Consider the following 57,671-nt stretch of genomic DNA (forward strand, 5'->3'; position numbering starts at 1 on the left):
AGAGAAAGCCAAGATCAGCGATCCCAATGAGGACTTGGAGCACTTTCAGGACGCTGCAAAACGCACCATTGCTGGTTGTGAGCGAACACTTGAACGAATCAAGGAAGGAATTGAACTGCTTGAGAACGACAAGCAGGTTGCTGAATCTTTCCAGTTCATGAACCACTCCATGTGGCTTCAGCGAACAAGATCATTATTTTCTGAAGGTGTTCGACGTGGAAAAGACATCGACTATAACGACGTTGACATCGCTATAAACAGATCATGGTATCCATTTCAATTGGCGTTCATTCTGCTGAACCTGCCCGGTGTTGCCAAACTCGATCATCAAGACCGCAGTGAAACAGAAGACGCCATGGCTGACTTGCTGTGGTTCCCAACTGGTGGTGGTAAGACCGAAGCCTATCTTGGCTTGACAGCGTTTACATTAGCCATCCGTCGTCTTCAAGGGGTAGTTGGAGGTCGCTCTGGTGAAAACGGCATTGCCGTATTGATGCGGTACACACTTCGTTTGTTGACCCTCCAGCAATTCCAACGTGCCACCGCTCTTATTTGTGCTTGTGAGTTGATCAGGCGTGAACACGAAGCTGCTGGTGATACGAGATGGGGGAAAACGCCATTCAGGATTGGTCTGTGGGTTGGTGCTGCTTCAACACCAAACCGAACAGCACATGCCGAAGAAGCCCTTAAACTTTCTGGTGGAGCAGGCAATCACAAAAGACAGGGAGCCATTGGCGGCAGTGGGAGTCCACACCAACTAACGAACTGTCCTTGGTGCGGATCAAGAATTGATTTTTCCACTCGCTTTTACCAAATCGAGACACAACAAAAAGGTCGTGGAAGAACCTTCGTATATTGTGGTGACAAGACAGGGTTATGCGTTTTTAGTCGAAAACAATCAGCGAAGTTCGACGATGAGGGGATTCCGATTCTTGTTGTCGATGAAGAAATTTATCGCAACCTGCCGTCGCTCCTGATTGCCACCGTGGACAAGTTTGCCCAGATGCCATGGAAGGGCGAAACCCAAATGTTGTTTGGTCAAGTTGATGGCATCTGTGAGCGCCACGGATATCGAAGTCCCGAGGTTGATGACGCAACACGTCACCCTAAAACCAAAGATGGAAAGTTTGGACCTGCCAAAACAATTCCAGCAAATCCACTTCGTCCACCAGACTTGATCATTCAGGACGAGTTGCACTTGATAAGTGGTCCCTTAGGAACACTAGTTGGTCTTTATGAAACTGCCATCGACAAACTTTGCACATGGCAAGTTGATGGCAAAACAGTGAGGCCAAAGTTAATCGCTTCAACGGCGACGATTCGCCAAGCAAAGGAACAAGTTCACGCTTTGTTTATGCGTGATACGAATGTCTTCCCACCAAACGGATTGGATGTCAAAGATAACTTTTTCTCGTTGCAGCGACCTTCGACAGAAAAAACACCGGGGCGAAAATACATCGGCATTTGTGCTCCCGGTCGGCGTCTTAAGCTGGCACTCATTCGTGCTTACGTCGCATTCCTTTCGAGCGGCCAAGTTCTCTACGAGAATTATGGTGAGGCTGCTGATCCATGGATGACGCTGGTTGGTTATTTCAACAGTCTTCGTGAACTTGGTGGTATGCGTCGTCTTACTGACGACGATGTTCGAACCCGTCTTGGTAAGATGGAAGACCGTGGATTAGCAAAGAGGATCATTTACTCTCCAGATTCCGTCAAGGAACTAACATCACGATTAGGATCATCAGCGATCCCGGAAACACTGGATCGTCTGGAAAACATTTTTGATCCGGTTGAGGAACAAAAGCGGAAGGCTGCTGGCAAGTCAGGCAAGGGATTCAAGGATCTCAAGCCTCGTCCACTGGATGTTCTTCTTGCCACCAACATGATCTCAGTGGGTGTTGACGTTCCTCGCTTGGGTTTGATGGTTTGCAGTAGTCAACCAAAAACGACTTCTGAATATATTCAGGCAACGAGCCGTATTGGTCGTCGTCATCCCGGATTGGTTGTAACTGTTTACAACTGGGCACGTCCTCGTGATCTTAGCCATTACGAGACCTTCGAGCATTACCACGGGACTTTTTACCAACACGTTGAGGCTCTCTCAGTGACACCTTTTTCAGAGGGCTCAACCTATCGTGGTTTGGCTGCGCTGTTGACATCATTGCTTCGTCTTCAAGCGTTTGAATTCAACAAGAACGAAACAGCGATGAGGATGGGTACTGAGTTTGACAGTCCACTTGTTCAAGATGCCGTCAACTGGATCGTTGAGAGGGCACGTGTCGTTGCAGATGACGAAACCGCTGATCGTGTCAAAGCAGATTTGGAAGAGAAAGTGAAGTTTTGGAAGAACCGGGCACAGCTTCTCACTGGTGGTAGTCGTCTTGGCTACCAGTCCAAGAAAGACAGCGAGACGATTGGATTGTTGCAGAAGCCGGGAATCGAATCATGGGACGAATTCACATGCTTAAATTCATTACGGGATGTCGAACCGACATCTTATCTAATCTTGGACGACCACAATCTTGATGAACAAGCTGAGTTCGCCGAGCAAGAAGACAGAGAAGGAGGTGGCGAGTGAGCACTCAACGAGAACGCCCACGAGTCGGTGAACTACGTCCAAGCCAAATTTTAACAACTTTTGGTATCGGTTCGATTGTCGATCTTCCTCACCTTTCAGTGATGGTGATGGGGCTCGAGGACTGGCCTTCCACCGATTATCGGGAGATCAATGAAGAAAGATTGTTGGCATCAGTTAGAAATGCCCTTGGTAAGCAAGTGACTACACTGCGATCTCCTCCAGTCATTCCAGAAACGGATCGGTCCAATCCATTTGAAGAACAATCATATGTTGGTGTACCAGTGGCACCATTTCCACGCTGGATGGTGTGTCCACGCTGCCGGCGATTGGCCCCCTTAGCCAGTAACCAGTTCGTTTTGAAAACCGACCCCTACCGTCCAGATCGGGTGAGATACGTTCATGAAAATTGCCGAGTGCCCGGAAAGTTGCCCACAGCAATTCCCGCTCGCTTCATAGTCGCCTGTAAAAACGGTCATCTCGACGACTTCCCATGGGTCGAGTTTGTTCACAGTGGCCCAACAAAATGTCATTACAAGTTACAACTACTTGAAATGGGTGTATCTGGTGAAGCCGCCGACGTATATGTGAGATGTGAAACATGTGACACATCTCGCCCAATGTCAGATGCTTTTCGTAATCAAGATAGTGATCTTCCATTTTGTCGAGGTCGTCGCCCACATCTTCGTGACTTTGACGAAAACGGTTGCTTAGGTGAGCATAATCAACCAATCCAAGTTCGAGCAATGCTTCAGGGGGCTTCAAATTCATGGTTCCCATTGATGCTGTCGGCACTATCAGTGCCACAAAGCTCCGACTTGCTAAAACAATTGGTGACTGATTTTTGGAGCGACCTCTATGACATTGAAAGTGAAGGCGAGATAGCAAAACTTCGGCGAAGGAACTTACTTCGTGAGTTTTCTGATTACTCTGAGGTCGAATTGTGGGCTGCTATCGAGGATAAGAAGAACGAAGGCGAAGAGCCAGAAGAAGAGGAGCATATTGATCTCAAGGCACCAGAATGGCATGTTTTTATTGATCCCCAAAATGCTCAACGAACAAAAGATTTCAGGCTGAAAGAAGTTGAGCCCCCAAAGCGATATAGCAAATACTTTGACAAAATCGTACTCGCTGAGAGATTACGAGAAGTTCGAGCATTGATTGGCTTCACAAGGATTGAATCACCGGGGGATTACGAGAACCCAGCCGAGTTTCCAGAAGACCAGCGTATGGAGATCTCACGAGCAAATCCAAAGTGGGTTCCAGCCAATGAGATTCGTGGAGAGGGAATATTCTTTCAATTCAATGAAGATGCAATTAACGATTGGTTAGTAAGCGTACCAGAATTAGATCGAGAGTTCTTTGAGGCCCACAAGAATTGGCGTAATGCTCGTGGGCTACCAAATCCTGAAGAATTTTATCCCGGCGTCCGATATGTCCTGATTCATTCTTTTGCTCACGCCCTAATTCGTCAGCTTTCACTTGAGTGTGGGTATACAGCGGCATCTTTACGGGAGCGTATTTATTCTCGCAATCCTATTGGTAATACTTCAGCGATGGCTGGAGTGTTAATCTACACCGCTGCTCCAGATAGTGAAGGGACATTGGGCGGGTTAGTTTCTCTCGGAAAGCCGGAGGTTCTTGAGCGTCACATAAACCAAGCGTTGGATTCGATGCGGCTTTGTTCTAGCGATCCACTTTGTTCTGAACACCACGCAGGCAAAGAAGGAACCAGCCTACATGGTGCTTCATGTCATGCTTGTCTCTTTGCTCCAGAAACTTCATGTGAACGGGGAAACAAATACTTGGACCGCAGTGTGTTAATCCCGACAGTAGATCAATCTCTCTACTCGTTTTTCGATCCACCAGATTCAGATGATACGAATCCGGGAGAAGAGGACAATGACAGTGAGGATATTTCGCAAAACGCAAATGAAGGTATCGATTTGTATGACTTGATTACCACTGACGTTAGCGAAGCCATGGCCAAGATAAAGTTGCCCACGAACATACAAAAAGCACTGAAACTCGAGTCGCCAATCGTTGTTTTTCGGTTTCTTGGTGACGGTGACGCCATGCCTAAGAAAAATACTATCGTTATCGTGAAGCATGACGGTCTCGAATCCGGCGCTGAAAAAGTCAAGCTGGCTTGTGGAAAGATCCTTTGGTCCAAGCAGAAAACCGTCGATAGCGGCGAGTCCACAGTCCTGATTTCGATCAAGGGCAAAGAGACAGTAAAATTAAAACTATCGGCAGATGAATGGGAATCATTCAAGCCGTTAGCAGTCATCAACGAATGAGACAGCAATGGCCAGATTGATTCCTAAAATTGCACCGCAAGATATTTCAAACATAGGTGAACGTGATGTGGCAATGGCGCTCGTGGACCAACTCCCCGATGATGTCATCATTTACCACAGCTACCCATGGCTAAAATCAGATCGCAATGACTTCACGAAGAAGGTAACACTCAGGGAAGGAGAGGCAGATTTTGTCATCGTGCATCCCAAGGCCGGAATTTTGATTCTCGAAGTCAAAGGCGGCGAGATTCACTATGACCATGAAAATCGTGGCTGGTATCGTCAAGAAGCTTCCCGACGAGTTCAAATTAAAGATCCCTTCGAACAGGCACGGGGTAGTACCCATATCCTCGAGCAAGGAATTCGCAAGGAATCGTTTCCGAATGAAAAGACGATTCCGTGCCCCTATGGTTACGCTGTGATCTTCCCTCATTGTGAGTTCAGCGGCCCGGCACCTCCCGGTGCTGACACCAGCATGATCTTCTCAGGTCCAGATCTTGAGTTCTTGGGGCAAAGGATTACGAAGCTTTTGGGATTGTGGAAGCGTGGGACAAATTCAGTAAATCTCACCAAGCATCAGATGACTGGCATCCAATTGGCTTTGTCTCCAGCGTTCCAACTTCTTCCAGTGTTATTTCGACAGGTCAAGGAGCAGGAAGATCGACTTCTTCGTCTCACTGATGATCAGGTTCGATTATTACAATTTCTTGGTGCTCACAAAAGAGCAGCAATTAAGGGGGTGGCTGGCTCTGGGAAAACTATTTTAGCAATCGCCCAAGCACAAAGGTTTGCTCGTGAGGGGTTAAAGACACTTTTTGTATGTTACAACAAATCTCTTGCGGAATGGCTTGAAGCCAGCTTGCCTGATGAGCTTCGTAATCTGATTCAGATAGATACGTTTCACGGTTTGTGTGCCGAGTGGTGCCGAAAGGCAAGAATTCCCTTTGCTCCTAAATGGAATGACGGCGGTAATTTTTGGCGAACGACCGCACCCGACTTGCTTTTGAACGCTTTGGAAATTGTTCCTGATAAATTTGATGCTGTAGTTGTTGATGAAGGTCAGGACTTCGAAGCTGATTGGTGGATCGCATTGGAGATGCTAAATAGCGGCGGTGAAGAAGGTCCGTTTTATATTTTCTTTGACCCAGCCCAAAACTTATTTGTTGGCCAAACGCTTTCGATTCCTGATGTCGGTGCCCCGTTCGACTTACCAACCAACTGCCGGAACACCAAACAAATTGCACTGACTTGCGGAAAAATCCGGAATGTAGAAATTCCTGTCAGGCCAGACGCACCAGATGGTGTTGTGACTGAGGTAGCAGTAATTCCACAGCCTGATGCTCGTGCCCAAAAAATCCGTCAGATTGTTGAAGCATGGATAGGCAAGGGGAAGTTGAAGGCATCTCAGATTGCTGTGTTATCACCATTTGACAAAAATAAATCTTGTCTAGCCGATGATACAAAGATTGGAAAAATCCCGCTTTGCATTAACCCTAATGAATGGCGTGCTGAAAAGGGGGTGTTGTTTGCAACCATCCGAAGTTTCAAAGGACTTGAGGCTGACGCCATCATCGTGACTGATGTACCGAATCCAGAGACTACAAAATATTTTTCGGTGTCGGATTTTTACGTTGGTTGCTCCAGAGCAAAGCATTTGCTTGTAGTGCTGACCACTGAAAAGGGAATTATAACATGAGAAAGACTTTGTAATGGACGTTGACTTAGCAGGCTGATATCAATTTGAGGAGTTTTTATGAGGTGTAAGATTCATAGAGGATGTCACGAGATTGACGTCAACTGCGTCGAAATTGAATCGCAGTGGAAGCGAATAGCCCTCGATGCAGTTACCAAACGAGTCTGGCTCTTCATAGTCAGTGTCAGCGATCTTCCAACCATTCCCGGCGAATTATTCGCCATATTTCAAACCAGCTTCTACTCATACCCACGAGACGCAGTATTCAAAGTGCTGGGGGGGGGGGAGTGAAATGGAGGTAGCCGATGCTTAAATTTAATCCATTCCAGCCGGGGCAGATCGTCAGCCCATCAATGTTCGCAGGCCGCCTTGAGGAGCTTCTTGCGCTTGAAAAGGCGCTCTTCCAAACCAAGAACGGAAACCCATCTCATTTCCTGATTCATGGTGAACGAGGCATCGGGAAGTCGTCCCTGCTACTGTATCTCGACTATCTCGCAAGAGGTGCTTTTGAATCGTTAAACAAAGAGACATATAGCTTCGTCACCGCAACCATAGAACTTGAGATCGGTAACACTTACGAAGACATCGTTAGGAAAACAGGCGCTGAACTTTCTCGTTCACTCAAACGCCACGAAACGTTCAAGACGTTGCTTAAGAAAGGCTGGGATTTCCTCACTCGATGGGAAGTATTCGGTGTCAAGTATGACAGGTCGGATGACTTGACACGCTCGCAACTCTTCGAGGAACTTTGCGACTCTGTTTTGGAGACATCAAATCGTCTGAAGGATCAATGTGATGGTGTCCTGCTGCTGATTGATGAATGTGACAAACCATCCGCCGATGCCCATTTAGGTGAGTTCGCCAAGATATTCACTGAGCGACTGTCTCGCCTCGGAGCAACGAATGTCATTTTGGGACTCTCTGGCATATCCAATGTGCTGGATAAAATGCGAAAGAGTCATGAATCCTCGTTACGGGTATTTCAGCAATTCGAGCTTGAGCCTCTGCCGATTGAGGAAGCCAGAACGATTCTTGAAAATGGTATCAGGGAGGCAAACAGTCGAAACAAAGATTCAATCGAGATTGATGATGACGTAGTAGATTGGATTGCTGGGCGTGGATCACAAGGATACCCGCATTTCATCCAAGAATACGCATACGCAGCATTTGACGCTGATACGGACAACCACATTACTATCGGCGATCTAAACGAAGGGGTCTATCGAGAAAATGGAGCGTTGGCTCAGCTTGGTAAGAAATATTTCGAGAACATGTACCTCGACCAAATCGGTTCTGACGACTATCGGAAGGTACTTCAGGTCATGTCCGAATACATGGATAACTTCGTAACAAAAGCAACCCTGCGAGAAGAAACGGGACTTAAGAATTACACGCTATCGAATGCGATCTCAGCACTCACAAAGCGGAACATCGTGGTCGCAAAGAAAGGCCAAAAAGGAGAATATCGCCTTCCATCGAAATCATTTGCTATTTGGATCAAGACATACGCATCTAAAGGTGAATAGCCGTGGTGATTTCTGTTGCTTTTACAGACAATATGAAATCAGGAAGCGGGATGTTCTCAAGCCCGGTGAATCGAGGAAGAGTGGAAAAGCTTGTCATGACGAAAAGGATAAGATGATGTGACAGACAGGCTCGGGTCTCGGGATTCAGCGTCGTTGCATCATCGAGTGAAAGTGGAGGCGCAGCAAGCAATGATTGAATGGTGCAAGAACGTTTGGCGAATCGCATGGCAAAGAGGACTTATCGTCCTTGTTTGCTTTTCCTTGATTTTGTCTCGCTTGATATGGCCCGATTTGTCAATCGATTGGATTACGATCACGCTTGTCGCAATAGCAACAGTTGCGATCTTGCTGCCGAGTTATAACACGCTCTGGCCGCAAGTGTCCCAAGTACTTCCGTATGTGAAGAAATTCAAGGTGGCAGGCGTAGAGGTTGAGCTTTCCGAGGAAATCAAGAAGCTTTCGAAGGAAGTTGAAAACGCTAAGGAGTCACTAACCGAGAAGCAGAGGATGTTCTCAACTTCGGATGTCTATGAGCAATCGCAGTCCGAGGTCTTGGAGGTGTTAAAGACTGATCCCCGAGCAGCATTGATGGTATTGTCGGCGAGAATTGAACAGATGGTAATGATCCGACTAGCACAGAATGGTCTCCGAGCCAAAGGGCACGAAATCCCCATGTCCCGTGCAATGGCACTGGGTGTAGAAAAAGGCGTATTCCCGAAAGAGGTCATGGAGCCATTCCGTGAATTTTGGGAACTGCGAAATCGTATCGCTCATGGAAAGGCATTTGAAGTTGAGTCAAACGTCGTGCAATCACTTGTATCTATCGGGCTCGAAGTTTTAAAGCTTGTTTCTCTGGAGGAAGAAAATGGAACAGGCAACTAGAAACTACCCAACTATCGAAATCACCCTGAGCGAAGGGCAAGACAAAGGTAAACGGTTCTTGGAAATCTATATGCTTGGAGAGAAAACACCAAAGTTGTGCTTTGCTCCCACCGGGAAAGCTCATGTTTCACTTCGACGCTCATCCTAATTCAATGAAGGAGTCACAGAATGAAAACGGACCCAATATCGAAAACCAAGGATGATTACGCCGACATCATCAATCATATCAGTCTCCCTGAATCGCCAGTAGGAATCGACGCACAATTTACACACGCAATCATCATTGCGTACCTCCAGCAGATTTCAGGGCGGCTTGCCGACATCGAAACTCAGTTAAAAGAGATACAATCGTCAGACGGAGGCGCATGACGGAAAACGTCTATTCTGGTCATATTCGAGAGAGAAAAGACCAAGCAGGAAGCCACACACACATTAGCGAATTACCAACGGTTATACCGAGTTCCTCGATTCGAGTATGTTCCTGACGAGGAGGACAGTGAAACATGACATCTGAAAAACAGAAGATGCTGGCGGGAGAACTCTACGATGCCCTCGATCCCGAACTTGTACAAGCCAGAGAACGAGCAAGAGACCTCTGTCAAGACCTGAATGCCAACCAAACTCGTTTATCTCTTTGGAGCGATGGCAATGGGTGACGGTACTTGTTTGTAGTGTCCGGCTCCAGCAAGCCCATCAGGTTGCTCTTGCGAGGGAGCCTCGAACAACACTTCCAATCCCGATTTTGCCAAGATCAAGACGATCTGAATCCCAACATATTTGGATCGTCACGTTGAGATGCGTCCTCTCATGGGCACAGAATGGGCATGTCTCTTACATTTTCTTTCGTTCCTACTTCAGCGAATCTGCCAACTTCGTCGGCAACTCTTTAAGTGTCTCGCAGAACAATATCCTCACTTCGGTTTCTGCCTCAATCTTCTCATCGGCTTCTTTGATCGCTGGAAAGTCCCTGAACAGATCGAGGGCCTCGACATCCTTCCGTTTGATCGGGTGGCAAATCCACGAGCGGCCTTTATCGTCCTCCATGGCGAATGAATCGTCTTCGGTCAAGCCGAGATGAGAGTTGGCCCCGAAGAAACACTTGTAATAAACGCCGAGTGAACCGGCATCGTCCGCTGGCATGTCGTCACCTCACTTCTCCCAGCCACCTTTTCAATGAAATTTATCTTACAGGTTTATCGTTGAAACAGAGGCACACACTTTTCGTTAAACTCTTCGCCAGTAAATGGTGTCTTGTATAATTCGTTGACTTGCCACAATCCGCTTTCACGGATCTTCTGCTTTGGCGAATGTGATCCAAGCCAGTCACTCGATGTAGGGCACACTTCACAACGTGAGACAGTTGAAATGATCCTTGCTTCCAGCCACAGCCTTTGCTCTTTTGTAGGGACTTCAAAGACGACGAATCGAAAGTTCGACTGCATGTAGTCAGTCACAAGTTCTTCGACTTTTTTCTGCTTGTCAAAGTCGATTTGGTCTACGTGAGCGTCTTTGGCAGCACGAGTCGTTAGATCCAGTTCCCACTGTTCGAGGAATGGGTCATTATCTCGATTCAAAAGGCAACGGCCAATGTTTTTTCGGAAAATACTACGATCCTTGTTTGAATTCAGAAAATGTTGAGTCAGCCTAGATCGCAATTGATTGTCACCAGTATGAGTTCCGATACGAACAATTCGATTTGTTCCATGAGCCTGTTCACCATTCTCAAACAGGAGATAGATTCCGTTCTTGGGAATTTCATCCATTGAGAAATCGAAATCAAACACCGGTAAATCATTGAGTAGCTGGTGCAATTTATGGCAAATCCCCGAACCACTGTCATTATTGACTTCCGATAAAGATTTCGGTGCCGGTGATGGAGACGTTTTCTTTGGCTTGTCGCTCATTTCAGAATCCATTTTTCTAACCTCGAATCCAAGTTGTTCCAACCAGAATTGGACTGTAGATGCACCTCCCGAAAAGTCACTTGATTTCAGTGGCCCTTGACCGGGATTCTCGTATCCGAAGGCCACTCCCACAATGGCTTTTGAATCGTAAGGTTTACCTTTGTGGATGAGCATGTAACTCTTGGCTTTCCTAAATCCGTAATGCTCAAGAAAGTGATCCCGCCCTAATCGTTCATATTCTTCGATTGCTCGAATGACGGATTTTCGTGTCTGGATCATTGAAGATGTCTTTCCAGTCCTAAATGGAATGTCTTCGGTGATTGCTTTCTTAATCGCCTGCATCGCCTTGCCAATTGGAAGGCCAGCAAATGGAAAGTGAAGTCGTGCCGACGTAGAATGAAACGCATCCTTGATTGCGGACCGATACTCCTTGCCACCAAGCCCTACTACATCAGAGAACTGGTCAAGCTGAAGACTCCGAACCTGCTCTGACAATGTAGCGTTGGTCACAGGATTGCTGGACCTCCGCTTGAAGGTCACGTTGTATGGTCCGGGAATCTCGAAATCAGGATCAATGAACCCGTGCTTAGCACTCAAGATTACCCACGATTCGCTAAAATGTTCAGCGAACAGCTTATTGACGACAAATGGTGGACCAGTATAAGCATCTTTGGCGACAATGGAACCTGCATTCGGATCTTTGTCCCAGACTTTTTTCTGTCCGCAAGGAACGATGACCAGCAATTTTTCAATCATGGCGTTTAATGTCAACTTCAATTGCCCTTTACTACAACATCACCGCAGTAGTTCTTCAGTCTCGTGAATGATGATTCCATTATTGCTTTCATTAGATTCTACTAAATCGAATGAGGTGCTGGTAGAATGATGCTTTCAGATGATTGCAGGAATGGCAAATCAAACCGGGAGATACCGAACCCTTCGAGAACGATCTGGGGTGAGCACAGCAGCAACATGATAACTTTCACCGAGGTCCAACCAACTCTGGAGAACTATTGGCGATCAATCATCCTGTTTGGTCGTAACGTAAAGACAGCAGCGAAAATGAACCTCGGCTACGAATAGCGTGTCTTAGGGAGAATGGAATCGAGACGGAAGGAGCGTTAATGTATTTTCGTGATTTAGTTGAATCAGAAGAAGAGTGGCAGAAATACGAGAAACTTCTCTCGGACCTTGCTGGCTTTGTTCGTGACTGCGTGCAGTTTCTCATCGACGCATCCGCTGTTGCTCAAATCGCATCCGCTCAGGATCGTTGCTATTCCCATGCCACGGTGTTAATGCTCACCCGACATGTCATTGAGTCGGTAGATGGAGTGTCAGTTTTGGTTGAACGTGGTTGTGCCGAGAACTGCGGCCCTCTGCTCCGAAGTGCATTCGAGGCACAACTCGGCTTGCTTTACATCCTAGATACCGACAGCAAACGCCGGGCGCTTTCCTATCAAGTGGCCCATGCTCATCGAAAGATCAAGGCATATCGAAAGTGCGATCCAGATGATCTCTTGGGAAAGCAGCTTCGTGCGGAACTCAAAGACGATCCAATGACTAAAGTATTCAACCAAGTTCCGGGTGACTTGCAGGCGATGATCGCCAACTTGGAAAGCATGTTTAAGAAGCCTGAGTACGCCCCTATAGAAGCGGAATGGCAGGCATCACGCAAGAACAAAGACCCGGAGTGGTTTGCTCTCTTCGGCGGTCCTCGTGATGTCCGATCACTGGCAATCCAACTAAAGCTCGGAGCCGTTTATGAAGGACTCTATCGAAGTTGGTCGGACGTAATTCATGCGGGAAGCGGATTCAACCATGTTGGACCATCTGACCAACCCGGGACAATCATGATTCGGCCCATTCGACATCCAGACGGCCTTGAGTTAGCTTGCACTTTCGCTGCTGAGTTCTGCCTCGATACCGCATGTGCATTGGTCCAAAAGTACGACTCGTCGCAATGGGAGCGATTCCGAGAGATCTACTCGGAAAATATCGGCCCCCACTATGTGGAAATCAGCAAAGGAACGCTTATTGAAGCACCGTGGCGTTAATAAACCAGATAATAACTACAATCAAGTTGAGGCAATGATCGCTGATCCGAGAACTAAGAGAACACATTCAAAGATGTTCTACAAAAAACGGGGAAAATAATATAATTGACAGGTTTTGGGAGCCTGATATGGTTTTCGGCATTAAAGCAGAATCCTTCTGCTACTTTCAATGTTCTTTGTTTAAATGGAATTAAGATTATGAACCATCCTCTCCCTGAACAATCAGATATATCTGAGATTAAGTCGCTCTTGAAAGAGAATTGGGAACAAAATAATCAGATTCTACAGCAGCAAGATTTGATTATCACAACTATCAAAAACCAAACTGGATATCAGGTTGAAAGATCTGATATCAGCTTCTACCAGCAAGTTGGCAACAAAATCAAATTCGCTTGTCATGTAGCCTGTAAATACATAACAGTTCACACTGTTATCGGATTTATTTATATTGGAATTTCAGGTGATGATTCATTTCCTGATCCTAATGAATTGGCTATAAAAGTAAGAACTGTAGTATTTGATAATTTAGATGTATTAAATTTCAATACTCGCTTGAATCTACCTGCTGATCAGGACTCAGATCAGGAAAATCATTATTTTCATTTGAAATATGGAGTACCTACAACTACAGCACCCCCAGAACCTTCTCCAAGTATGGTATGAAGTTTGGTCAATATTATAAGCGAAACAGGGACATTTAAGAATGTCCCTGTTTTTTTGATTGGGGGATAAACGAAGCACCTGCTTCCCCCTTTAGTTTCGCAAGTTGTGTTTCACAGAATTCAGCGATCTTTGAGTCAGTATGGCTGATTTTACTAACACATTTAAGAAAATTCCATGAAGAAGTTACAGAATGAAGACGGACCCAATATCGAAAACCAAGGATGATTACACCGACATCATCAATCATAACAGTGTCCCTGAATTCCCAGTGGGAGTTGAATGAAAAAAATCGTTAAGGACTGGAAAGACAGTACAGATAACTGAAAGTGAATGTCATGCCTCAAAATGCACAAGAAGTATCGGTGGCCGAACTTGGAAAGCTAAGCTTTCTAAAAAGTGTACCTCAAGATGGCCGAATAATCGCTGCAACAAGCTTCTATGAGAACAACACGCCGTACTGCGGGATACCAAATCCACAGACGGGCGAGATTATTGTGATGCCGAATACGATTGCTTGTTGGGGAGCCTACTGGAGTACGAGTCAGATAGATTCTGACCAAGATACCTTGCTTCCGCTGCTCGACACACTAGCTCAGCACTTCACATTTGGAAAGGTCGTCCATCCAATGCGGGGTATCGAATTTGACATCGGCAACCTCACCGCAGTTATCGAGAAGTTTCTTGCGGTACATGACTACCATGTTGCTAGACCAAAGGCGGACACCGCTGTGAGGTTAATGTATCTAACAGAATTAGAGTACTTCTTTGGAATCTGTCGCTCTCTGATCGATCTCTTGCATGACTGCTATCGGTATGTTCATATGCAGTTTGGCGGAAGCCCCCTTCCCCAGACGTTTGGAAAATTCGTAGATCGAGAGGTTTCAGAGTTGGTACAAAAATACTCACTTCCCCCTGACACGGAAACTTATCTGACACAGGTGAAACCTCTATTTGCTCACATCAGGAATGTTCGGGATTCGATTTATCACCATGGAAAAAGTCTGGAATTGATTTACTTGACGGAAGAAGGCCCCGGAGTATGCCTCGACCATCCCCCTTTCGATGTGTTCAAACCTCATTTTGATGAAGATTCGCATTTCTTAACCATGATGACTCCGAACAACATTGGCTCGATATTCTACATTGTGGTTTCGTTGGTGGATCAAATGGTCGATGCCACGACAAAGCTTGCCGAAACTATGAAAAAGGTATTTTCTCCAATCCCACCCCGCTATACGAAGGATGGGTATAACTACTTTTTACGAGGACCAAGTTTTGTGTTGATAAATAATCGACACGAATTGTTAGAAAAGTGCTGGTTATCCCCTGCTCGTCAGCATATCGCCCCCCATTTAGATAGTCGTCGCCCATTTCTAGGACCAAAATCATCTGTTTCAACGGACGCTGGCATGTCCAAGTCGAGTCCAGTAATCGCAAAGAACAGTGATGATTCTGAGGAGGACACTCCCGATTAAACCATAGTATAATCAATGCGTCTCACCCAAGAATTAGGCTGTTCCAAATATTTTGAGGTTGTTTTTAACCGACTCATGTTTGAACCTGCATGAACGCCTCAACGAACATCTCTGAATCCTGTGCCCCAGCCAATGTCAATTTCTGGTTGATGATAAAGAAAGGAACTCCATCAACCCCAAACTGCTGAGACATTTCTCTGGATTTTGCGATGAGATCCAGTCCTTCATTACAGTCCAACATGGATTCCACAGCCTGTCGATCTAGACCTGCTTCGACCCCCACGTTAACCAGCGTCTCACGAGCACCTATATCCTGCCCCTCTGTAAAATAAGCTCGAAACAGTGCCTCTACAACAGCATCCTGACAGCCATACTGATCAGCAAACCATATGAGCCGATGGGCATCAACAGTATTTGGAGTCCGAGAAATCTTGTCGAATGCAAAATGAATTCCCTCAGATTCACCAACAGCGACCATTTTGGCATCCAGCTCCAGTGATCGCTCCCAGCTTCCAAACTTTCTGGTGCGATATTCTTTTCGGCTGATCCCTTCTTTCGGCATTTGGGGGTTGAGCTGGAACGGATGCCATCGCACACTGACTTGTGTATCGGTTGCAGCAATCGCTTTTTCAAGTCGCCGTTTGCCTATGTAACACCACGGACAGATCACATCTGAAATCACATCTACTGACACTTCCATTTTATCTCACTTTAATTATGCTCAAATCTACTTGGATTATCATCACCAGCTCAGATCGTCTTTGAAAAATGTTTCCGCAACTTCGCCAATGCTTCTTCTGGCATCCCCTTCCCCAAATACATCCAACCATGAAATGTCGGTAGATCGACTTCGGCAATCTGCATCAATTCTCCATTTGTAAGCGGTCCTAATTCATCCCGATCAACACCGATCTCTTGCAAGAGTAACCTGAATGGATTTGTTCGCTCCTGTTCTGGTTCGGAGTTGGTCCTTTTGGAACCACTCATCTTTTTTGGCTCTTTCTTCTGTTTAGATACTTTCGCTGGTATTTTGGGTTTTGTAGCCGTCTGTTTTTTCACCTTCTTTTGTTGTGACTTTTGGGTGATCTTTGGTCGCTTGGATTTTATGTTATTCTTTTTTACGGATACCTGCTGTTTTGATCCCTCAGTTGATTCGGCTTCTAGCAACCACTCCTTAACAGCCTCGACTCTGAAGCGGACTGACTGACCGATCCGAATACAGGGGAGTCCCCTTTCCACCGTCATTCTGTGAAGATGCCTCTCAGAGATTGATAGACGTTTTGCCATTTCACTTGAACGCAACAATAGGCGGTCGTCTGTTTCCAAGACTTGGTCTGTATTTTTATGATCTGTTGGGCATTCTATATTTTGCAATTCGCTGACAACTTCATTTACAACAAATTTTAATAAGCAACGGAAAGCACTTTCGAGTTCATTGGGCATGACAGTCTCCTTGTTAAATGGAATAGTTCGTATCTATCCATTTAAGCAAGGCGAGTGCGTCTGGGGAAAATGCGATAGCAGTTTTTACGAGACTTTTTCAATCCAGCTCCAGAGAGATCTGACCCCTCAACCACATCACTACCACACTACTGCACCAAATCTGCCAAATCCCCTACCCATAAAGCACATCCTCCAAGAACAGCTTCCCACAATTAATAACAGCCATTCAACGTTATTAATTCCATTCAGGACAATCCATCAGCCAGTTCTCAGGTTAATAACCATCATGCCCACTCAAGGGCACAATTATTAACCGCTGACGTGGGGTTATTAATGAGACTGAAGGGCGTTCTGGGGGGAATGTTCAAAACCCAATCTTCTTCCAATCAACTTTCAGGTCATCTTGTACGGACAATATTTCTTCTGAGCCGAGACGATCCAAAAAACCGTTCTCTGTGGCTGTCATGAATTCATCAGCGGTCAGATAATAGATGGAATTGGTGGTCGTGACGGTGACTGTCGGGTTTGGTTCGGACATTCTTTCTTACTTAATCTTTTCAAAGTCAATTTGAAATCGAGTCTCGTTTATCTTCCCTTTGTAGAGTTGAACTTTTTCATTGTAAGACCGAACAATATTTCTAATTGTTTCTATGTGTTCAGAGTCTATTTTTGTGCCAAAATAGACTGCTTTTAGTGCCTTCGATGAATATTTAAGTCTACTGCCTGCGGATGGTCCGATAATTCTCCACTCACGTTCATATGACCAGTCAATAAACTTTGTTTTCAATAACTCAACATAGATGTCGATGTCATTTTCTTCATGAATAAAGAGCGGGTTAACTTGTGGAAACTCAGTCACATAGTCCACTTTAGTCACTTTTGAAAAAGGAGTTTCCTTTGTATCGAATTCTAAACAAATCCCTTTATGGTAGTCAGCGTAGTGAGACCACATCAGAATATTGTCATTAGACTCTGAGAAACATGAAACGCCTGCTTTTTCAGAAGATCTCTTGATACTCTTTTTAAGGTGCCATTTCATATCCATTACAATCTGGTCACATAACATTTCATATCCTTCATGGCCATGATACTTAGAATCAAGAGTCAATGTATCATTGGGATTTTGTTGTTGAAGTATTTCATTACACTTGAATAGCTCTTCTTTGCTGGGCCTGCTTAGTCTGAAATTTGGAGCAAAATCATATGGATCATTGAATTTGCAAGGGGCGTTTAAATAAATCAGCTGATCTATCAGACTCATGATGCTGTATTTGGTAACAGAAGTATATTTAAAAACTGATTCAGGTTGATTAACCATTTATCACCTCTTTGCAAGAGCATACAGATTCCATCGTGGCTGCGTGCCTTCCCTATTTCATTGTCCCAAAATGGCTAATTCAGGGGAATGTTTTTTGTTGTCTTCGGTGTTTTTTGTCATACCGTTTTCAGTGGCTATGAGGTATTCATCTGCGGTCAGATAATAGACGGAGCTGGTTGTGGTGACGGTGACTGTCGGGTTCTTCATTTGGCTTTGGGACGCTGCTAGGTCTCTTCTTTTGATTGGGATTTGGTCAAGTGGCGGATGGACTGTTTTAGCAGCTCTCGGATCGCATCATCTTTCAGCAGCTTCTTTATGTCTTTGCGATCAATTGATGCAGGTGCGTCATCCACGAGTAAGCGTTGAGCCAAATCATTTAAATCAGTCGCAATTATTTCAGGAACATCTCCATCTGGATCTAGATAGTCCCTCAGACGCCCCAGAACTATATCGGAGTGGATCTGGTGGAAAATCTGCTGGTACTCTTGTGGGAGTTTGTCTGTCATGATTGTTCCAATTTAAAAAAGAAGGCATCCGTGCCAAAATGTTCTTTTAGCTAATCTACTATCAATTGCGATTGATTGGCAATTAAAAGCCGTCTGCCGTAGATTGCATACAGTTGCCTTTCCCGATTTGACCCAGATCGAGCTTGCGAGATGGAATAGAGTCCCTCCAGTTGTCAATTTACTCGGTCGCCAAAGGATTGCATGGGCACAGCTACATACCGCCAAATCTGAAGATCGCCATCAAATGCTTCTTCTTGAGCGGTGTTGATGATCTCAGCGTTTAAATTCGCTGCTCTTTGACGAGCTTCGTCCTCAGAATAGATGTAGGGACCTTCTGGTTTTCCCAGATAATGAAGGGGAGGCTTCGATTCATCGTAATAGTATGCGACTAACCAATTTTCGTCAGAAGAGTCGTCGAATTGTGTTTCAGTTTCGTTGTTCATTTTAATTTATCTTTCTGTGAAGTGTCTGGATCTGATTCTGAAATCAAATACCAGCGTTTTTTCTGATCTCTAATAATAGAGTGTTGCAATTTCAGTTTTTGAAATATTATTTCTAAGTATTTCAGCGGGTAGCTTTCTGCTGTGTCTATAACTGAGTTAGAAAATGGCATCCGTGCCGAATGTGCCTATCTAAGCCATCAATTCTTTAATCAGTTCAACAATCAAATGTTGTGGTGGTAGTGGCAAATCAGATCTTTTAAATGGACGACCATAATTTCTGAGATCTGCACCTTTTCCATCGCTCAATATTTCAGGTTTGACGTAGGAATGAAAGCAAATGTCTTGACCAGCAATATTGAAATTGTGCTCGTATAAAGTTCGGTCTGAATAAATGCCTGTTCCACCGCATGACCAACAATCATCATAGCCACCATCACAAGACCAACATACTTTAGTTTCACGTCTGACAAATTTGCCTTCGGTCAGATTGTGTTGATTTGCTTCAATCCATTGATCTTTAAGGCTGTAAACTTCATCGATACGGTTTACTTTTTGTAAACGATTAACAAGCTTCAATGCATTGGCTAAAAGCAATTCTTCTGTTTTGTATTTTTTCAACCATGCCTTGTTCAATTGCTTGACGGTCAATTTTGTTTTTTTTGCTCTCAAAGATCGACAATTATAAATTGAATAAATTCGCTTGCCATTGATGTGACAACCCCAAGGATTGCCAGCAGTTCTAAATCCTAAGTTGCTCCAGTAATTTTTGGTTCCATTGCCAAACTGATAGCCAAGTTCATCAGAAGCAATAATATTTGTACCATCAATCACAAATTGAAGAATTATTTGCCGATCCAATTTAGGATACTGACTTGCTAGTTCAGCAACTCTTGCTGCTCTAAATTGTTCTATCCTTATTTGTTCCTGTCTCTTTTCTTTAATTCTGGCTGCTTCTTTTTGCCGTTGCCTTTCTTGAATGGCTGCGAATAATTTAGGCTTTGCTCCTGTTGCGATGACTACACCATCAAATTCAGGCTTGCAGCCAAACCTTGAATTACAGAAGCCTGTCATTGCTTTAGCGTAGTCAATATTCAGTTTAGTAAGCCAATGATGCAGGCTAATTCCATCGATCCTGCGAACATGGCAATAGCCTCTAGGGATTCCATTTCTTACGTCTATATTTCCATACAGATTGATAAATCTGCTGATACCTTTTTTTTCTGTTGTTGAAACCATCTCTCTATCTCTCATTTAGTGTTTAAAAAATGGCGTACGTGCTGTTTTGGTTCCTGCTTTCATTGTTGAACGAGCGTTCCTATGAATAGCAGCAGACGGCTATCTGTCTTGTCTGCACCTGTGTAAATAAATGGCATCCGTGCCGAATAATTCCTGTTACTTCTCTGACCACAAAGTAGTGTGCGAACAAGGTTCTGGCTTTTTTGGTTGTATTACATGCTGAACTTCATTCGATTTGAGTTTTTGAGGTATAGTCTGAATATATTTATTTACGTTTCGAATTTTAGCTGTCAGTAAAAAGTGCTGGATCTTTTTTGCTTCTGAAAAGTCTTCAAATCCAATAAGCAATTCAGGTGTCGGTGAAACACTTACCTTTGTTGATAATGGAATTGAGCTAATCGCAACAGAGGGGCCATTAATTGCCAGCCAAAAATAGCGTGCTGTTTTTGTTTTAGTCATTGTTTTTTCGCTTTCAAAAAAATTAAATAATCATCAATCCACAAAAAAAACCTGCCCCCCAATTAGGAGCAGGTTAAAAATAAATATATAAGAAGTGGCAGAGACTAGCCCCAATTGGGGATCAATGCCGAATCGATATGTATGTATATAAAATTATGTATAAGAGCGTAGCTTTCCCTGTCGGGAAAATTTTTTTCTTTCTTCCTTTCTATTTGAGTAAGAGTGAATGCTTCCCTGCTGTTAGTTCTGCAAAACCACACCTTGTTTTGTCCAACATATTTTTGTTTCGGCAAGTTGTTTCTTAATCTCAACATTCCATGCTTCATGTGATCCTTTGCGAAACAATTTAGCTGCCGTATCCCATCTACGAACAGATCTCAAATCTTCTTGATCATCAATCCGAGCAATTACAGGTCCTGTAATCTCTTCCCAAATCAAATCTATCTCAGCATCCAATTCGTGAAACACGGCGTCAACTGAATCTTCATCCGTTTCTGGCGACTCTAGCAGCACTGACCGCATTTCTTTAAGCCAAGAGGGTATAATGATGTCTTTGCCTGAAATTGAGATAGAGGTAATAAAGCACCAACTGCTAAATTTTGAAAGTTCCATATCTTCAGATATGGAATTATCTTCTACGATGTCAGCATGCCAAGCTATTAAATATTTGATCATCTCACATCGTAAAGTTGTCAGTATTTCTTCTCTTTCTTCAGTATTCATCGATCTAAATCTCGCTTTCTTGATGTTTAGTATGTGCTTCCTTGCTGAAAATGTCCTTTTATTCATTTCTTTAACTCACCTTCTATTCCTCTGTTTCAGTATCTACTGTCTGTTTCCATTCTTCAGCACTTAAGATCTGTTGAATTTGCTCTATCAGATTTGACATCGTGTCTTCATTGCCTTCTTCGATGCATATTTGATCGAGGCAGTTTTCAACTGCTTCAAAAGCCATTCCACAATGTTCAGCGTCCATTCCGCCGATTTCAGCGAATTCAAGAATCTTGTGTGTGATTAGCTTTGCTTTTCTGCTGTCTGTCAATTTCATCTCTGATTGTTCTCACTTTCTATTTCCGAGGTACGTAAAAAAAGCTTGCTCCCAAAAATATAAAGTTTGGAGCAAGCTTAAAGGCAATTATAAAATGTTCTCACACGCTAAGGCATGAGGACGATTTGACGATATCGCTGTTATAAAAGGTCAGCTACGCCAATTGTGTCGAAGGATGACACATAACTTATGATGACCATAACTCTGTCTTTTAAATTGGTGTGACCTGCCCTCTTCTAAAAGACAGTGGCACCAAAAAGTTGTGGTCATTGATATGAAGTCAAGACTAAATGTCTCGATTCTGATATTATCTTACAAATATATTCAGAAAAAGTAAAGCCTTGTTTCAAATAATATTTGATCGTTCACTTGAAAAATATTTGGCATGTTAAATTGCTACTTGTCCAGATGGCTCGAAACACTACAAAAATAGGGCTGTTTATTGTGAGTTTATATAATAGCCCTGCTGGTGAATTGCCAAACCAAGTTTTGATATTTCTGGTGGAAAAACTCAGCTTACAGCACTGATGAAAACGATCTGCATGATTTATGGACTCGTTTAATGCTATTTACCAACTCCAGTCAGCGGTTGTTCTATCGAGTGTCAGCGTCATCATATTTTTGCAGAGTATTTCACCGTCAAATAATGTGATGCTCCATCTTCTGACCCACCTATGGCATGAGCCTCTTGCGAAATCTTGTTTAAATTGTCCGAATAGCTGAATGGGTTTTTGTTTGGATTGTGTAGTTTTCGCTCCAATGCTGATAAAGGTGAGCAAAATAATGATGCTAAACACGTATTACAGCGTTTAGTGATTTTTGGTATAATGCTGCCCTGCTTTGAAATTATGGAAGATGATAAAGCTCTGTTGATCTTTGAGATCAGTGGGGCTTTTTTTGTGTCTGGAAAGCAAAAAGAGCTGCCACCCCAAAATTGCGAAAATGGGAGGCAGCTCAAAAAAGTGCACGGTCTACACACTTTAATATAGTGTTATTAGCTCGAATTCTTTCAGTGATTTGAAAAAAGAAATTCTGTTCGTGGCTTAAATGCTTCTATGGCAGACTGAAAGTGAGATTTGAGGTAGTTGTGTAATCTGATTGGTTTATATGGAGATCAGGACCGAAAAAAATACTAGATTTCCAAGCAAAAAATGATTGGAGCAACACTATATTAAATAGAGAAAAACAATAACGTGGTCTGGTGGTCAGACTCAGAGAACTAACGGTTAAATAATTGCAAAAGACTTATAGAAGACAATCAGAAATACCAACAAAGCTGAACGGCAGAGGTAAAGACACGTTCTTTGCCGCTCATCGATACAAAGAAACTCCTCCACATCCCTATCAAAGAAAGTCGCCCACTGCATTTCTAAAGACTCTCATATCTGACATCGATATGGGCATCAAAGATAACTGGGAAGAACGCCCTACCAGAGTTTCAAAGAAATATGCAGAAGCAGTTCTGGAATCAAAACTGAAATACAAAGAAAGAGGGTATTCTACCTGCTTTCCGCCTCAGCGAAACAATCTTGATTTCGATAAGCATTTTCGAAATAAACATACCCTCTATTACACTGCTGGCAGAGGTGAGTATGTTCTTGTCATGCTGGACATCGATTGCCACAGAAAAGGCAGTGCAAAAGGTGCTGCTGCTTATTTGAAATACCTCAAAGGAAAATTCTTTAACCAAAACCTTTACTATGAAGCTTCTACGAATGGCAAAGGGATTCATGGCTATTTATTGCTTTGGACTGATAACCAAAATGCCGAAGCAGTCAAAGACTCAATGAAACGTTTACAAACACTGCTGCAACTGGATTTCATAGAGAATCGGCTGGATCAAAAATATGATGTGGAATGGATAGAAGTCAAAGGTATGCCGATGGTGGTTGACTTTGAAAATGATGGTGAATTCGACATTACACTTGGCCACCTTGCCAAAATCCCTAGAGAGATAACTAACAGATTCCAAGATTTCAGAAACACAACAATGATCAATATTCAGGACTTATTTGATTTGCCTGATTATAAAAAGCTAGATCCACCATCAAAGAAAGCTCTTGCAGCCAAAACTAAAGAGTCAGGGTCAACAGGAATTAGTTTCGATTGGAGCCGTCTGCCATATTTTCTGGCTGTTGGTGAATATGCCTTAACTCTTCAGCCAAAAATTGCATGTAAAAACGGTCTGAAAGTCACTGCATTGGATATCGCTATTTTTCTGTTGCTGCTGGAAGCCTTCAGTTTCAAATACAAAAATAAAAATGATGAAATGCCTTTCAACAGGTTTTTTAAATTCTGGAATGATGCTTTTCAGGATGATGAAGTCTCTAGAGCAGCGAATAGATCAAGAATTACGGCTATTAAAAATTTGTGTTCGGATATTGGATTTATCACTTGGATAGACAATAGGTATCAGTTCTTCCCTGATGGAAGTAAGAAGGGTACTTGTTGCAAATGGATTATGTCAGAAGCCTGTAAAGCTTTGATTGATCAGTTTGAAACAGCATTAAATGTAGCTTCTGTTGCTGTTAATAATTCTCTAAATAAACACACACACAACTATGTGACAGGTGTTAAATATAAAGAGAAAATAAGACCTGTTTTAATGGCAATTGAACTGACAGATCGTGACAAGCTGCTGTATTTCGAAAGAGAAGCTTTGAAAATATGTGAATATTATTCACCACCTGAACCAGAGCAGCATTTTCAGCAGGCAGTATGAGACAATCAACAGGGAAGATATGTAAAAACACAATCAAGGAAGGCAAAAAGAATAACAATAACACTTAAATATATAGAGGTAAAAAGATGACAGAAATAAAAATTGAAACACGTGAAGAACTGAAGCACTTGCTGCAAAACATTGGAATGTCACCAGCAGGAACTTATATATTGAGAATTTCAGAAGCTGCAAAAAAAGAAATTAAAAATGCTTATGAGGTGATCAGATAAAGCAGGTGGTGCTGTAAGCCACCACAAGCCCACCTGAAGCAGCTCAGAGCAGCAGTAGTAATATCTGCTGTGGTTCTGAATCAGGGGTTTAAAATGGAATGCAGGATGTAGTTACTGGACAAACTAAAAGCAGCTTGATTGATTTTCTTTCAGGCTGCTTTTAGTTTGTTCCTGATGGAAATGAAAGAAGCCCCTGATGATTGATCACCAGAGGCTTCAGCCTGCTTCCCTCTTACTGTTTACTTGCTCCAAGCTGAGCACATCGGTAAATCATCAGGCACTTCTACCCAAGGCCCGAAATACTCTAATTCAATGAATTTGTTTGCTGCTTCTGATCTTGTAAATTTTTTAGGGCTTTTCACTTTGGCATGTTTGTAGAATGCCTTTTTGTCTCTAAGATCAAATTCCTTTGTCATGGCTCCACAATCAATAGCATGATTATCAGTTTCTAACCAAGCATGCCCTGTATATTCTGTTGAATTTGTGAGCACAAAACCATGAACGAGTACTAATTCACCATCATCTAATTCTTCACCTACACCACGAAGCAAGGCTTTGTAAGCAAATTCAAAACAGCTACCGTGTTTTCTACTGGCGTTATAAATCTTTCCATCATCTTTAGTAACAGGTGCAAAATACTTTTTAATTTCATCGTCGTTAAATGAATCTGAAAAATGTTCGACGATGTAAGCCAGCATCTCTACAGGCTGATCATTATCATGATTTTCTCTTACTTGCTCCCATTGTTTAGAGCTTAATTCAAAGCCTAGAAAATCAAGCATTGAATCTAATACTTCAGCAGCACAATCTTCTTGTCCTTGGTAGCTAACAGTTTCATTGCAAGTCGTTGTGCCATGATCACCACCACAAAAATTGCAAACAAAAGTAGGCATGATTTGTTTCCTTTAGGGCTTTAGTGTTTCTAATTCGGGCCTAACTGCTTACCAATGAGACGAGGCTATTTGCTCTTTGTCGTTCTGATATTGGGTTTCTTTGGTGGCTCGACATAAGATCGGAATTGCTGCTTAATTGGTAGGTTTCTTGAATTATTATTGTTGATGTAAGATTATGAATATTCTCTATAACCTGAAAGGCACCTCAGCAGCTTCGACTATACGTTCCGCTCTCTTGTCTTGCCATCAGGTTTGATTTTGTCATTTAGAAGGTAGATGCGTCCGGTCATGTTGTGTCTTCTAGGTTATTCTGAGTGGTGGTATTTTCTAGGGTGATTCCTGCTTGTTTACGTAGGACCATTCTTCCAACGGCTTATTGATTTCTTCCATTACCTGTAGTGATGGTAGTGATTTAAATGCTCTATGCGTGATCTGAAAAGTCACTTTTTGGGGGGCTTTGAGTGCAAAGGTGCATTGATATGGCAAACCCTCTTTAGGAAACAAACGAACTTTGAACTCACCAGTTGAATAATTACGTTCTACGACTTTGTATCCATATTTCAGAATTGTTCCATTCTCGTCTGAGAAGATTGCCTCTGGCTTCTCAGACGAGAAGAAGTAATGGGAATTGGAATGTTGCCAGTGACCATTTAGGCATGATTCTAGCTTAGGTTGGTAACCTTTTGTTGAATTAGCAAGGTTTTCATTCATCTTGAAGAATTGTGTGAGATCTATTCTTTGACCGTCTCCTAAATCAACAGTTACTTCTTTTATATTCATTTTCCAAGAAGCGATCTCTCCAGTTTGTACATTATTAAAAGTTATTTTTTTTACTATTGTTCCCCCGGAACGGACATTTGTTTCATTAGTGTAGGCAGTGCCAAGATACTCTCCCTTATCGTTTTCGATAGACATGTCAACTGCAACATAAGGTAGTAGAGCGGTTGATTTATTTGTCAGTCTGAATTCTATTGATGCATACGATGACTCCTGCTTCCACCTTAAAATCTCGATGTCTAATTCCGGTTTTATTTTCCGCCATTTGGCTTCATTAGCCTCTTTGATATCGATCTCTACACGTTTTTGGCTCTCTTCCCAATCGACTTTAAAACCTTCTTTCGAGTGGGTGACTACGTATGATATTCGTGGGAGATCTTGTGATGATTTGCTGATATCAACTGTAACAATACAACTCTTTCCCACTGGTACGAGCGGGTCACTAACAGACAAAATTGTACCGGGCAAAAATTCATCTGAATTAAAAGTAGGTAAATCACGATATACTTGTGCCATTTTAGGGCGTACATCATCAGCATTCATGACATAGGGTAAACGTTCTTGCCATGTACGAGCGGCTAAATACCCTCGGACAGGAGACTCTGGTTTAGATAGAGCTGGAGTAATTACTGTATTTGTATCTGACGAACTAGTATTTCTGGCTACAGAACTTGGTTCCGCCTGTTGTTTGTTTTGAGAACCAGAATTATCTCTCTCGGCAATCTGATTTTGTGTTTTGCTTTCACTTTCTTTTCCGGGCGACATAAAAACAAATACGATTACTCCCAAAAGTAAAATTACCCCCCCGCTGACAGTGCAGATAAATATTGGGGCTTTTCGTTTAATGGAAGACGGAGTTATATCCTTATTAGGCAGGCTGTCTTGTTGAGGACTATGACTTTCAGAAAGCTCCATAGCGGAATTTTTAATTGTGATCGGGACTTCGCAATTCGGGCATTTTACTCGCCGACCAATATGTTTTTGTGATGCAATTACTGTTTTGCCGCACGAACATTTTACTCTGATCTTATCGGAGTCAGATGGGGGCATCATGAGGTCCTGTGAATTGATGATCTGTAATGAATTAATTTGGCGAACTGGTGTAGATAAAGTTATCTCTCATTTGCTTGTTCACATGTATAATGGTGGCTGTTGATGGCAAAAACAAGTCAGATACTTAAGAGCACAGCGAGCTTGAATCATCTTCAAATCTGATCGAAGTGATAGCGACGTTCTAACATGAGGATGTCAAACGCCAGATGACAAGAAAACACCTACTTTCATAATCAAATCAGATGTTTTTTATCTAATCCAATGACGCAGCCAAAAACTGAAATCATAGTACAGCTTGTGAGTTCTGATAAAACATCAGACTACATACAAGTGGCTGTACGTCTCATCAAAGGTGGTACACTGTGCCCAACGATGAAGATGAGACTCAATGATGGCAGCAGCCTCTGGGAAGTAAAGCAGTTGGCATGAAGAGTCTAATCGAGGTAATAGGTTAAATGGAAAAATTTATTGTCGATGTATCATATTCTCAAATTGCTGTGTTCAATAGTGGGTTAGAGAATCCCTTTAATGACTGGGCTGACCAGCATGTACTTCAAGGTTTTAGTTGGCGTGAAGAATCGGTTTCATTTAAAACGCTCATTGAAGCGGGGCCGATGGTCGTCGAAGTCAGAAAATCAGAAAGTATGCCAACTCCTAATGGCCTTAGAGTAATCACAGTACCATTTAAATGTCCGCACGGTAATAAGGTCGAGATAAGTTCAATTGCAGATGGGCAGGTAGTTAGTATCGAGGGAGGCAATTATCAATTGATATTTGAGACTGATATTTCTGATGATCAATGTTGGAGTCGATTTACTTTCATACCAAATGGGTCAAAGTTACCAGAAATATTAATTGCTGATACCGAGATCGATCCCACAACTGAATTGATAATGCATGCGGAAGAAGCTTGAGGATGTAAGGGACAAAAAAACGATATACAGTTTTAGATTTGTCTAAGATGATAACAAGCTCATTTCATGAAGTTGAACAAAAGAAATTAGAAGCGATTAATTGATCTTTGGAGTTGCTTGATGTCTCTTAGAGTGGCATCGGAAACGGGGATTACAGAATGGTCCCCATTGAAGCATTGAACTCCGATCCCCCGAAGCTGATCCTGAGTTTTAAAAAGATCGATGAGTCAGATAAATGGATCACTGCGGGAGATTATTTGGTGGAGGTTTGAGGTTGGGTATGGGGCTTTAGGTGCGTCTCAGACGCTTCAGATCTGAAAATATTTCTTTCAAATCTTTTGTTTATGACGTTCCCTTTCGTTTGTATAATCTTAAGGGATGCTTGGAAAAGCTGTAAAAAAGTGAATATCAAGTATGACTGCTTAGTTTAGGTCTCCCACTGGCGAAATTGTCTTCGTCAATAGTAATCTCTGGAGACTGTTCCCCTTTTGAACAAGATGTGTGCCAATAGAGCATGCCGATGGCGATAAAGGTACGCATATAGCCTTACGTTAATGAAAGGAAAGCGATGTTAGGGGAACTTCCAGATTATGATGAAGTGTTGTCGGCAGCAGAGTCTGCTGTAGGACAATGTTGCGTGATGCATGGTGCTCATGTGCAATATGCGAATATTGCGGGACAAAAAGTGGAAGATGTCAGGAAGACCTTTCAGGGGCTATTTCACATTCCAGATTCTGCGAAAACTTTCGTGGGAGGAGAAGAAGTGTCTGGTGATCATATTATCTCACAGGGGCAAACATTGGAGTTTGCTAAGCAGTCTGGTGAGAAAGGTTTGGGGAACTTTTACACTCAAGAAAAACTGATGGAGTTCTGGGAGATTTCGGGAGAGCAATATTCAAAGCTCCTGCAAATGGGATTACCTAAAGTTATTCTAGAAGGTAGCACGCTACATTCTGAGGTTGCTGTAGATGAGTGGTTTAAATTAAATGCAAGCAGGCAGGAACAACATGAGTTTGAAGAATTGGCTAGACCGAAAGACGAAAGTCCAGCAGAAATAAAAACTCAAAGCCTAGAAGGTGAGCGACTTCACTCTATCGAAAGGCAGTTGACTGAAGTTCGAAGTCTGTTGCAGAGAAGTCACCAACAATCCATCGTGAAAGAATTTTATACGGTTAAAGAAGCTGCTGAAAAAGTTGGACTAGCTCCTTGGACAATTCGCCAAGCTTGCAATAAAGGACGAATTTCTGATGCAAAAAAACATCCACGATCTGGAGATTGGAGAATTCCGCATCAAAGTATTACGCAAATTCAAAATGAGGGCATGCCTGATTAATGGAAAAACTACTGGAATAGTTTTTCCATTGCAGATTGATTGTCTTCTGGGAATAAATGTTGATAGCGTTTTTTAATTTTGCTATCAGGTGAATGCCCCATCCATGAATCAATTACTGCTTCTCGAAGGCCTTGCCTCGCACAATTAGATGCAAAAGAGTGTCGAAGAACATGCCACCCTCGGAGCATTTCCCATTCGCTGCCTTCGAGGGTTCGGGTAAAATGATCCTGCATTTGGTCGGCTGATAGTGGTTGAGGTTTGTCAGATCTAATTCTCCGGTGAGACATTGATGGTGGGGTTACGATCGTGTATTTACTGCCCGGATGATTTTTGAACCACTTCCGCATAATTTGTGCTAGTGTGGGGTGAAGAACAACTTCTCTAAAGGTCATATTTTTATCCGTCTCTCTCTTTTTTTGGCGGATCGTAACTTTCTTTTGCTTGAAGTCAAAGTCATGTATTTCGGATCTCATGATTTCTGACCGTCTTGCACCAGTGTAAGCTGCAAATGCGAAGGCTGGGTAAATGAAATCATTGATCGCATTTTTTTTAACAAACTCTAGAAGATCCATTATCTCCTTTTCACGCAAAAAAAGATTAGACCATTCCGCTTTAATTTGATGCTCGTTCAAATCTCCGGACTGAATTCGATGTTCAATTTGTTCTATAGTCCTAAACGGAGGGTTTTCATTGGCCTTGGGTAAAGCGACTCCATCAGTGGGGTGAGACCCTTTCACATAGCCTTTCTTTTCAGCAGTAGTCCACAGTGCACGGAATGTTTGAAGTTCTTTTTTGATTGTGGCAGATTGAATTGTTTTGCCTCGAATCCCTTTTTGAAGGCTCCTCTTATTAACGTAATTTTGGAGCATGTCTGTTGTGATAGATTGGATCGATATATTGCCAAGGATTTTGACAAGGTTTTTCTTGTGGGTTTCCTCTGTGGCAACTGAATTTTCTTCTTTTCCGGTGGAATAATCTGATCGATATTCCATCCAAAGGTCTTCAAGAAGTACCGATTTGATAGCTTGTGGTCTAACAGTAAGCTTTCCGCCAGAAAGGATAAATGTGGCAACATTTTTTTCTGTCGCTCCGTCTGGAAGTGCTATACGCCCGGTGTTGATCATGTCGATTGTCTGCTCGATCAAGGCGTGTTTTTGGAGTGCTGTTTTTTCGCTTTGGGTTTTCAGGGAACGATTAAATTTTCTTACTTTGCCGTTTACGGGAAATCGAAACCTTATTATCCAGTTTCCGTTTTCTTGCTGTTCGATACTGGCCATTGAGCTGATTCTTGGAATTATGGGACGGTTTGGTGTAGCAGCGTTTCAGTTACTGCTGTTCACTGTGGTGTGAAATTTAAGAGAGGTGGCAACACAATACCAACCCTGTCCCAATTTTGTCCCATTTTTGTGATTCGTCAAGAGGACATGAAAAAAGGACTCACGACAAATTGTCGTAAGTCCTTTAATATCAAGGTGCCCAAGAGAGGACTCGAACCTCCACGGGGATTACCCCCACTAGCCCCTCAAGCTAGCGCGTCTGCCAATTCCGCCACTTGGGCTCGGTTGCAGATGCTCTCATTTACCTGTACAGGTGCCTGAAAACAGTCTGAATGTCGAGGATTTCCCAGTATAACAATCCGGGTGGGACCATCAAGGGAAGCGGAGGCCAATCTCGGGGTGAAAATGCGGGGATTTTACGAAAATGGACCTCCAATGAGTTCAAACTACCCTCCCCGTATAATCTGCATTTTTGTAAACTACGCCCCGTTTTCGACCGTCGCAACAGCGTTTCTCCGTGGAATACGGAAGTCTGGCTGTTTCCGACACCCTGAATCGATTCGAACAAGGATGTCCGATGCTGATTTTCAACCGCCGGAATACTGATATCACCCTGCGCGTGCTCTTCCTGCAGAGTCTGCTTGCGCTCTGTCTGTTGGCTTCGCCTGTCTCGCTACAGGCAGACACAGGAACCGGGGCGGCAGGTTCGCCTCTGCTCGACGATGCCAATCTGCATGCGGTGCAGTTTCTGGGTTCCAAAACCGGTTGGGCGGTCGGCGATCGGGGCGTGATTCGCAAGACCATTGACGGCGGACAGAGCTGGCAGTTTGTGTCGAGCCCCGTGGATTGTCCTCTGAGACATATCTGTTTTGTCACCGATCAGATCGGCTGGATCGCCGGTGGGGGGACGGCCCCTTACGGTCATTTGAACCAGGGCGTTCTGCTGTTTACCAAAGACGGAGGTAAGACCTGGACCGAGCTGATCCAGAAGCGATTACCGCGCCTGCATTACGTGCGGTTCTTCGGTATGCAGCAAGGGGTCGTAGTGGGAGACACTTCGGTCCAGCATGCGACCGGTGTTTTCAAAACAGAGGATGGAGGCCAGACCTGGCAGGATATCACAGGTCACGAAGCGGACGGTTATCGCAGTGCCGCTTTCTTCGATGAAGAGACCGGAGTCGTGGCCGGCAACCGGGGACATCTGACCCTGGTCGGGGGCGGCGCCGTCATGCCGCCACGCTTTCCACCGCAGGGGCTGCGCGGTATTCAGAACATCAATGTTCCGTTGACTTCACCGGGCTGGATGGCCGGCGATGGCGCCATGTTACGAAAAACGACCAATCGCGGTCTGGTCTGGGAAATGCCTGCGGGAGCGCTGCCCGATCCCTTAAAAGATTTTACCGACTTCAAAGCCGTCGAAGTCCGCGGTGATCGTATCTGGGTCGTCGGCGATCCGGGATCGGTGATCTGGCATTCCAGAGACGGAGGCCAGACCTGGCATCAGCAGTGGACGGGACAGAGTCTCCCCCTTTCGTCGATTGATTTCGTTAACGATCAGACTGGCTATGCCGTGGGGGCACTGGGAACCATCTTACGAACCAGCGACGGTGGTATGACGTGGCAGTCGAATCATGCGGATGCCCGTCGTGTGGCACTGATGTGTGTGCATGCTCAGCCCGAACAGATCTCGTTTGAGATGCTGAGTAAATATGCGGGCGACCAGGGTTATCGCAGCATGGTCATGCTGCCGATCCGTCGTGACCTCGGACCGGAGGGGCCCCGATTTCAGGATCTCGATCTGCGACTCGGCGAAGCGGTTGTCAGTGTCGGTGCATCTGTGGGACGACAGGACTGGCGGTTCCCCGTCGATATTCCTGAGCTGGAACAGAATGCAGATCGCCTGATTGCAGAATGGAACAAACATACGGAAGGTCGGCTGGCCGCGGTCACGCTGAGTCGCTTTGTGTCGCAGCTGCGTACATGGCGGCCCGATGTGTTGATCATCGATCAGCCCCAGGGGAAAGACGCGGCGTCTACCCTGATGAAAGATGCGATGCTGCAGGCAGTCCGTTATGCCGCCGATGGATCGCGATATCTGGAACACCGAGAGCAGGCGGGGTTGAATCCCTGGAAGGTTAAAAAGGTCTTTCTGCGCTTGCCGCCGGGAAGCTCGGGACATGTCTCGGTTGAGGCGGACGAATATCTTGCACGTCTGGGCCTGACGGCTGCGACCGCGGCTTCGTCCGGAAAACAGATTCTGGGCAAGGAAGTCACCGGTGAAGAGAGCCGCTTTGTGTACCGGCAGATCGATGTGGACGCCGTTGAGGGAGCAGGGGCACCGTCCGTGATTTCGGGGGGGAGCCTGTTTGCGGGGATTGGTATCGCACCGGGTTCCGCGGCTCGTCGAAAACTGTCAGAGATTAACGTCGAAGATGAAGAACGTAATCGGAAGCTGGCCGAACGTCAGCGGAACCTGAAAGCGATTGCAGCGAAGCTGATTACGGATCCCCAGTATTCTGCACAGCTGGTATCACATTTGAAAACGATGACGCAGGGCATGTCTGAACGACAGGCAGCGTTGCAGCTGGAGCAGCTGGCTCAGCAATACATCGATCACCAGGATCTGGAGAAGGCCGAAGCGACCTGCCAGGAACTGGTCGAGCAGTATCCGCGTCAGCCGGAAGCCGTGCGGGCGATGCTCTGGCTGTTCCAGCTCTGGTCGAGTGAAGAGATCGCCTGGCAGAGAAATAAAAATGTGCCCGTGGAACGCAGTCGGTCGACTAACTCACCCGGACAGGTGACCGATCAGGTGCAGAACGCTTCGCAGTTTTCGGATCCTTCAACGGACTCATTGCTGGAGACCGTGCGGCAGGTAGGTCAGCTGAATACAGGGGCGCCCGAGAACTGGCGGACCCAGACTGCTGAGAACTGGAAGAAGCAGGCCCTGGCGGCGGTGCGCTGGTTCCAGAAATACGCGCCCGCTTTTTATGAGACGCCGGAAGTGCAGATTCCCCTGGCGTCGCTGTATCGTCTGATCGGTTCGCATGGCAAGGCCGACGATATATTCCGTAATTACCACACCCCCGCGGCGAACGAGTCGTGGAAGAAGATTGCCAAAGCGGAAAACTGGTTGCTGCATCCGGCCAGTGCCCCGCCACGTCCGGTCTATCTCTGTAAATTCACCAAGACGCGACCGATCCTGGACGGCGTGTTGTCCGATGAATGCTGGCAGTCCGCAGACGAACTGCACCTCTCCGCGAATCCTGCGGAGAACGGGGGAGACCCGGAGGCGATTGGCGCCAACCCGCTGGATCGCCCCTTTGTGCTGATGTCTTATGACCGGGACTACCTGTATGTGGCCGCCAGTATTCCTGTCAGAGATGAACTGGAGTATCCCGCGGCTCCCGATGCGGGTCGGACTTACGATGCGGATCTGCAGCGGCAGGATCGCCTGGCTTTCGCATTTGATATCGATCGGGATTACACGACTTACTATCAGCTGGAAGTCGATCACCGCGGGTGGACGCGCGACAGCTGCTGGATTGATCAGAGCTGGAACCCCCGCTGGTACGTGGCGCGCGAGAAAGACAAGCGGCACTGGCGGACCGAGTTCGCGATTCCATTGCAGGAACTCGTACCACAGACACAGCTCAAACGCAGCACCTGGGGCTTTTCGGTCGTGCGGATTCTGCCTGCCATCGGTCTGGAAGGCTGGAATTATCCCCTGACGACGTCTCCCCGTCCCGATACGTTCGGGCTGATGAAGTTTGAATAGACGCGCAGTCGGGAATCGTCTCGGTCGCCATTTTTCTCTGACGCTCTGCGTTTCACGCAGCATTCGATTCGCTTATGATGACGTCGATTAAGAATCGATGGGACGATCAGCGGTTGAGTTGCCGCTGGTCAGCAGAGCGAACAGTTTTGAATGAGAAGATGGAGCGGCGATGGGTTACCTGATTGGCATGGACGAAGCAGGCTATGGTCCGAACCTGGGACCGCTTGTGATTACGGCCAGTTTATGGGAAGTCCCCGGGGAACCGCGCGACTTCGATTTCTGGTCGGCACTGGAATCTGTCGTTTCCAACAGTCGTCCCCGCCGTAATTCTGAATTGCTGCACGTCGCCGATTCCAAAGAAGTCCACTCGTCTGCCAAGGGACTGGGGCCGCTGGAACGTTCGATCTTTCCTTTCCTGCAGGTGGTCAATGGCTTCGACCAGGTGGATTCACTGGGGAAACTCTGGCGGTTGCTGATCGCTTCTCCCGCGCATCTGGACGCCATTCAAGAACATCCGTGGAACGGAGACGACCGGTTTGCACTGCCCACGGCCGTTGAAAGCGAGGGGATGCGCGACTCACAACAGAAGCTGCAGACGGCACTGGACGCAGCGGGGATCCAGCTTAAGGCACTCTGCTCGGAGATTGTGTTGCCCGAGCGGTTCAATCATTTGTGCAGAGAGTATGGCAGCAAAGGGGTGATGCTGACGCGGCTCTGCATGCAACTGCTGACACGCGTCTGGGATCGGGACAGTGATGAACCCACGCTGATCATTGGAGACAAGCACGGCGGGCGGAATCGCTACGATGAATATCTGGATGAGATCCTGGATGGCGAAATGATCTTCCGTGTGGAAGAGTCGACAGCACGGAGTATCTATCGTGTGGGGTCCACTGAGATTCGCTTCCAGACCAAAGCCGAGGCGCATTTCCCGGTCGCGGTTTCCTCCATGGTCTGCAAGTACACCCGCGAAGTGATGATGGAACTGTTCAACCAGTTCTGGTCGGAACATGTGCCTGACATCAAGCCGACGAAAGGCTATCCGGTTGATGCACGGCGTTTCAAAAGTGAAATCGCGGCTGCCCAGGCTGAACTGGAGATATCCGATCAGATTCTGTGGCGCGGTCAGTAATTACTCGGTGGTTTCTGAATCTGCAGGCTCAGTCGCCGGGAAGAAGCGACTGGTGGCAATTCCCACTACGAAGACGGTCGTGGCTCCGATGAGCGTGTACCAGGGCCAGGCGACGGTGCCCTTGATGATGAAGGCGACATAGAGCACGGTGGCCAGACCGACGAGAAAGCCGAGCAGGGCTGAAGCCTGCGAGGCCCGCTGACTGAACGTGGCCAGGAAAAAGATCCCGAGGATCAGGCCCGTTGAGATGCCGGCGATGGCCAGTACGTTTCCGACGACGCTGCTTTCAATCGACTGGCTGGCGATCCCCACGAAGATCTGCGCGAGACCGAAGAGAACCGTAAAGACACGACTGAGGGCGACCAGCTCGGACTGCTGTTTTTTCTTCGAGGTCAGCGGTAAGTAAAAGTCGTTGACCAGGGCACTGGTGGTTGAGCTGAGGGAACTGGAGAGGGTCGACATCGCGGCTGCGAAGACGGCGGCCAGCGTGAGCCCTTTAATCCCCTTGGGCAGGTTGTCAATGATGAAGGTGGCGAACACTTCGTCGGGCTTTTCGAAGGGCGTGGCTGGCGGAAAACTCTGGTAGAAGGCCGCCAGACCAATGCCGAGGAGCAGGAACAGGGCGAACTGTAAGAAGACCACGAAGCCACTGAAGCCGAGCGCCCGGGCCGCATCGCGCTGATTGCGTGCACCGAGGTACCGCTGGATCATCAACTGGTCGGCACCATGGGTGGCCATGGAGAGGAACATGCCCCCGACCAGACCGGCCCAGAACGTATAAGTCTGAGAGAGGTCCCACTGGAAATCGAACATGGTCCATTTGTGATTCGCCACGGCGAACTGCTGATAGTCGGTCCATCCCCCGGGGAGTGCCTCGAGAATGATATAGAACGCGAACAGCGCGCCGGCGATATAGATTACGAATTGCAGGCAGTCGTTCCAGACCACCGATTTCATCCCCCCCAGACAGGTATAAATGATTGTGCCGATGCCGATGACAACCACGCAGGCAGAGAGCGGAATGCCGACCACTTTCTCCAGCACGAGCGCGGTCAGATACAGGCGGAGTCCATCTGCGAGGGTACGCATCACGATAAAGGTCAGCGAGGCCAGGCGTTCGGTTTTGCCGCCGAACCGTTTTTTGAAGACTTCGTAAGCGGAAAAGATTTCACCCCGGAAATAGAGGGGAAGCAGAAACAGGATCACCAGGAAGCGTCCCACAATATAACCCAGGGGAAGCTGCAGAAACTGGAGGTTACCGTCCGGCTGATAAGCGATGCCGGGGACACTCAGGAAGGTGACGGTGCTGGTCTCTGTGGCCACGATGGAGCCGAGGATGGCCCACCACGGTAGCGTTTTTCCACCGAGCAGATAGTCGGACAGATCTTTCTGTTTGCCGCCCACCCAGGATCCGAACCAGACAACGCCTGCCAGGTAGAGTCCCAGAATGATCAGATCGATATTTCCGATGGCGATGTTCACAGTGCAACCCGTTATATTGGAACGTGTGATGATTGGCAGAACGCGTGACAGGAACTTCAGGGGGCACAATTTCCAATTCCAGTGGAGTTTGGCGAAGTGCATCCTTTCGGGATTCAGAATCCCGGTTATCATAGTAGCTGTCCGCTTCCAATTCGAACAGGCAAAAGATGATGTTAGAGCATTTAACGACCGAACAACGCAACCCGGCATCCGACAAGATTGATGCCATGAGCAGTCTGGAAATCGTGCAGCTGATGAATGCTGAAGATGCCGGCGTGGCTGCAGCCGTAGCCAAAGAATCGGAAACGATTGCAGCTGCCGTCGATCTGATTGCCGAGTCTTTTCGACGCGGAGGTCGACTGGTTTACATCGGCGCAGGGACGTCGGGGCGACTGGGTGTATTGGATGCCAGTGAGTGTCCACCCACGTTTAACAGTCCCCCCGAACAGGTGGTTGGCTTAATCGCGGGGGGGCGAACTGCGCTGACAAATGCCGTCGAAGGGGCCGAAGATCATTCAGAGTTCGCGATTGCCGATCTGCAGGAACTGGGCCTCAGTCAGGATGATGTCCTGGTTGGAATCGCCACCAGTGGTCGGACGCCGTATGTGATTGCCGCTTTGCAATACGCGCGAGAGCAGGGGGCCGCTGCCATCGCGTTTACCTGTAACCAGGAGAATCAGCTGGCGGATGTGGCCGATCTTACCATCTGTCCGGTGGTCGGTCCGGAAGTCGTTACCGGTTCCACGCGTCTCAAGGCGGGGACAGCAACCAAAATGGTGTTGAACATGTTGACGACCGGGGCCATGGTGCGGATTGGTAAAACGTATGGCAATCTGATGGTCGATCTGCGGGCCACGAACAAGAAACTGATTGACCGCTCCATTCGAATATTGATCGCGTTTACCGATCTTCCGCGTGACGAAGCCGAGACGGTACTGGAAGCCTGCCATGGCGAGTTGAAAACGGCGATCGTGAGCGTGAAGCGGAATGTGTCTCCCGAACGTGCAGAGGAGCTGCTCAAGCAGGCGGGCGGTCATCTGCGGCGGGTACTGGATGCAGCCGAGTGAAGTTGAGTCCGTCGCTGGCAGGGCAAATCCCCTCTGAGGAATTCACGGTATGACCGGATTACAGTCCCGACAACTGGTACTGGGCATCGACGGTGGTGGCACCAAAACCGCGGCAACTCTGGCTGTGGTGACTGACGCACAGGACTTTCACGTTGTTGGACGCGGAACGGCAGGAGCTTCTAATCTGAATGCGGTGGGCCTGGATGCGGCTGCTGTTGAATTGCAACGGGCAGTCGAGCTAGCCTTTCAGTCTGCTGGTGCAGAACCGCACACGGTGTCTGTACTCTGTATGGGCATGGCGGGAGCGGGACGACCAGCCGAGCAGCATGCCTGGACGGAATGGGCGGTGCAGAACCGGATCGCAGAGGAAGTGGTCGTGGTCACCGATGCCGAGACGGTATTGGCAGCGGGAACTCCGGCAGGGACCGGAGTGGCATTGATTGCGGGAACCGGTTCGCTGGCTTTCGGGAAAGGGGCCGACGGTACTCAGACGCGCGCCGGGGGATGGGGATATCTGTTGGGGGATGAAGGGAGTGGCTATCAACTGGCGATCGCGGCGATCAAGGCGATCCTGCGGGCGGTTGACGGACGGGGGCCGGAGACGGTTCTGCAGTCCCGTTTTCTCAAGGCCTTGAATTTGAATGCTCCCGAAGAGCTGATCGGTTATCTCTACCAGGACCCGGGAGACCGCGGTCGGATCGCCCGGCTGTCAGGTCTTGTGTTTGAAGCCGCTATGGATGAGGATGAGGTGGCCCGTTCGATTGTGGATCAGGGCGCGCAGGAACTGTCTGAGCTGGTACTGGCGGTGGCGCAACGGTTGCATTTCAAAGCAGACGCGTATGCGCTGGCGCTGACCGGTGGGATTTTGCTGCATCAACGCGATTACCGGGTCTCTCTGCTCGAACGTCTGGCAGAGCAGCAACTGGCTCCCGCGACCATCGAGTGCGTTGAAGATCCGAGCCTGGGGGCCGTGCGGATTGCCGTCCGCCTGCTGGGATAATTCGTATGGCTCTGGCTAAGCTTCCGGGAACTGATCGGGGATCTGCAGCTGTTTTACCGAGTAGGGGGAGCACTGCTGTTTCCAGCCGCCGTCGATGGTGACGGAGGTTCCGGTGAGATAGCTGGCGTCTTCTCCGGCCAGCATGACAATGCTGTGGGCGATTTCCCGCGGATGTGCCCAGCGTCTCAAAGGAATCATGTCTTCGGAAGCCTGGCGGATTTTCGTGGCGGTGGCCTGCTGGTCAACGGCGATATCCTGTCCCATCGCGGTGTCGATCGCGCCGGGATTGACGCTGAGCACCCGGATGCCTGCAGGCCCATAGAGTGTGGCCAGTTCGTAGGTCAACGAATCGAGGGCCCCTTTGGCTGCGACGTAAGCCGGGCTGATCCCGGCTGCCATCTGAGACTGGATGCTGGAGACGTTGATAATCACTCCCTGTCCGCGGGCTTCCATGTGCGCTGCACACCATCGTGAGAGAAACGCGGGGGCGGTCAGGCAGACGCGCAGGGTCTGTTCCCAGCTGGCGAGTTCAATCTTCCGCATGGTGGTGATTTCCCGCCAGGCAGCATTATTGACCAGGACATCGATGCGTCCCCAGGCGGAGATACATTGTTCGACGGCAGACTCTGCATACTCCAGATCTGCGAGGTCACCGGTGCAGATGATATATTGACGGCCTGCGTCCTCGATGCGTTTGGTGATGGGGTTGAGGTCTTCCGAGGGGAGGGCGAGCAGAACGCAGTCATAGCCCCGTTCGGCGAAGCGGACGGCGGTCTCACCGCCGATGCCTCCCGCGGCTCCTGTGATCATGGCAACCGGTTGCGGGTTCATGGCGAGTTCCTTTACGTCTTTGGTTTGGATGGCTGAGGTTTCAAATCGCTAATGAAGTGGTTCAACTGGCGCTGTGATCGGTTTCGAGGATTACCACCAGCCATTCGTTCTGCTTCACATAGGGGAGCGTGCGGATTCCCAGAACCACGCCTGTCTGACTGGCTTTGATGCTGGTGACTTCATCTCCCAGCGGCGAGCAGATAGTTCCCAGTGTGTCTCCTGCCTGAACGGTATCCATTAACTGGATCGCTGGTTCAAAAAAGCCTGACACGGGGGCACTGTTATGCAGTTGCAGGTGGCCACTCTGATCGCGGTTGTCTTCGATCTCGTACTGGATTGGCTGATCGGGAACGGGTTCGTTCCGCATGCCGAGGGCAGACATCACTTGTAGACAGCCTGTGGCATAACCGGAGACGGCGGTGGTGTTGCACTGGCTGCCACCGCCCCATTCGGCGTAGATCGCAGGCACATTCGCGTCGCGGGCGGCAGACAGGGAGCGTCCTTCCAGCGTGGCGGTTGTGCCCCAGACAACGGGGAGTCCGAAAGCGCGGGCCATCGTACGTTGCGTTTCCAGAATGGCTGGATCGGAGTGCAGACAGTAGCCGGAGAAGGGGGCCAGGTCAGAAATCACGCCTCCCGTGTGCAGGTCGATCAGATAATCGGCTGACTGAATCAGCTGCGTGGCCTGATGGGCTATCTGTTCGGTGATGGAACCGTCGGGTGTGCCGGGAAAGGTGCGGGCCAGGTCCAGTTCATCCGGACCACAGCGCTGACAGCGTTCGTAAGCGGGTTGATTCAGTACCGGCACGAGCGTGACTTTGCCGCTGAATTCTGCGGGTTTGAGCAGCGTGATCAGTTTGCGAATGGCGGCCATGGGTTCGTATTCATCGCCGTGTACGCCGCCGAGGATCAGCAGATGCGGTCCGGGTTGCTGGCCTGTGGTGACAGTCGATTCAATGGGGGGCAAACTCGACATGGGGGTTACTTCAAGTGTGAGTGAGTTCGAGTGGTGAGCGCCAGGATCAGGATTTTGTCTCAGTCTTCCATTCAATTTTAGCCGTGGACCGCAGTTTCTGCAGCGTCTGGTCGTAGAGTTCGCGGGAGAGCGTCTGAAAGAGTTCGCCGCGCACATCTTCCAGACTGAACTGGCCAGGGTGTTTCTTATTCAGCGTGATGAGGTGCATGCCAAAGGGGGACTGGAAGGGTTCGCTGATTTCACCCTCTTTGAGAGGGAAGACCTGGCTGGTGAAGACCAGCGGCATTTTTCCTCGATACGCGGAGGTGACTAGTTTGCCTCCCTCTGTTTTGCTGGGGGCCTGCGAATGCCGGGCGGCGGCTTCGGCGAAGCTCAGCTTGCCGGACTGGATCTGCTTCCGCAGATCCAGCAGTTTCTGTTTCGCTTGATCGATTTCAGTTGGGGACGCGACAGAAGAAAGTTTCAGAAGAATCTGACTGGCTTCGACGCGGGTGCCATCCAGCTCTTCACGATGAGCGTTGAAATAGGCCTGCATTTTTTCCGGCGTGATTTCCTGTCGGGCATAGAGATTCCAGGCCAGCGGCAGGGCAATCGCAGCGCGGAGCTTTTCGGGAGTGAAGCCCATTTTCGTGAGTACCTGCTGGGGATTATCGCCTTTCTTGCGGATGAAGTTCTCGACTTTGACGACACTTTCATCCAACTGTTTCGGCGGGACTTCGATTTTCTGCGCTTTCAGAAATTCCTGGATCAGACGTTGATTGATCAGCTGCTCCAGCAGTTGCTGACGGAGAGCCGGCGGTGCATCGGTGATGCCACGTGAGAGCAGGGCAAATGAGAGGTCAGCCTCGGTCACCGTCTGGCCATTGACGGTCGCGAGCACCTCTTCGGCTGCTGCAGCGCGAAGCGGTTGTCCTGCAGAGAGGCCCAGGAGAGCCAGGCAGAGGAGATATGTGAAAGAGTGACGGCGCGGCGATGACATCGTAATTGCTTCCTGCAAAGGGCGAAACGAACTCAGATCGAAGAAGATTCCGGAAGGGAATCGCCTCAGTGAAACGAGTGTGGTGAGGATATTATTGCATTTTCGAACCACGCTGTCAGTGTGAATCGGGCGGCGAAAATAATGAAAATCAAAGTTGGACTCCTGCAGCAAACTGTCTAAAATCAGTTCAACCTGAAGCAGTACGGGATTTCTTTAAAGTTCCCAGACTGTTCGGGACACCCAATTCCATCTTCATTTCTATTATCACTCTTGAACAAGGGGCCCGCGCATGTGGTCAATCCTGGCTCAGAAAACGTCGACGGTTTCCGAAGATCCTGTGACAAAGGCAAATGAACTCTGGCATACGGTCAAAACATTTCTGGCGACCCAGGGGACTCAGTTTGCCATCAATGTGGTTGTGGCGCTGGCGATCTTTCTGGTGGGGAAATGGATTGCCAACATTTTGAGTCGGTTCTGTAATCGTCTGATGAAGCAGGCGAAGGTCGATGAAACGCTGGCCCGGTTTCTGTCGAATATCGTTTACTCGATTCTGCTGGTCATTGTCGTTCTGGCGGCGCTGTCGGAACTGGGGATTAACACGACCTCTCTGGCGGCGGTTCTGGCTGCAGCCGGTTTTGCGGTGGGGATGGCCTTCCAGGGAACGTTGAGTAATTTTTCATCGGGTGTGATGCTGATCCTGTTCAAGCCGTTTCGGGTGGGGGATTACATTGAAGCGGCCGGGACGGCGGGTGTGGTCGAGGAGATTCAGATCTTTACCACATCGATGCGCACCGGGGATAACATTGCGATTGTTGTGCCCAACAGTCATATCACGTCTGGCAACATTCGCAACTTCTCCATCAAGGAGAATCGCCGTATCGATCTGGTGATCGGGTGTGGCTATGACGATGACCTCAAAGCGGTCAAAGCCTTTCTGGAAGAAGTCGTGAACGGGGATTATCGGGTTCTGGCCGATCCTGCACCGGTGATTGCCGTCAATGAACTGGCTGACAGCAGTGTCAATTTCGTCGTGCGTCCCTGGGTTAAAAATGCCGACTACTGGGCCACCCGCTGGGATCTGACGGAACGGATCAAGCTCGGCTTCGATGAGCGTGGCTTTACGATTCCTTATCCCAGCCGGGATGTGCATCTTTATAATGAGAGTGCCGTCAGCGCGGAATCGTGAGGCGATTGTGGTCATTCATCCGGGGGCTAAGCCAGCTGCAGAATTCGTTTTATTGATTTTGCGGCTGCCCCGGAAATCAGCCGGTTTTCTAAATCAGGTCCCACTGAAGTTCCGTGGTTGACGTAGTAAATCCGTGGTTCAGGAAATGCGGCTGAAAGCTGTCTTTCGCAGGGCCGTTTTCCGGCTTCAGTAACGAATTCGGGGGGGCTGGTCCGGTCGTAACGATTGTGGGTTTGTTATATGACTTGGATATCCACTTTTAATGGTTATCCCTCCACACTTCAGTTCAAACTGCATCTATAGTTAATTAACCTGATAATTGGTGGAATTACTTACCTTTCTTCAATTTTTCAAGTGTTGTTGAGCGCAACTCGTTAGTTCACAAATAATACCCGGTTGATCATGTGTGGTAGTTTTCAACTCAAGCAGGCCCGAGTTGTCTTCTATGTGGTCAGCCGGGTCTGTTTGTTCAGTTGCAACACTTGGGACCCTTCCCTGAGTTTCATATCTGAGACTCTGTTTCGAAAAACCCGCAGATGAAAAAATGAATACCTTCTTTTTGGTTCGCGTTTGTAATTACGAAAAGATTCCGTATCATATAAAATTACTGCGGCAGGACGATTCAGAACCCTGCATCAAGTGCTCTCCAGAATCGCCAGTCTGATCAGAGCCGGATCTCACTTATAGTAATGATTACCGAGTGAAATTTAGATTCATTTCGACGACCCGTCGTTGTACATTCCATTTCTTCCTTAATACGTAGAGTGACTATGCAATCCCCACACCGACCGAGCTTGTTACGAAAAATGAACGTTCGTAAGGTTTTGGAAGTTATCCAGAGCCAGGGAACATTAACTCGCGCTGATGTCATGCGTTGTTCTGGAATCAGTGCTCCTACTGTTTCCAAGGCGGTAAGTGCCCTGCTGGATGCGGGGTTGCTTGAGGAACGTGAGACAGCGGAATTTTCGGTGGGGCGTCCCGGTAAGCTGTTACAGTTACCTCGCTTCAGTGCCCAGGTGATTGGTGTGGTTCTGGACTGGGACTATTGTTCGATCGTGGCCTCCGGTCTGGATGGTTTTTTGCACGAAGAAAAGCTCGATCAGTTCAAAACCCCTTCATCGTATGAAGATCTGATTAATATCATTTCCCAGAAAATCATGGACCTGGTTAAGAAGGAAGAAATTCCTGCCCTGGGTGTGGGAATCACCGTGCCCGGTCTGGTTAACAGCAATGATGGTCGCATCTTCCTCGCGTCCAACCTGCACATTGTAGATGGTCAGGCACCGGCTGTGGATATTGCCGCGAAGACCAATCTGGAATGTATTCTGGTGCAGAAATCCACCTCGTTGTGTCTCTCTGAAAAAACCTACGGTGCCGGCCAGGATCTGGAAGACTTCATCAGCCTGGACGTGACATCCGGTTTCGGTATGGGTGCCTTTACCGGCGGCCAGCTGCTGGATGGTCAACATGGTCTGGCGGGAGAAATCGCTCACATCACCGTCGAACCCCAGGGAGGACGTGTCTGTGGTTGTGGTAACCAGGGCTGCCTGGAAACCGTCGCGACCGATATGGCATTGACTCATTATGTTTCGAAGCGGGTTGGTAAAGAACTCGACTTTGATGCAATCAAAGAACTCGTGAAGCAGGGCGAGCTTGATATCACTCCGGAACTGGACCGTACGATTGAGTTCCTGGGAATCGGGGTGGCGGCTGCGATCAACATTTTCAATCCCTCAAATATCTTCATTTCCTCGCGGCTGTTTGATCTGCAGGACGATGTCTTCAGCAGAATGTGTGAACTGGCCAAGAATCGGGCTTTGAAACCTTCTTCCAGCTCCTGCGAGATTGAACGCTCAAAAGGGAATAAGTACCTGGGCGCTGTTGCCGGTATTATTAACCATCTGGCAAACGGTCTGGGACCGCGGCTGACCTAGAGTTGAGTCAACCCGCTGCGGAAGGCGCTGATCAGGAAGGGAGCAGGGGTATGTCACCCTCGGCAGACGATCTGGCCCGGGAAGCGATTCGCGAATTCCAGCACCTGCTCGCGCAGTCGTTGCGTAAAATCCGTCACTGTCTGGGCCAGTTGAAGCAGGAGCAGATCTGGTGGCGTCCGGAGCCGGGCCTCAACAGCATCGGAAACCTGATTCTGCATCTGTCCGGGAATCTCAATCAATGGGCGGTGGCTGGCATTACTGGAGCCCAGGATGAGCGGCAGCGGGAGGCTGAGTTTCAGGCCGAATCGAGCCACAATCGCGAAGAACTGTTGTCTTTGCTGGAACAGAGCGTAGAACGTGCGAGTGCGGTCTTCCAGACGCTGTCTGCTGCTGACTTACTGGAATCGCGGACGATCCAGGGATTTTCCGTCTCCGTGCTGGGGGCCATTGCTCATACGGTGCCTCATTTTGTCGGGCATTCGCACCAGATCATTTATCTGACCCGGCTGCAACTGAGGGAAACATACCAGTTCGACTGGTCTCCCGATGCAGATCGCAATAGCGTGCCGATTTGAACCACGCGAAAACTGATTCAGAACGTGCCCGGTTTATTTTTTGGTAACCGTAAACACGCTACAATACCTGCTGACTGTCGGTATGTTGTTATCTGATCCGGGGTAAGGTTGTCATGTCTCGTAAGGCGAAGCGAGCGCGAAAAAACACATCGAAACGGGAAACTGCTCAGGCTGAGAAGCGGGCTGCTGTCTCGAGTGTTCCTGCCAGCAGTCAGGCGTTAGTGGAACCGTTGCCGGAAATTTCACGCAATACCTGGCTGTTTCTCTCTCTGCTGCTGATCTGGTCGTTTCTGGTTTCCTGCTTTCCGATGCGGAACATGGATATCTGGTGGCACCTGAGAACCGGAGAGCTCATACTGGAGCGGGGGACCGTTCCTTATTTCGACTGGTTTACGTTCGTGGACTCTGATCGGCCCTGGATCGATATGCACTGGGGCTTCCAGTTGCTGGTGACCTGGTTGTATCACTGGGGCGGTGTCAATTTACTGATCCTGAGCAAAGCCTTCTGCCTGGCGTTAACGGTCGGGCTGGCCTGGTTTGCCGGTGGGCGGTTCCTGCCCCCCTGGGGGAAAGCATTGTTGTGGATTCTGCCGGTGATCTGTCTTTCCGGTCGTTCGGTCGTGCGTCCGGAAATGCTTTCGCTGGTCTATCTGGCTGCCTGGATGCTGGTTTTGAACAGGGCCGCGGCGCGTCCCCAGCTGTTGTGGCTGATTCCGTTACTGGCGCTGCTCTGGGTCAACAGTCATGCACTGTTCGTGCTGGGGCTGGTCGTCAGTGTGTTGTGGGTGATTGATCATCTGGTGCGCGGCTGGGCGCGGGGGCGCTTTGGGCTGGAGTCGGCTGCGACGGAGCTGACTGGAGTGATGTTGATTCGCATTGCCGTGCTGACGGGAATTGCCTGCTTTTTGAATCCCTATTTCGAGCAGGGAGTGCTGTTTCCCCTGACGCTGTATGAAAAGTTTTCGGTAGATCAGGCTTTCTATTCGGTACGCATCGGTGAATTCCAGCCGCCCCTGGATTTTATCAGGCAGCATGGACTGAAGAATTTATTTCTGGCATCACAGGTGTTGCTGGGAGTGTTGACGCTGGTCAGTTTTATTCCGCTGCTGATTAACAGACGGATCAACGTGTTTCGGTTAATGCTGTTTGCTGCGTTTACACACCTGGCTTTTAAAGCCTCGCGGAATACCAGCATCTTTGCGCTGATCTCGGGGATTGTAGTCTGTGATAATCTTTCGGACTGGTCCCGTTTCGGGATTGCTCTGTTCGGGAAGCCGGCGTCTGACTCTGCTGAGGGAACGCGTCAGTTATCTCGCGGATCCCTTATTTCTGCGGGGATATTTCTATTCCTGTTTGTCAGCCTGTTTACCGGGTACTGGCATGCGTGGGGCGGTGAAGGGAAACGACTGGGATTGGGAGAGGCGGAAGCCTGGTATGCGCATGGCGCGTCGAAGTTTGCAGGACAACCGGGAATGCCGGACCGTGCGTACATTTCCAATATGGGGCAGGCGGCGGTCTACATTTATCACAACGGGCCCGAGAAGCGAGTGTTCTTTGACGGACGTCTGGAGGTCAACAGTAAGCAGACGTTTGAATGGTACGAGCAGATCAAACAGCAGATGATGCAGGGGAGTACCGACTGGGCCTATTTATTGCAGGATGAGAATGGCCAGTTACCCGCGGTGATTCTCGACAGCCGCTATTCCCGGAATGAAATCATGGGAATGGCCGCTAATCCGGGCTGGATGCTTGTCTTTGCCGACCAGGCGGCTGCGGTCTTCCTCGATCGACAGACTGCAGAGCGATTGAAATTACAGCCCGCCGATCCCAGTCCCCTGGCTTATCCTCCGGGCATGAAAGTCCGCGAGTAAGCACACCTGAATACCCGCCTGTTTTCTGATCCAGGAAAAACTGAGGGACGTCTGGGATGATACTTGCAAATCAATGTCACTCAGGGGACATTAGATGGAATGAACAAATCTTTTCGTCAACAAAGCCGACGCGTTGACGCTCCAGAGAACCTTTACGCAGGGGAAACATCATGAAATATCCTAAGATCAGCTATCAACTGATCCGTCTGGCAGCAGTCTGTCTGTTGCTCCAGGCAACTACGCTTTTATCCGCTCAGGAAGCGGAACAGCAGACGCATCAGGCGCCGCTGTCCAAGATGGAATTGCAGACCGGCGATTCCATTGTCTTCCTGGGAGACAGTATTACGCACCAGTGTCTCTACACCCAGTATGTAGAAGATTTCTTTTACACCCGTTATCCGAAAATGCGTCTGAAGTTTCATAATGCAGGCGTGGGTGGCGCCAGGGCCTGGGATGCCCTGGCTCGTTTTGACCGGGACGTCGCCGCCTATCATCCCAAGTATGTGACAGTGCTGCTGGGAATGAACGACGGCCGCTATCAGCCCTTCAACGATGAGATTTTCAAGACCTACTACGATGACATGAAAGAGCTGATCAGCAAGATTGAAGGCATTGGTGCGACTCCGATCCTGATGACGCCAACCATGTTCGATGCCCGGGCGGCCCGCATGGGAAAACGCCCGCGAGATCCGGCTTCGGTAGAGCTGTATAACTCGGTTCTGGCGTACTATGGAACCTGGCTGCGTGAAGTTGCTGCCGAATCAGGCTTCGGGTTTGTGGACATGTACGGACCGTTGAATAACATCACGATTGCGGAACGTCAGAAAAATCCTCAGTTCACGATCATCAGGGACGCCGTGCATCCCGATGCTCCGGGACAGGTCGTGATGGCGTTTGCCCTGTTGTCTGACATGAACGTGCAACGACAGGTTTCGCGAATCACCGTCAGTAAAAAAACCAACGGTGAGGCCACTTCGACAGCGCGAGGCGGTAAATTGTCTGATCTGACATTTTCAGACGACGGCGTCTCCTTTACCTGGCAGGCCGACAGCCTGCCCTGGGTAGTGCCCGCTGAAGCGAAGCTGGGTGCAGAGTTGACGAAACTGGGGCATCGCATGAGTCAGGAATCGCTGTCGATCCATGACCTGCCCCCCGGCCGGTATGAACTGTCTATCGATGGAGAAGTGGTGGGACAATACTCCAACACGACCCTGGCCCGACATGTTGAACTGCAGGGAAATCCCAAGACGCCTCAGTACCAGCAGGCGATGCAGGTCGCGTTGTTGAACAAGGAACGCAATGAGGGCCCCGTGAAAAACAAACGCAACACCTGGCGGGTGTTCCAGGTGTATGCACGGATGAAGCGGGAACTGGACGCTCAGGGCGATCAGAAGGATGAAAAATCGGTGGCAAAGCTGGCAGAGCTCGATAAACGCCTGGCCGACCAGGATCGTGTGATCCAGGAGAGTGAAGCAGCTGCGAAAGCCCTCGAAGATAAGATCTATGAGATCAATCAGCCTGAGGCCCGGAAGTATGTCCTGAAGAAGGTGACCGCTGCTAAGAAAAAGTAAGCGACGCTGACATCGGAACCTGATTCCAGATGTAATAAAACAACAGGCAGCCCGGGTGTAAAAACCTGGACTGCCTGTTTTATTTTGCGCTGGTTGTGGTTCTGGTTACCTTCTGCTTACAGGAAGAAAATCGTCAGCAGAATTGAAAGTGGTAACAGAAACAGACAACTGTAAAACATATAGCCAAAGAAGCTGGGCATGCGAATGTTGTTCTTTTCAGCGATCGCTTTGACCATGAAGTTGGGACCATTGCCGATATAGGTCATGGCTCCCATGAAGACGGCTCCCAAACTGATGGCAACCAGTTCGATTTCACTGACGCCGGCCACCATGGGAGGACTGCCGCCCGCAGATTTGGCCGTTTCAAAGAAGACGACATAGGTCGGAGCGTTGTCCAGGAAGCTGGAGAGCGTGCCTGTGGCCCAGTAGAACTTCGCAGGGGAATCAATGCCCAGCGAGGCACCATAGACATTCAGGATCTGTACGGGAGCCTGCATGCAGATAAAAATACCGACGAAGAGGGCAGCGACTTCGACGATGGCCTCGTAATTGAAGGAGTTCTGCTCGCGAATACTTTTTGAAGTTGTGAGCAGGGAAATGCCTGCCAGGGCAAACATGCAGCCTTCACGGAAAAAGTGAGGTGCACTCCAGTTGGTGCCGGGAACTGTTTTGGAGGGATCCAGCAGTGCGACGCAGAAGATGACCAGCAGCAGCCAGAGGAAGTTAATGCCTCCTTTAAGTGCGAAGGGTTCAGGATCTTCCGGAACGGCTTCCACCCGGGCTTTGTTTTCTTTGCGATAGCGGATGGTGTCGAAGGCAAAATAGACGGCCAGCAGCATCCCATTCATGGCGAGCCACTCCGGCCAGAGCGACAGCGTCCAGGTGAAGGGAACGCCTCTTAAAAAGCCCAGGAACAGGGGCGGGTCTCCAATCGGGAGCAGACAGCCGCCGGTGTTGCAGACCACAAAAATGAAAAATATGACCGTGTGTGCCACATAGTCGCGTTTGGCATTCGCTTTCAGCAGAGGGCGGATCAGGAGCATGGCGGCGCCGGTCGTGCCGATGAAGCTGGCGATCGCACCACCGATGGCGAGGATGCCTGTATTCAGAATCGGTCGTCCGACCAGATGACCGTTGAAGGCGATGCCCCCACTGATGACATACAGGGAAAACAAGAGGGCGATGAAGGGTATGTATTCCCCGAGAATCGCGTTCTTGAGGACGACGATGGCAGCAGGAATCCCCGGAGCTGACATCTCGTGCGTGCCGTGATCGACGACGCCGTGTCCATACAGGAATGTATAATAGAGCAGGGTCACCAGACCCAGGCTGACCGCGACCAGAAACCGGTTTTTGTTGTGTTCCCACCACTCTTCCGTTTTATGGATCAGTGGTAGAAAGGCAATACAGAGCAACAGGGCGGCGAACGGAATTACACTATAAAAGGCGGGAGGTTCGGCATGGCCATGATGTTCCTCGTGCGGTTGTTCAGTCGTGGCCACAAAAGAGGTTGCTTCCAGTTGCGCGTATGTATCAGCGATTAAGTTCATCTCAATCGCCCTCCGTTACTTGGGGATTATGAAAAAATGGGTTAAAGCGCGAAAATCCGTTTTCATGTAGAACGGTGATAACAAGTGCTCTGCTTGCTAACTGGCGTGTGGTCAACTCGGGATTATGGCAGGAAGCGACCCTGTGTACAACTTCCACGTCGGCAGGATTTCACAATTTGAATTTATGAATTTGCGAATTCACTGCGGCGTTCTTCCATCGGAGCCGCACTGGCTTTAAATTCCGACAGGTACAGCTTTACCAGTTCCGCTGTCTCTGCACTTTGCAGCATTTCCAGCGAGATCAGCGTTTTCCCCAGAACGATCGGCGGTTCGATCTGTATCGCGAGTAGATAAGCCACCTGCTCGCGGGTGAGCAGCTGCCTCTGAATGGCGATTTCCCCGAATCGCTGTCCATTTTTCTGCTGTGCCTCGAGTATCTCTGTGACCTGGTTACTGGTCAGCAGTTTTTCATTGACTGCCAGTTCACCGATTTTCGTCTGTGTTTCCTGTTGGGGGCACTTCAAGAGTGCTTTGGAAATGGTCGGGATATCAAAGATTTTCTTGGTAACCAGCCAGCGACTGAAGCGGCTGCGTTTGACCAGTTTCTGCAGTTCATTGTCTTCCTGGCTGATGATCGAGCGTACGTGAACCTGGTTGCGGCCATTCTCTTTCGAATTATACATGGCCTCATCCGCTTCTGCGATCAGGCGTTCTCCGAAGCCGGTCATGTCGCGAGGAGGGATACCAACCACGGCACCCAAACTGGCGGTAACGGGTACGCGTTTGCCTTCGAACTCAATCACTTCGTTTTCGATCAGCTTCCGCAGACGTTCCGCGAGTTCATGAATCCCGTTTTCAGAGGGATTATTGACCATGATGACGAATTCCTCACCGCCATAGCGGCAGAAGACATCAGAGCGTCGTGTGGACTCACTGGCGACTTTGGCAACACGCTGCAGGACCAGATCACCGAACTGGTGGCCGTAGGTGTCGTTCAGACTTTTGAAGCGGTCGATGTCGGAGAAAATGATTCCGATCGGCTGGGCAGAGCGGGCACAGCGATGCAGTTCTTTTTCGAAGTATTCGTTGAAGTAGCTGCGATTGTAGGTTTTGGTCAGCGGGTCGTGAATTGCTTTGCTCTGCAGCTGTTTGTTTTCGGATTCCAGTTTCACCTTCTGCTCTTCGATGGCAGCCTGGCGGGCGAAAGCCTGTGTGGAATCGACCTGGGCTTTCATAGTCAACTGCACCAGTTGTTCGTTGGCTTTGGCCATGATTTCATAAGGTGATTCGATGTCATCCATATTGACCTGGAAGATCTGGGCAGCCTCTTCAAAGCGGAACTTGACCTCTTCCAGGAACCCGTGCAGATCATCGATGGGCATGTTGTAGAACTCTGCCATCAACTGCTGCAGTCGCTGTAATGCGAGACCGCTGTTGGGGGAGCAGAAGTAATCACCAATGGCGGCTGATGCAGCGATGATGATGATCAGGTTAAAGTCAGGATCGGACTGGAGGGCCTTTAATTGTTCGAATGTGTCATGATGATGTTCGATGGCGATCTGGAACTGTTCGGACATCTGCCAGCGTTCCATCATTTTCACGCCGACTTCAGTATGGTTGATTCCCAGGACTTCAGTTTCAACTTCAGACGTATTACGCTGCTGTGTTTCTGCCTGTTCGAGCACAGGTAACAGGTCATTGGGGATCGAGCGGAGCATGGCCAGGTGCCCGATATCCTGCAGGAGTCCGATGAGAAAGCTGTCGTATTTGAGATCGTTGCCCAGTCGGGTGGCTAATAACTCGGCGGCAGCGGACTGGATAATCGATTGTTTCCAGTACGAGTCGTAGCGTGATTTCAGTGGACCCTGTGTGATTGCTGCTTCGGAGAGCGAGAAGCTCAGCGCCAGCGACGTAACCACCATGGTTCCCAGCAGGGGGACGGCCCGTTCGATACCCTTACACTCGGATCGCAGCCCGAAGAAGGACGAGTTACTGGCCTTGAGGATTTTGGCTGTGATCGCAGGGTCTGCCTTGATGGTCTCAATGACATCCTTGATATCAGTGTCCGGATCCTTAGACAGGTCCAGCAACTTGACTGCGACGGCGGGTAGAGTAGGTAATTGATCCGACGACCAGATTTTTTCAGGAGAAATCATGTTTGATGACCTTCAGGGAAATTTAACTCAGTCTGGCTGCAGCCATTCTTATAAAACAGAGATTGCCCTGCCTGCTGGGCAATATTCAGTGAACCGATTATTTCATAGTCTGGCAACCTGACTGCTCAACGAGCCTCAGGCATTCGAGGTGACCCAACGTTCCAGCTTGCTTTTGAGGCTGTCGGGAGTAAACGGCTTTACCAGGTAATCTGAAACACCAGCCTGGATTGCAGTCACAACACGTGCCCGTTCAGCTTCGGTGGTAATCATGATGACGGGAATGTCTTTGTTCCGCTGACGGATTTCTTTCAGCAACTGTAAGCCATCCATGTTGGGCATGTTCCAGTCGCTGAGTACGATATCGAACTGGTTGCTCACAAAGTATTCCAGGGCCTGAACCCCATCTTCTGCTTCAGTAACGTCTTCAATACCCAGTTTCGACAGACAGCGCTTCTGGATAGTTCTCATTGTTCCTGAGTCGTCTACGAGTAAAACTTTCATCGGACTGGCCTCTTATATTTAAAGTTGTTTGGCGAGTTAAAACAGAGTTTAATCAGTGGTGGATCTATCGATCAGAGAAACCTGCTTCGATAGAGAACGCTCCGATTTCTGATTCAAAGGAGATACAGATCGGCGACACATTGGAAGGGTAATGTACGGTATGACCTTTCCCAGTGATGATGTTTGGAATACTGATGGAAGCTTCCAGATGTTCCAGTTGTGCCTTGGCAGAACCGGCAATCATGTTGGCGAGTTCACATACAGCATCACAGACTTCGTCGTTGATTTCTTCAGCCGTAATTCCCAGCATGCGGTCCAGTACGCCTTTACCAACGCTTTCGGACAGGCTCAATACCAGCGTGCCCGCTGCCTTTCCGGAGATACCGATGACTGCACTCAATTCGTGTTGCGGGATCACGTCCTGTTTTAAACTCAGACCAGTCCGTTTGGGGGTGCAACCCAGCATCATTTCAAAAACGGAAATCGTAGAGCTGATGATCGGGTTCACAAATTCGGCAGTGAGTTCAGATTTACTGAGGGTTGGAGATGATGTCATTCTCAAATTCCTGCTTCTTCAGAATCGATCACAGAGGGCCCGATTCCGTTGCGATTTGGTACGAAATATTATTTTCTTATAATCAGTGCCCCTGAGTGATTGACCATGTCGCTTCCACATCGGTCAAACGGGGGACTGAGACTGTCATGTGACTATGCATTTAGAACATAGATCACGGAAAATCAGATGTGCTAAAATATCAACATCGGATTCGTGAGAAAAAACTCGACCCGCAGGCAACATTTCCGGGTTTGCCGGCTGTAACGAATATCTCGCAAACACCCCCCGGACAAATGCAGTGTAATCCCTCCTTATTGAGCGACCGTACGGGGAGGGAGATACCTGACTGCACAGATTCGCGTCGCAGGAAAATCAAAGAACCCCTTACGCATCAGGCAGAAACGTGACCGCGAAGAGTCATTTCTTAATAAGAGGAAGAAAACGCCTGTTTTCAGGTATGAAAGGCGATAATCGTCGGAATTCGCACAACCGAATCTCTGGTATTTCCAAAAACAAAAATATTGTTATTGAGCCATTAAACATAAATCGTTTACGATATGTTTGCAGGCATTCGTCGTAGTGGTTTTCACCTATTCAACAGGCCCACTTCCAACTGAAAAAGTTCAGTTTTCACCTCTCGTTCACTGAACTTGATTTTTTCAGTATTCAAAAACAGAAACAAGTGCAGTACAGTTTACTTTGGTGCTGATATAAATATCTGGATACCCACTTTTCAAAGTGTTCAAATCTAATGTCTCATTCTATCAATCAAGAGCAGGTCGATTTTGCTCAGCATGTTCGAACGGCTTGTCATCGCTTAAATAACTTCCTGACCATTTTACAGTGTCAACACGAGCACCTGGCGGGATTACCCTCCAGCCAGCTGGAACCGGAACTGTCAGTCGTTCTGCAGGATCTGGAACCTTTGGTTGACACTGCGGCTAACGATGTACTGGAACTATCCAAACAATGTAGAGATTTTCTGGAAGGAGTTACACATCCAGATACAAGTCAGAAATTAGATTGAACCGTTCAGTTTATTGATATCTAATCATTTCTTTTCTCGGGGGCCAGCATGTTAACTTCAACTGATTTGATTCGAATTGTCCTGGTGGACGACCACATGATGCTGGTTGATTCACTGGTATCACGCTTTCACAGAGATACCCAGATCGAAGTCGTCGGAACGGCGACCAATGCGGATGAAGGGTTGTCGCTGATTCTGGAGACAGAACCGGATGTCGTCATTCTGGATGTCGAACTGCCGGGGCGTGGCTCGTTTGACATTGCTGAGGAAATCAGCTCCCGACTCAAGAATACCAAAATGATTTTTCTGACAGGTTATCTGTCAGACATCTTCATTGAGCTGGCATTACGAGTGGATGCCGTCGGCTACCTGCTCAAAGGGGAGCCGATTGAATCATTGATCCATGCGATCAAGAAGGCCTCCCGTGGGGAATACTGTTTCTCTCAATCGGTCCAGGAAAGGCTCGTTTACGATCATAAAAAGAACCGCTACTCGATCCAGTCACAAAGCATGCTGACTTCGTTGACTTCACGTCAGATCGAAGTGCTGCGGCATCTGGCACGCGGTAAGAGCGTGAAAGAAGTGGCCCGGTCGATGCACCTTTCGGAAAAATCGATCGACAGTCACAAGTATCGGATCATGCACAAGCTGGGCATTCACGACCGCGTTGAGCTGGCCCGCTATTCCATTCGCGAAGGATTGACACTCCCTTAGTGTCTCCTGACGGGACTCCCGCTCAGGATTGGATCGGCCCGCGCTCTGCAATCAGGCGATCAAGGGTTTCCAGTTGTGATTCAGAGAGTTCAAAATTCATTACCTCCGCATTTTCCTGAATCTGCTCCGGACGTTTGGCACCACATAAGGCACATGTGATGCCGGGCTGCTGGATTGTCCAGCGGATGACGATCTCTGCAATCGAGTGTTCCCATTCCGTGGAAAGCGTGCGGAGTTCATCCAGGAAATCCTGATTCTTTTCCCATTCTGCTCCATGAAACATGGGATATTTCTGTCTGCCGTCCTGCGGATCGAACTGATGATCCCGCGCGAGCTTGCCGGCCAGCAGACCTTTCATCAAAGGCCAGTACGCCATCACCGATACCTCGTTGTCTCTGCACCAGGGGAGACGATCCAGTTCGATGTCCCGCTGCAGCATGTTATAGCGGGGCTGATAGGCGGAGATCGGGCAGACCGCATGAAACTCCTGTAGCTGTTCCAGCGTGAAGTTGGAAACGCCAACGGAGCGAATCTTGCCCGCTTCCCGCAACTCGTTGAACGCGACTGCAGATTCACCGACCGGGATTTCCGGATCGGGGCCGTGCAGATAGTGCAGATCGATGCGGTCGGTGTTCAACCGCTGCAGGCTCTCATCGCATTCCTGTATGATGCGGGCGGGGGAGGCGTCGCGGACCTGTTTCCGGTCTTTCCAGTGAATGCCTCCTTTGGAAGCGATGACAATCTCGTCGCGTTTGTCACCCAGGGCTTTGGCGATCAGTTTTTCACTTTCGCCGTCGTATCCGTAGCAGTAAGCGGTGTCAAAGAAGTTGATGCCTGCATCAAACGCGGCCTGGAGCGTGGCCAGACTGGCCTCTTCGGTGACATCCACGCTGGTAACCCCGGAGATGGGCCAGCAGCCCATGGCGATGGGGGTGATCTGGATGTCTGTCTTGCCGATAGTGCGTAACTGGCTCATGCTGTTTGATCCTTCCGCGTGTGTGAGTTTCTGCTGTGCCCGGGTTCTGAATAGCACTTGTGGTCCTCATCATTTAAGATAACAGGCTCTGGTGTCAACCATTGTCCCGCCTTTCCTGTTTCAAAAGAGTGAAGAGCGTATCCAGCATGTGTGCCCGTTTTTTCCTGTTTTCGCCTGACGAAGAAATCAAGCGGCTGTTTCAGATGGTGTCATTTCCACAGGTTTCCCCGCGCTATAACATCGCCCCTTCCCAACCCGTGCTGGCGATAACGAATGCTGGTGCGGCGCTCGAGGTCCGGCATTTTCAATGGGGTTTTATTCCTGCCTGGTCCAAAGATCCACAGCCGGGACAGGCGATGATCAACGCCCGTTCGGAAACCGCAGCTTCAAAACCTTCGTTTAAAAACGCATTCCGCTACCGTCGCTGCCTGATTCCTGCGAATGGGTTTTATGAGTGGAAGAGTGCCGGCAATCGTTCGAAGCAGGCGATGTGTGTGCGTCTCAGTGAGGAACCCCTGTTTGCGATGGCTGGATTGTGGGAACAGTGGAGCAGTCCGGACGGCAGCGAACTGGAGACCTGCAGTGTGTTGACGACCGCTGCCAATTCATTGCTGGAAGGCATCCATCCGCGGATGCCGGTGATCCTGAGACCGGAACAGTACCGCAAATGGCTGAGTGCCGACACGACACCGATTCCGCAGCTGGAAACTCTAATGCAGACCTATCCTGCAGACGAGATGCAGGCTTACCCGGTCAGTTCCTTCGTGAATCGGGTGGCCAACGATTCCCCCGAATGCATCGAACCGATCCGCGAACAGAAAACGCTGTTCTAGAACGTTACTGAAGGTGGTGCGAACAGCGAGAGGACCGGCTGGATCTCTTCGAAGTGTGCGAACAGGTAGTCGGGTTTGCACTTTTCCAGTTCTTCGAGGGGATAGACGCCGGTAGCGACCGCAATGACCTGGGCACCGATGGCCCGGGCACAGGTGATGTCGCTCGGGGTATCGCCGATGACCCAGATGGTCGCCTTCGTCAGGAGCTCGGGAGCATGACGCAGCTGAATCTGTCGGACCGCTTCATGGGCGACG

The 57,671-nt window shown here is 48.3% G+C and carries 49 protein-coding genes, 1 tRNA gene and 1 pseudogene (2 of these 51 running past the window's edge); 26 read left to right on the forward strand and 25 right to left on the reverse strand.

The window, feature by feature from the left end; genetic code table 11:
- The 7 genes and pseudogenes from drmA to RID21_RS13460 all read left to right on the forward strand — a co-directional run.
- Window positions 1–2,578 carry the 3' portion of a DISARM system helicase DrmA gene (gene drmA / locus RID21_RS13430; RefSeq protein WP_350189612.1) on the forward strand. Its footprint begins 1,097 nt before the window's first position, so only the last 2,578 of its 3,675 coding nucleotides appear in the window; its start codon lies off the left edge, out of view; it ends in the stop codon at window positions 2,576–2,578.
- Window positions 2,575–4,875 (forward strand): DrmB family protein, encoded by a 2,301-nt coding sequence (gene drmB / locus RID21_RS13435; protein ID WP_350189614.1) that lies wholly within the window; start codon window positions 2,575–2,577, stop codon window positions 4,873–4,875. Before drmA ends, drmB begins: the two co-directional genes overlap by 4 nt.
- A gap of 7 nt (window positions 4,876–4,882) precedes the next feature.
- A complete protein-coding gene (locus RID21_RS13440; protein ID WP_350189616.1) occupies window positions 4,883–6,571 on the forward strand; it encodes a nuclease-related domain-containing DEAD/DEAH box helicase in 1,689 nt (562 codons plus the stop codon).
- Window positions 6,572–6,873: 302 nt separating this feature from the next.
- Window positions 6,874–8,094: an AAA family ATPase gene (locus tag RID21_RS13445; RefSeq protein WP_350189618.1), complete on the forward strand. Its 1,221-nt coding sequence runs from the start codon at window positions 6,874–6,876 to the stop codon at window positions 8,092–8,094.
- Window positions 8,095–8,247: 153 nt separating this feature from the next.
- On the forward strand, window positions 8,248–8,976 hold the full coding sequence (locus RID21_RS13450; protein ID WP_350189620.1) for a hypothetical protein: 729 nt from the start codon (window positions 8,248–8,250) through the stop codon (window positions 8,974–8,976).
- A 168-nt stretch (window positions 8,977–9,144) separates the two neighbouring features.
- Window positions 9,145–9,345 carry a hypothetical protein gene (locus tag RID21_RS13455; protein WP_350189622.1) on the forward strand — a complete coding sequence of 67 codons (201 nt, stop codon included), beginning with the start codon at window positions 9,145–9,147 and terminating at the stop codon, window positions 9,343–9,345.
- A 134-nt stretch (window positions 9,346–9,479) separates the two neighbouring features.
- Window positions 9,480–9,596, forward strand: a pseudogene (locus RID21_RS13460) (maltose acetyltransferase domain-containing protein); the annotation flags it as partial.
- Window positions 9,597–9,825: 229 nt separating this feature from the next.
- Here RID21_RS13460 and RID21_RS13465 read toward each other — a convergent pair.
- Together RID21_RS13465 and RID21_RS13470 are read right to left on the reverse strand one after the other, a co-directional pair.
- A complete protein-coding gene (locus RID21_RS13465; RefSeq protein WP_350189624.1) occupies window positions 9,826–10,116 on the reverse strand; it encodes a hypothetical protein in 291 nt (96 codons plus the stop codon).
- A 53-nt stretch (window positions 10,117–10,169) separates the two neighbouring features.
- The gene (locus tag RID21_RS13470) at window positions 10,170–11,651 is read right to left on the reverse strand and encodes a ScoMcrA-related endonuclease (protein WP_350189626.1); all 1,482 of its coding nucleotides are present in this window, start codon (window positions 11,649–11,651) and stop codon (window positions 10,170–10,172) included.
- Window positions 11,652–12,004: 353 nt separating this feature from the next.
- Here RID21_RS13470 and RID21_RS13475 point away from each other — a divergent pair, with 353 nt between their 5' ends.
- The 3 genes from RID21_RS13475 to RID21_RS13485 all read left to right on the forward strand — a co-directional run bounded on the left by RID21_RS13475 (window position 12,005) and on the right by RID21_RS13485 (window position 15,072).
- Window positions 12,005–12,934 carry a DUF5677 domain-containing protein gene (locus RID21_RS13475; protein WP_350189628.1) on the forward strand — a complete coding sequence of 310 codons (930 nt, stop codon included), beginning with the start codon at window positions 12,005–12,007 and terminating at the stop codon, window positions 12,932–12,934.
- 198 nt (window positions 12,935–13,132) lie between these two features.
- Window positions 13,133–13,597 carry a hypothetical protein gene (locus RID21_RS13480; RefSeq protein ID WP_350189630.1) on the forward strand — a complete coding sequence of 155 codons (465 nt, stop codon included), beginning with the start codon at window positions 13,133–13,135 and terminating at the stop codon, window positions 13,595–13,597.
- Between the two features lie 335 nt (window positions 13,598–13,932).
- Window positions 13,933–15,072 carry a hypothetical protein gene (locus RID21_RS13485; protein WP_350189632.1) on the forward strand — a complete coding sequence of 380 codons (1,140 nt, stop codon included), beginning with the start codon at window positions 13,933–13,935 and terminating at the stop codon, window positions 15,070–15,072.
- 73 nt (window positions 15,073–15,145) lie between these two features.
- On the opposite strand, the gene RID21_RS13490 is transcribed toward RID21_RS13485, so the two are convergent.
- The 9 genes from RID21_RS13490 to RID21_RS13530 all read right to left on the reverse strand — a co-directional run bounded on the left by RID21_RS13490 (window position 15,146) and on the right by RID21_RS13530 (window position 21,525).
- Complete coding sequence (locus RID21_RS13490; protein WP_350189634.1) at window positions 15,146–15,772, reverse strand: DsbA family oxidoreductase; 627 nt, start codon at window positions 15,770–15,772, stop codon at window positions 15,146–15,148.
- A 50-nt stretch (window positions 15,773–15,822) separates the two neighbouring features.
- Complete coding sequence (locus RID21_RS13495; protein ID WP_350189636.1) at window positions 15,823–16,515, reverse strand: helix-turn-helix domain-containing protein; 693 nt, start codon at window positions 16,513–16,515, stop codon at window positions 15,823–15,825.
- Between the two features lie 544 nt (window positions 16,516–17,059).
- The gene (locus RID21_RS13500; protein WP_350189638.1) at window positions 17,060–17,833 is read right to left on the reverse strand and encodes a DUF2971 domain-containing protein; all 774 of its coding nucleotides are present in this window, start codon (window positions 17,831–17,833) and stop codon (window positions 17,060–17,062) included.
- Between the two features lie 224 nt (window positions 17,834–18,057).
- On the reverse strand, window positions 18,058–18,339 hold the full coding sequence (locus RID21_RS13505) for a hypothetical protein (protein ID WP_350189640.1): 282 nt from the start codon (window positions 18,337–18,339) through the stop codon (window positions 18,058–18,060).
- A gap of 173 nt (window positions 18,340–18,512) precedes the next feature.
- Window positions 18,513–18,782, reverse strand: a complete 270-nt coding sequence (locus RID21_RS13510) for a hypothetical protein (RefSeq protein WP_350189642.1) — start codon at window positions 18,780–18,782, stop codon at window positions 18,513–18,515.
- A 189-nt stretch (window positions 18,783–18,971) separates the two neighbouring features.
- Window positions 18,972–20,018, reverse strand: a complete 1,047-nt coding sequence (locus tag RID21_RS13515; RefSeq protein WP_350189644.1) for a hypothetical protein — start codon at window positions 20,016–20,018, stop codon at window positions 18,972–18,974.
- 156 nt (window positions 20,019–20,174) lie between these two features.
- Window positions 20,175–20,477, reverse strand: a complete 303-nt coding sequence (locus RID21_RS13520) for a hypothetical protein (RefSeq protein ID WP_350189646.1) — start codon at window positions 20,475–20,477, stop codon at window positions 20,175–20,177.
- Between the two features lie 240 nt (window positions 20,478–20,717).
- The gene (locus tag RID21_RS13525) at window positions 20,718–21,200 is read right to left on the reverse strand and encodes a hypothetical protein (RefSeq protein ID WP_350189648.1); all 483 of its coding nucleotides are present in this window, start codon (window positions 21,198–21,200) and stop codon (window positions 20,718–20,720) included.
- An 82-nt stretch (window positions 21,201–21,282) separates the two neighbouring features.
- Window positions 21,283–21,525, reverse strand: a complete 243-nt coding sequence (locus RID21_RS13530; RefSeq protein WP_350189650.1) for a hypothetical protein — start codon at window positions 21,523–21,525, stop codon at window positions 21,283–21,285.
- Window positions 21,526–22,759: 1,234 nt separating this feature from the next.
- Here RID21_RS13530 and RID21_RS13535 point away from each other — a divergent pair.
- Together RID21_RS13535 and RID21_RS13540 are read left to right on the forward strand one after the other, a co-directional pair.
- Complete coding sequence (locus RID21_RS13535) at window positions 22,760–24,247, forward strand: hypothetical protein (protein ID WP_350189652.1); 1,488 nt, start codon at window positions 22,760–22,762, stop codon at window positions 24,245–24,247.
- Window positions 24,248–24,333: 86 nt separating this feature from the next.
- Window positions 24,334–24,477: a hypothetical protein gene (locus RID21_RS13540; RefSeq protein ID WP_350189654.1), complete on the forward strand. Its 144-nt coding sequence runs from the start codon at window positions 24,334–24,336 to the stop codon at window positions 24,475–24,477.
- A gap of 239 nt (window positions 24,478–24,716) precedes the next feature.
- On the opposite strand, the gene RID21_RS13545 is transcribed toward RID21_RS13540, so the two are convergent.
- Window positions 24,717–25,370 (reverse strand): hypothetical protein, encoded by a 654-nt coding sequence (locus tag RID21_RS13545; RefSeq protein WP_350189656.1) that lies wholly within the window; start codon window positions 25,368–25,370, stop codon window positions 24,717–24,719.
- A 327-nt stretch (window positions 25,371–25,697) separates the two neighbouring features.
- Window positions 25,698–27,062 (reverse strand): hypothetical protein, encoded by a 1,365-nt coding sequence (locus tag RID21_RS13550; RefSeq protein WP_350189658.1) that lies wholly within the window; start codon window positions 27,060–27,062, stop codon window positions 25,698–25,700.
- 593 nt (window positions 27,063–27,655) lie between these two features.
- Here RID21_RS13550 and comJ point away from each other — a divergent pair.
- Window positions 27,656–28,114 (forward strand): competence protein ComJ, encoded by a 459-nt coding sequence (comJ, locus tag RID21_RS13555; RefSeq protein ID WP_145103129.1) that lies wholly within the window; start codon window positions 27,656–27,658, stop codon window positions 28,112–28,114.
- A gap of 568 nt (window positions 28,115–28,682) precedes the next feature.
- Window positions 28,683–29,447, forward strand: coding sequence for a helix-turn-helix domain-containing protein (locus RID21_RS13560; protein ID WP_350189660.1), 765 nt, complete (start codon window positions 28,683–28,685; stop codon window positions 29,445–29,447).
- Window positions 29,448–29,455: 8 nt separating this feature from the next.
- Here the strand turns inward: RID21_RS13560 and RID21_RS13565 are convergent, their stop codons facing one another.
- Window positions 29,456–30,724, reverse strand: coding sequence for a tyrosine-type recombinase/integrase (locus tag RID21_RS13565; protein ID WP_350189662.1), 1,269 nt, complete (start codon window positions 30,722–30,724; stop codon window positions 29,456–29,458).
- A 196-nt stretch (window positions 30,725–30,920) separates the two neighbouring features.
- A tRNA-Leu gene (locus RID21_RS13570) sits at window positions 30,921–31,005 on the reverse strand.
- Between the two features lie 296 nt (window positions 31,006–31,301).
- Between RID21_RS13570 and RID21_RS13575 the strand changes: the two genes are divergently transcribed.
- Both RID21_RS13575 and RID21_RS13580 read left to right on the forward strand, forming a co-directional pair.
- The gene (locus tag RID21_RS13575; protein ID WP_350189664.1) at window positions 31,302–34,499 is read left to right on the forward strand and encodes a YCF48-related protein; all 3,198 of its coding nucleotides are present in this window, start codon (window positions 31,302–31,304) and stop codon (window positions 34,497–34,499) included.
- Window positions 34,500–34,668: 169 nt separating this feature from the next.
- Window positions 34,669–35,631, forward strand: coding sequence for a ribonuclease H family protein (locus RID21_RS13580; RefSeq protein ID WP_350189666.1), 963 nt, complete (start codon window positions 34,669–34,671; stop codon window positions 35,629–35,631).
- Here the strand turns inward: RID21_RS13580 and RID21_RS13585 are convergent, their stop codons facing one another.
- Window positions 35,632–37,113, reverse strand: coding sequence for a sodium:solute symporter (locus RID21_RS13585; protein WP_350189668.1), 1,482 nt, complete (start codon window positions 37,111–37,113; stop codon window positions 35,632–35,634).
- Window positions 37,114–37,280: 167 nt separating this feature from the next.
- Between RID21_RS13585 and murQ the strand changes: the two genes are divergently transcribed.
- Entirely contained in the window at window positions 37,281–38,180 is a 900-nt protein-coding gene (gene murQ / locus RID21_RS13590) for an N-acetylmuramic acid 6-phosphate etherase (RefSeq protein WP_350189670.1), read from the forward strand.
- 49 nt (window positions 38,181–38,229) lie between these two features.
- Window positions 38,230–39,180 carry an N-acetylglucosamine kinase gene (locus RID21_RS13595; RefSeq protein WP_350189672.1) on the forward strand — a complete coding sequence of 317 codons (951 nt, stop codon included), beginning with the start codon at window positions 38,230–38,232 and terminating at the stop codon, window positions 39,178–39,180.
- A 15-nt stretch (window positions 39,181–39,195) separates the two neighbouring features.
- On the opposite strand, the gene RID21_RS13600 is transcribed toward RID21_RS13595, so the two are convergent.
- From RID21_RS13600 to RID21_RS13610, 3 genes are all read right to left on the reverse strand, one after another.
- Window positions 39,196–40,011, reverse strand: coding sequence for an SDR family NAD(P)-dependent oxidoreductase (locus tag RID21_RS13600; RefSeq protein ID WP_350189674.1), 816 nt, complete (start codon window positions 40,009–40,011; stop codon window positions 39,196–39,198).
- Window positions 40,012–40,072: 61 nt separating this feature from the next.
- Complete coding sequence (locus RID21_RS13605; RefSeq protein ID WP_350189676.1) at window positions 40,073–40,987, reverse strand: succinylglutamate desuccinylase/aspartoacylase family protein; 915 nt, start codon at window positions 40,985–40,987, stop codon at window positions 40,073–40,075.
- Window positions 40,988–41,033: 46 nt separating this feature from the next.
- Entirely contained in the window at window positions 41,034–41,966 is a 933-nt protein-coding gene (locus RID21_RS13610; protein ID WP_350189678.1) for a peptidylprolyl isomerase, read from the reverse strand.
- Between the two features lie 289 nt (window positions 41,967–42,255).
- On the opposite strand from RID21_RS13610, the gene RID21_RS13615 reads away from it, so the two are divergent.
- The 5 genes from RID21_RS13615 to RID21_RS13635 all read left to right on the forward strand — a co-directional run bounded on the left by RID21_RS13615 (window position 42,256) and on the right by RID21_RS13635 (window position 49,103).
- Complete coding sequence (locus tag RID21_RS13615) at window positions 42,256–43,152, forward strand: mechanosensitive ion channel family protein (RefSeq protein ID WP_350189680.1); 897 nt, start codon at window positions 42,256–42,258, stop codon at window positions 43,150–43,152.
- 806 nt (window positions 43,153–43,958) lie between these two features.
- Entirely contained in the window at window positions 43,959–45,086 is a 1,128-nt protein-coding gene (locus RID21_RS13620; protein ID WP_197993772.1) for an ROK family transcriptional regulator, read from the forward strand.
- 50 nt (window positions 45,087–45,136) lie between these two features.
- Window positions 45,137–45,661 (forward strand): DUF1572 family protein, encoded by a 525-nt coding sequence (locus RID21_RS13625; protein WP_350189682.1) that lies wholly within the window; start codon window positions 45,137–45,139, stop codon window positions 45,659–45,661.
- A gap of 113 nt (window positions 45,662–45,774) precedes the next feature.
- On the forward strand, window positions 45,775–47,532 hold the full coding sequence (locus RID21_RS13630) for a hypothetical protein (protein WP_350189684.1): 1,758 nt from the start codon (window positions 45,775–45,777) through the stop codon (window positions 47,530–47,532).
- Window positions 47,533–47,702: 170 nt separating this feature from the next.
- The gene (locus RID21_RS13635) at window positions 47,703–49,103 is read left to right on the forward strand and encodes an SGNH/GDSL hydrolase family protein (protein WP_350189686.1); all 1,401 of its coding nucleotides are present in this window, start codon (window positions 47,703–47,705) and stop codon (window positions 49,101–49,103) included.
- Window positions 49,104–49,219: 116 nt separating this feature from the next.
- Here the strand turns inward: RID21_RS13635 and RID21_RS13640 are convergent, their stop codons facing one another.
- From RID21_RS13640 to RID21_RS13655, 4 genes are all read right to left on the reverse strand, one after another.
- Window positions 49,220–50,653, reverse strand: coding sequence for a sodium:proton antiporter (locus tag RID21_RS13640; RefSeq protein WP_350189688.1), 1,434 nt, complete (start codon window positions 50,651–50,653; stop codon window positions 49,220–49,222).
- Between the two features lie 182 nt (window positions 50,654–50,835).
- Window positions 50,836–52,809, reverse strand: coding sequence for a sensor domain-containing diguanylate cyclase (locus RID21_RS13645; protein ID WP_350189690.1), 1,974 nt, complete (start codon window positions 52,807–52,809; stop codon window positions 50,836–50,838).
- Between the two features lie 135 nt (window positions 52,810–52,944).
- On the reverse strand, window positions 52,945–53,310 hold the full coding sequence (locus RID21_RS13650) for a response regulator (protein WP_145036033.1): 366 nt from the start codon (window positions 53,308–53,310) through the stop codon (window positions 52,945–52,947).
- Window positions 53,311–53,374: 64 nt separating this feature from the next.
- Window positions 53,375–53,866 carry a chemotaxis protein CheX gene (locus tag RID21_RS13655; protein WP_145180328.1) on the reverse strand — a complete coding sequence of 164 codons (492 nt, stop codon included), beginning with the start codon at window positions 53,864–53,866 and terminating at the stop codon, window positions 53,375–53,377.
- Between the two features lie 751 nt (window positions 53,867–54,617).
- On the opposite strand from RID21_RS13655, the gene RID21_RS13660 reads away from it, so the two are divergent.
- Window positions 54,618–54,893, forward strand: a complete 276-nt coding sequence (locus RID21_RS13660) for a hypothetical protein (protein ID WP_350189692.1) — start codon at window positions 54,618–54,620, stop codon at window positions 54,891–54,893.
- 48 nt (window positions 54,894–54,941) lie between these two features.
- On the forward strand, window positions 54,942–55,607 hold the full coding sequence (locus RID21_RS13665; RefSeq protein WP_350189694.1) for a response regulator transcription factor: 666 nt from the start codon (window positions 54,942–54,944) through the stop codon (window positions 55,605–55,607).
- Window positions 55,608–55,629: 22 nt separating this feature from the next.
- Here the strand turns inward: RID21_RS13665 and RID21_RS13670 are convergent, their stop codons facing one another.
- Window positions 55,630–56,583, reverse strand: coding sequence for an aldo/keto reductase (locus RID21_RS13670; RefSeq protein ID WP_350189696.1), 954 nt, complete (start codon window positions 56,581–56,583; stop codon window positions 55,630–55,632).
- Between the two features lie 146 nt (window positions 56,584–56,729).
- Between RID21_RS13670 and RID21_RS13675 the strand changes: the two genes are divergently transcribed.
- On the forward strand, window positions 56,730–57,416 hold the full coding sequence (locus RID21_RS13675; RefSeq protein WP_350189698.1) for an SOS response-associated peptidase: 687 nt from the start codon (window positions 56,730–56,732) through the stop codon (window positions 57,414–57,416).
- Here the strand turns inward: RID21_RS13675 and RID21_RS13680 are convergent.
- A protein-coding gene (locus RID21_RS13680) for an HAD family hydrolase (RefSeq protein ID WP_350189700.1) crosses the window boundary here: on the reverse strand, window positions 57,413–57,671 show its final stretch. Its footprint extends 437 nt past the window's final position; 259 of the gene's 696 nt are visible here — the last part of the coding sequence; its start codon lies beyond the right edge, outside the window; its stop codon occupies window positions 57,413–57,415. The two genes, RID21_RS13675 and RID21_RS13680, sit on opposite strands and share 4 nt — an antisense overlap.

Origin of the sequence: Gimesia sp. (assembly GCF_040219335.1) — a bacterium.
Lineage (GTDB): Bacteria > Planctomycetota > Planctomycetia > Planctomycetales > Planctomycetaceae > Gimesia.

Bases quoted from the DNA above. Each gene is read 5' to 3' on its own strand.
- RID21_RS13440 (WP_350189616.1), top strand. From the start codon at position 4,883: ATGGCCAGATTGATTCCTAAAATTGCACCGCAAGATATTTCAAACATA.
- RID21_RS13445 (WP_350189618.1), top strand. From the start codon at position 6,874: ATGCTTAAATTTAATCCATTCCAGCCGGGGCAGATCGTCAGCCCATCA.
- RID21_RS13455 (WP_350189622.1), top strand. From the start codon at position 9,145: ATGAAAACGGACCCAATATCGAAAACCAAGGATGATTACGCCGACATC.
- RID21_RS13465 (WP_350189624.1), bottom strand. From the start codon at position 10,116: ATGCCAGCGGACGATGCCGGTTCACTCGGCGTTTATTACAAGTGTTTC.
- RID21_RS13475 (WP_350189628.1), top strand. From the start codon at position 12,005: ATGTATTTTCGTGATTTAGTTGAATCAGAAGAAGAGTGGCAGAAATAC.
- RID21_RS13480 (WP_350189630.1), top strand. From the start codon at position 13,133: ATGAACCATCCTCTCCCTGAACAATCAGATATATCTGAGATTAAGTCG.
- RID21_RS13485 (WP_350189632.1), top strand. From the start codon at position 13,933: ATGCCTCAAAATGCACAAGAAGTATCGGTGGCCGAACTTGGAAAGCTA.
- RID21_RS13490 (WP_350189634.1), bottom strand. From the start codon at position 15,772: ATGGAAGTGTCAGTAGATGTGATTTCAGATGTGATCTGTCCGTGGTGT.
- RID21_RS13495 (WP_350189636.1), bottom strand. From the start codon at position 16,515: ATGCCCAATGAACTCGAAAGTGCTTTCCGTTGCTTATTAAAATTTGTT.
- RID21_RS13500 (WP_350189638.1), bottom strand. From the start codon at position 17,833: ATGGTTAATCAACCTGAATCAGTTTTTAAATATACTTCTGTTACCAAA.
- RID21_RS13505 (WP_350189640.1), bottom strand. From the start codon at position 18,339: ATGACAGACAAACTCCCACAAGAGTACCAGCAGATTTTCCACCAGATC.
- RID21_RS13510 (WP_350189642.1), bottom strand. From the start codon at position 18,782: ATGAACAACGAAACTGAAACACAATTCGACGACTCTTCTGACGAAAAT.
- RID21_RS13515 (WP_350189644.1), bottom strand. From the start codon at position 20,018: ATGGTTTCAACAACAGAAAAAAAAGGTATCAGCAGATTTATCAATCTG.
- RID21_RS13520 (WP_350189646.1), bottom strand. From the start codon at position 20,477: ATGACTAAAACAAAAACAGCACGCTATTTTTGGCTGGCAATTAATGGC.
- RID21_RS13525 (WP_350189648.1), bottom strand. From the start codon at position 21,200: ATGAATACTGAAGAAAGAGAAGAAATACTGACAACTTTACGATGTGAG.
- RID21_RS13530 (WP_350189650.1), bottom strand. From the start codon at position 21,525: ATGAAATTGACAGACAGCAGAAAAGCAAAGCTAATCACACACAAGATT.
- RID21_RS13540 (WP_350189654.1), top strand. From the start codon at position 24,334: ATGACAGAAATAAAAATTGAAACACGTGAAGAACTGAAGCACTTGCTG.
- RID21_RS13545 (WP_350189656.1), bottom strand. From the start codon at position 25,370: ATGCCTACTTTTGTTTGCAATTTTTGTGGTGGTGATCATGGCACAACG.
- RID21_RS13550 (WP_350189658.1), bottom strand. From the start codon at position 27,062: ATGGAGCTTTCTGAAAGTCATAGTCCTCAACAAGACAGCCTGCCTAAT.
- comJ (WP_145103129.1), top strand. From the start codon at position 27,656: ATGGAAAAATTTATTGTCGATGTATCATATTCTCAAATTGCTGTGTTC.
- RID21_RS13560 (WP_350189660.1), top strand. From the start codon at position 28,683: ATGTTAGGGGAACTTCCAGATTATGATGAAGTGTTGTCGGCAGCAGAG.
- RID21_RS13565 (WP_350189662.1), bottom strand. From the start codon at position 30,724: ATGGCCAGTATCGAACAGCAAGAAAACGGAAACTGGATAATAAGGTTT.
- RID21_RS13575 (WP_350189664.1), top strand. From the start codon at position 31,302: ATGCTGATTTTCAACCGCCGGAATACTGATATCACCCTGCGCGTGCTC.
- RID21_RS13580 (WP_350189666.1), top strand. From the start codon at position 34,669: ATGGGTTACCTGATTGGCATGGACGAAGCAGGCTATGGTCCGAACCTG.
- murQ (WP_350189670.1), top strand. From the start codon at position 37,281: ATGATGTTAGAGCATTTAACGACCGAACAACGCAACCCGGCATCCGAC.
- RID21_RS13595 (WP_350189672.1), top strand. From the start codon at position 38,230: ATGACCGGATTACAGTCCCGACAACTGGTACTGGGCATCGACGGTGGT.
- RID21_RS13600 (WP_350189674.1), bottom strand. From the start codon at position 40,011: ATGAACCCGCAACCGGTTGCCATGATCACAGGAGCCGCGGGAGGCATC.
- RID21_RS13605 (WP_350189676.1), bottom strand. From the start codon at position 40,987: ATGTCGAGTTTGCCCCCCATTGAATCGACTGTCACCACAGGCCAGCAA.
- RID21_RS13610 (WP_350189678.1), bottom strand. From the start codon at position 41,966: ATGTCATCGCCGCGCCGTCACTCTTTCACATATCTCCTCTGCCTGGCT.
- RID21_RS13615 (WP_350189680.1), top strand. From the start codon at position 42,256: ATGTGGTCAATCCTGGCTCAGAAAACGTCGACGGTTTCCGAAGATCCT.
- RID21_RS13620 (WP_197993772.1), top strand. From the start codon at position 43,959: ATGAACGTTCGTAAGGTTTTGGAAGTTATCCAGAGCCAGGGAACATTA.
- RID21_RS13625 (WP_350189682.1), top strand. From the start codon at position 45,137: ATGTCACCCTCGGCAGACGATCTGGCCCGGGAAGCGATTCGCGAATTC.
- RID21_RS13630 (WP_350189684.1), top strand. From the start codon at position 45,775: ATGTCTCGTAAGGCGAAGCGAGCGCGAAAAAACACATCGAAACGGGAA.
- RID21_RS13635 (WP_350189686.1), top strand. From the start codon at position 47,703: ATGAAATATCCTAAGATCAGCTATCAACTGATCCGTCTGGCAGCAGTC.
- RID21_RS13640 (WP_350189688.1), bottom strand. From the start codon at position 50,653: ATGAACTTAATCGCTGATACATACGCGCAACTGGAAGCAACCTCTTTT.
- RID21_RS13645 (WP_350189690.1), bottom strand. From the start codon at position 52,809: ATGATTTCTCCTGAAAAAATCTGGTCGTCGGATCAATTACCTACTCTA.
- RID21_RS13650 (WP_145036033.1), bottom strand. From the start codon at position 53,310: ATGAAAGTTTTACTCGTAGACGACTCAGGAACAATGAGAACTATCCAG.
- RID21_RS13655 (WP_145180328.1), bottom strand. From the start codon at position 53,866: ATGACATCATCTCCAACCCTCAGTAAATCTGAACTCACTGCCGAATTT.
- RID21_RS13660 (WP_350189692.1), top strand. From the start codon at position 54,618: ATGTCTCATTCTATCAATCAAGAGCAGGTCGATTTTGCTCAGCATGTT.
- RID21_RS13665 (WP_350189694.1), top strand. From the start codon at position 54,942: ATGTTAACTTCAACTGATTTGATTCGAATTGTCCTGGTGGACGACCAC.
- RID21_RS13670 (WP_350189696.1), bottom strand. From the start codon at position 56,583: ATGAGCCAGTTACGCACTATCGGCAAGACAGACATCCAGATCACCCCC.
- RID21_RS13675 (WP_350189698.1), top strand. From the start codon at position 56,730: ATGTGTGCCCGTTTTTTCCTGTTTTCGCCTGACGAAGAAATCAAGCGG.